The organism is Comamonas sp. MYb69, assembly GCF_037479315.1.
In the GTDB taxonomy this organism is placed as follows: domain Bacteria; phylum Pseudomonadota; class Gammaproteobacteria; order Burkholderiales; family Burkholderiaceae_C; genus Comamonas.
This window is the reverse complement of record NZ_JBBGZG010000001.1, coordinates 152,046-209,716: the sequence shown is the minus strand read 5'-3', so window position 1 is coordinate 209,716 and position 57,671 is coordinate 152,046. Positions and strand designations below refer to the sequence as shown.

General features: G+C 63.0%; 41 protein-coding genes (1 of these 41 only partly in view). 11 read left to right on the top strand and 30 right to left on the bottom strand.

Annotation, left to right across the window (positions count from 1 at the left end):
* A protein-coding gene (locus WH303_RS00880) for an adenosylcobalamin-dependent ribonucleoside-diphosphate reductase (RefSeq protein WP_339516183.1) crosses the window boundary here: on the bottom strand, nt 1-584 show its start. It extends 1,882 nt beyond the left edge of the window; the window shows 584 of its 2,466 coding nt (coding positions 1-584); it begins with the start codon at nt 582-584; its stop codon lies off the left edge, out of view.
* A gap of 542 nt (nt 585-1,126) precedes the next feature.
* On the opposite strand from WH303_RS00880, the gene purU reads away from it, so the two are divergent.
* The 3 genes from purU to WH303_RS00865 all read left to right on the top strand — a co-directional run bounded on the left by purU (nt 1,127) and on the right by WH303_RS00865 (nt 5,591).
* Nucleotides 1,127-1,972 (top strand): formyltetrahydrofolate deformylase, encoded by an 846-nt coding sequence (gene purU, locus WH303_RS00875; protein ID WP_021027594.1) that lies wholly within the window; start codon nt 1,127-1,129, stop codon nt 1,970-1,972.
* Nucleotides 1,973-2,221: 249 nt separating this feature from the next.
* Nucleotides 2,222-5,296, top strand: a complete 3,075-nt coding sequence (locus tag WH303_RS00870) for a fibronectin type III domain-containing protein (RefSeq protein ID WP_339516181.1) — start codon at nt 2,222-2,224, stop codon at nt 5,294-5,296.
* Nucleotides 5,297-5,306: 10 nt separating this feature from the next.
* Nucleotides 5,307-5,591 carry a DUF6916 family protein gene (locus WH303_RS00865; protein ID WP_339516179.1) on the top strand — a complete coding sequence of 95 codons (285 nt, stop codon included), beginning with the start codon at nt 5,307-5,309 and terminating at the stop codon, nt 5,589-5,591.
* On the opposite strand, the gene WH303_RS00860 is transcribed toward WH303_RS00865, so the two are convergent.
* The 4 genes from WH303_RS00860 to WH303_RS00845 are packed head-to-tail and all read right to left on the bottom strand — an operon-like array spanning nt 5,588 to nt 7,865.
* Nucleotides 5,588-6,160 (bottom strand): GNAT family N-acetyltransferase, encoded by a 573-nt coding sequence (locus tag WH303_RS00860; protein ID WP_339516177.1) that lies wholly within the window; start codon nt 6,158-6,160, stop codon nt 5,588-5,590. The two genes, WH303_RS00865 and WH303_RS00860, sit on opposite strands and share 4 nt — an antisense overlap.
* 27 nt (nt 6,161-6,187) lie before the next feature.
* On the bottom strand, nt 6,188-6,724 hold the full coding sequence (locus WH303_RS00855; RefSeq protein WP_339516175.1) for a phage tail protein: 537 nt from the start codon (nt 6,722-6,724) through the stop codon (nt 6,188-6,190).
* A gap of 48 nt (nt 6,725-6,772) precedes the next feature.
* Nucleotides 6,773-7,300 carry a phage tail protein gene (locus tag WH303_RS00850; RefSeq protein ID WP_339516173.1) on the bottom strand — a complete coding sequence of 176 codons (528 nt, stop codon included), beginning with the start codon at nt 7,298-7,300 and terminating at the stop codon, nt 6,773-6,775.
* Between the two features lie 49 nt (nt 7,301-7,349).
* A complete protein-coding gene (locus WH303_RS00845; RefSeq protein WP_339516171.1) occupies nt 7,350-7,865 on the bottom strand; it encodes a phage tail protein in 516 nt (171 codons plus the stop codon).
* Between WH303_RS00845 and WH303_RS00840 the strand changes: the two genes are divergently transcribed.
* From WH303_RS00840 to WH303_RS00830, 3 genes are all read left to right on the top strand, one after another.
* Nucleotides 7,842-8,393, top strand: a complete 552-nt coding sequence (locus tag WH303_RS00840) for a hypothetical protein (protein ID WP_339516169.1) — start codon at nt 7,842-7,844, stop codon at nt 8,391-8,393. The genes WH303_RS00845 and WH303_RS00840 overlap by 24 nt on opposite strands.
* Nucleotides 8,394-8,556: 163 nt before the next feature.
* Complete coding sequence (locus WH303_RS00835; RefSeq protein WP_339516167.1) at nt 8,557-10,056, top strand: FAD-linked oxidase C-terminal domain-containing protein; 1,500 nt, start codon at nt 8,557-8,559, stop codon at nt 10,054-10,056.
* A gap of 98 nt (nt 10,057-10,154) precedes the next feature.
* Nucleotides 10,155-10,571 (top strand): carboxypeptidase regulatory-like domain-containing protein, encoded by a 417-nt coding sequence (locus WH303_RS00830; protein ID WP_339516165.1) that lies wholly within the window; start codon nt 10,155-10,157, stop codon nt 10,569-10,571.
* Here WH303_RS00830 and WH303_RS00825 read toward each other — a convergent pair whose 3' ends face one another.
* Together WH303_RS00825 and trxA are read right to left on the bottom strand one after the other, a co-directional pair.
* On the bottom strand, nt 10,572-11,552 hold the full coding sequence (locus WH303_RS00825; RefSeq protein ID WP_021027605.1) for a DUF6882 domain-containing protein: 981 nt from the start codon (nt 11,550-11,552) through the stop codon (nt 10,572-10,574).
* A gap of 253 nt (nt 11,553-11,805) precedes the next feature.
* Nucleotides 11,806-12,762 (bottom strand): thioredoxin, encoded by a 957-nt coding sequence (trxA, locus tag WH303_RS00820; protein WP_021027606.1) that lies wholly within the window; start codon nt 12,760-12,762, stop codon nt 11,806-11,808.
* Between the two features lie 112 nt (nt 12,763-12,874).
* Here trxA and purE point away from each other — a divergent pair, with 112 nt between their 5' ends.
* The 4 genes from purE (at nt 12,875) to WH303_RS00800 (ending at nt 16,662) form a co-directional block, all read left to right on the top strand.
* A complete protein-coding gene (gene purE / locus WH303_RS00815; protein ID WP_021027607.1) occupies nt 12,875-13,369 on the top strand; it encodes a 5-(carboxyamino)imidazole ribonucleotide mutase in 495 nt (164 codons plus the stop codon).
* Nucleotides 13,366-14,562, top strand: a complete 1,197-nt coding sequence (locus WH303_RS00810) for a 5-(carboxyamino)imidazole ribonucleotide synthase (RefSeq protein WP_339516160.1) — start codon at nt 13,366-13,368, stop codon at nt 14,560-14,562. Before purE ends, WH303_RS00810 begins: the two co-directional genes overlap by 4 nt.
* Nucleotides 14,563-14,573: 11 nt before the next feature.
* Entirely contained in the window at nt 14,574-15,572 is a 999-nt protein-coding gene (locus WH303_RS00805) for an L-threonylcarbamoyladenylate synthase (protein WP_339516158.1), read from the top strand.
* 97 nt (nt 15,573-15,669) lie between these two features.
* The gene (locus tag WH303_RS00800) at nt 15,670-16,662 is read left to right on the top strand and encodes an SGNH/GDSL hydrolase family protein (protein ID WP_339516156.1); all 993 of its coding nucleotides are present in this window, start codon (nt 15,670-15,672) and stop codon (nt 16,660-16,662) included.
* A gap of 99 nt (nt 16,663-16,761) precedes the next feature.
* On the opposite strand, the gene WH303_RS00795 is transcribed toward WH303_RS00800, so the two are convergent.
* Nucleotides 16,762-17,625 (bottom strand): pirin family protein, encoded by an 864-nt coding sequence (locus tag WH303_RS00795; RefSeq protein ID WP_339516154.1) that lies wholly within the window; start codon nt 17,623-17,625, stop codon nt 16,762-16,764.
* A 144-nt stretch (nt 17,626-17,769) separates the two neighbouring features.
* Between WH303_RS00795 and WH303_RS00790 the strand changes: the two genes are divergently transcribed.
* Complete coding sequence (locus WH303_RS00790; RefSeq protein ID WP_021024968.1) at nt 17,770-18,681, top strand: LysR family transcriptional regulator; 912 nt, start codon at nt 17,770-17,772, stop codon at nt 18,679-18,681.
* A gap of 50 nt (nt 18,682-18,731) precedes the next feature.
* Here the strand turns inward: WH303_RS00790 and WH303_RS00785 are convergent, their stop codons facing one another.
* From WH303_RS00785 to dacB, 22 genes are all read right to left on the bottom strand, one after another.
* Nucleotides 18,732-19,583: an amidohydrolase family protein gene (locus WH303_RS00785; RefSeq protein WP_339516150.1), complete on the bottom strand. Its 852-nt coding sequence runs from the start codon at nt 19,581-19,583 to the stop codon at nt 18,732-18,734.
* Nucleotides 19,580-20,731 (bottom strand): FMNH2-dependent alkanesulfonate monooxygenase, encoded by a 1,152-nt coding sequence (gene ssuD, locus WH303_RS00780; protein ID WP_312987418.1) that lies wholly within the window; start codon nt 20,729-20,731, stop codon nt 19,580-19,582. Before ssuD ends, WH303_RS00785 begins: the two co-directional genes overlap by 4 nt.
* Before the next feature lie 120 nt (nt 20,732-20,851).
* Nucleotides 20,852-21,469 carry an NAD(P)H-dependent oxidoreductase gene (locus WH303_RS00775; RefSeq protein WP_339516144.1) on the bottom strand — a complete coding sequence of 206 codons (618 nt, stop codon included), beginning with the start codon at nt 21,467-21,469 and terminating at the stop codon, nt 20,852-20,854.
* Between the two features lie 124 nt (nt 21,470-21,593).
* Nucleotides 21,594-22,868 (bottom strand): acyl-CoA dehydrogenase family protein, encoded by a 1,275-nt coding sequence (locus tag WH303_RS00770; protein WP_339516142.1) that lies wholly within the window; start codon nt 22,866-22,868, stop codon nt 21,594-21,596.
* Nucleotides 22,865-23,704, bottom strand: a complete 840-nt coding sequence (locus tag WH303_RS00765) for a MetQ/NlpA family ABC transporter substrate-binding protein (RefSeq protein WP_339516140.1) — start codon at nt 23,702-23,704, stop codon at nt 22,865-22,867. Before WH303_RS00765 ends, WH303_RS00770 begins: the two co-directional genes overlap by 4 nt.
* Nucleotides 23,705-23,730: 26 nt before the next feature.
* Complete coding sequence (locus WH303_RS00760; protein WP_021024647.1) at nt 23,731-24,537, bottom strand: MetQ/NlpA family ABC transporter substrate-binding protein; 807 nt, start codon at nt 24,535-24,537, stop codon at nt 23,731-23,733.
* Between the two features lie 25 nt (nt 24,538-24,562).
* Complete coding sequence (locus WH303_RS00755) at nt 24,563-25,921, bottom strand: LLM class flavin-dependent oxidoreductase (protein WP_339516137.1); 1,359 nt, start codon at nt 25,919-25,921, stop codon at nt 24,563-24,565.
* 51 nt (nt 25,922-25,972) lie between these two features.
* Nucleotides 25,973-26,836 (bottom strand): MetQ/NlpA family ABC transporter substrate-binding protein, encoded by an 864-nt coding sequence (locus WH303_RS00750; protein WP_339516135.1) that lies wholly within the window; start codon nt 26,834-26,836, stop codon nt 25,973-25,975.
* 19 nt (nt 26,837-26,855) lie between these two features.
* Nucleotides 26,856-28,307 carry an LLM class flavin-dependent oxidoreductase gene (locus tag WH303_RS00745; protein WP_339516133.1) on the bottom strand — a complete coding sequence of 484 codons (1,452 nt, stop codon included), beginning with the start codon at nt 28,305-28,307 and terminating at the stop codon, nt 26,856-26,858.
* Nucleotides 28,307-29,563, bottom strand: coding sequence for an SfnB family sulfur acquisition oxidoreductase (locus WH303_RS00740; RefSeq protein ID WP_339516131.1), 1,257 nt, complete (start codon nt 29,561-29,563; stop codon nt 28,307-28,309). The genes WH303_RS00745 and WH303_RS00740 overlap by 1 nt, the downstream gene beginning before the upstream one ends.
* A gap of 73 nt (nt 29,564-29,636) precedes the next feature.
* The gene (locus WH303_RS00735) at nt 29,637-30,899 is read right to left on the bottom strand and encodes an SfnB family sulfur acquisition oxidoreductase (RefSeq protein ID WP_339516129.1); all 1,263 of its coding nucleotides are present in this window, start codon (nt 30,897-30,899) and stop codon (nt 29,637-29,639) included.
* A 98-nt stretch (nt 30,900-30,997) separates the two neighbouring features.
* Nucleotides 30,998-31,660, bottom strand: a complete 663-nt coding sequence (locus WH303_RS00730) for a methionine ABC transporter permease (RefSeq protein ID WP_021026291.1) — start codon at nt 31,658-31,660, stop codon at nt 30,998-31,000.
* Nucleotides 31,650-32,840: a methionine ABC transporter ATP-binding protein gene (locus WH303_RS00725; protein WP_116926131.1), complete on the bottom strand. Its 1,191-nt coding sequence runs from the start codon at nt 32,838-32,840 to the stop codon at nt 31,650-31,652. The genes WH303_RS00730 and WH303_RS00725 overlap by 11 nt, the downstream gene beginning before the upstream one ends.
* 23 nt (nt 32,841-32,863) lie before the next feature.
* On the bottom strand, nt 32,864-33,682 hold the full coding sequence (locus tag WH303_RS00720) for a MetQ/NlpA family ABC transporter substrate-binding protein (protein ID WP_021026290.1): 819 nt from the start codon (nt 33,680-33,682) through the stop codon (nt 32,864-32,866).
* 52 nt (nt 33,683-33,734) lie between these two features.
* Entirely contained in the window at nt 33,735-34,547 is an 813-nt protein-coding gene (locus WH303_RS00715; RefSeq protein WP_021026289.1) for a MetQ/NlpA family ABC transporter substrate-binding protein, read from the bottom strand.
* 1,021 nt (nt 34,548-35,568) lie between these two features.
* Nucleotides 35,569-36,459 carry an RHS repeat domain-containing protein gene (locus WH303_RS23735; protein ID WP_445228248.1) on the bottom strand — a complete coding sequence of 297 codons (891 nt, stop codon included), beginning with the start codon at nt 36,457-36,459 and terminating at the stop codon, nt 35,569-35,571.
* Nucleotides 36,460-40,018: 3,559 nt separating this feature from the next.
* Nucleotides 40,019-44,197, bottom strand: coding sequence for an Ig-like domain-containing protein (locus WH303_RS00705; protein WP_339516123.1), 4,179 nt, complete (start codon nt 44,195-44,197; stop codon nt 40,019-40,021).
* Nucleotides 44,198-44,306: 109 nt separating this feature from the next.
* The gene (locus WH303_RS00700; RefSeq protein WP_339516121.1) at nt 44,307-48,713 is read right to left on the bottom strand and encodes a hypothetical protein; all 4,407 of its coding nucleotides are present in this window, start codon (nt 48,711-48,713) and stop codon (nt 44,307-44,309) included.
* 34 nt (nt 48,714-48,747) lie between these two features.
* Nucleotides 48,748-49,596 (bottom strand): hypothetical protein, encoded by an 849-nt coding sequence (locus WH303_RS00695; protein ID WP_133248145.1) that lies wholly within the window; start codon nt 49,594-49,596, stop codon nt 48,748-48,750.
* A 214-nt stretch (nt 49,597-49,810) separates the two neighbouring features.
* On the bottom strand, nt 49,811-54,976 hold the full coding sequence (locus tag WH303_RS00690) for a choice-of-anchor U domain-containing protein (RefSeq protein ID WP_339516118.1): 5,166 nt from the start codon (nt 54,974-54,976) through the stop codon (nt 49,811-49,813).
* A 352-nt stretch (nt 54,977-55,328) separates the two neighbouring features.
* Nucleotides 55,329-55,961: an ankyrin repeat domain-containing protein gene (locus tag WH303_RS00685; protein ID WP_165841189.1), complete on the bottom strand. Its 633-nt coding sequence runs from the start codon at nt 55,959-55,961 to the stop codon at nt 55,329-55,331.
* 113 nt (nt 55,962-56,074) lie between these two features.
* Nucleotides 56,075-57,526 (bottom strand): D-alanyl-D-alanine carboxypeptidase/D-alanyl-D-alanine endopeptidase, encoded by a 1,452-nt coding sequence (gene dacB / locus WH303_RS00680; RefSeq protein WP_445228247.1) that lies wholly within the window; start codon nt 57,524-57,526, stop codon nt 56,075-56,077.
* Between the last annotated feature and the right edge of the window lie 145 nt (nt 57,527-57,671).

Below are 57,671 nucleotides of genomic sequence, written 5' to 3'. Positions count from 1 at the left end.
GTGATGAACTCCATCACATCGGGGTGGTCGATGCGCAGCACGCCCATTTGCGCGCCCCGGCGTGCGCCGGCCGATTCCACCGTGGAGCAGCTCTGGTCAAACACATTGATATAGCTGCAAGGGCCCGAGGCCATCGAGGCCGTGCCCTTGACCTCCGCCCCCCGTGGGCGGATGCGCGAGAAGTCATAGCCCACACCGCCACCGCGCCGCATGGTCTCCGCCGCTTCGCGCAGCGCCTCGTAAATGCCGGGGTAGCCTTCGTCGTCAAAGCCCTGGATGCAGTCGCCCACCGGCTGCACAAAGCAGTTGATCAAGGTCGCCTGGATGTCGGTACCGGCGGCCGACATGATGCGGCCCGCGCCAATGGCGCCGGCATGCAGGTTGGCGTAGAACCTGGCCTCCCATTCGGCCTGCAGCTCGGGCTTTTCCACCGCCGCGAGCGCGCGTGCGACGCGGCTGTACAGGTCTTCGATGCTGGACTCATCACCCTTGAAGTACTTCTCCTTGAGCACATCCAGGCTGATGGCCTGGGGTGCCTGGGCAGCCAGGGCCTCGGGAGACTGGGTGATGTTGTCGCGTTTCATCTGTTAAATCCTCAAAAAATCGGTCGTGTGCCTGCAGATCACGGCGATGGGCTGCCGCTGGGGCAGCACTGGCGCCATGCGACCCGCAGCCCGGCCCCATGCAGCGGGGCATGGCGCTCGGGCATGCCCAGGGTCAGGGCGGCAGTTTGGTGAAATCGATAGGCCAATCCAAACTCACTCGGGGGTTGGAGACCAACTGCCAATCTACCCCCAATTGCCGAACATGGAAACCACGAAACCACCCTTGTGGTGTGGCTGCATACCCGCTTGGACCGATTGCGAAAATGCCGTGCTGCCAACGCCTGGAAAGCGAGGAAGCGCTTATCCACCACCCTCTTCCAAGCCACACGGGTTCTGGTCGATGTCCTTGATTTGCTGCGGTTTTCCGGGCCAGCGGCTTGCCCAGATGACCACAGGATGACAGAACAATAAATTTATAATCTTGACGTTTATTTACAAAGTCGCAACCTCGTTCTACCCAGTCAAAATACCAAACCCCGACTGGGGAACTCCCTTAGCCAACACTGCGACAATGGCAGGTTATGACCAACGCTTACATCCTCACTCTCTCGTGCCCTGATCGCCGGGGGCTGGTCCACGCGGTATCCGGATTCCTGCTGGAGCACGGCAGCAATATTGAAGAAGCCGCCCAGTTCAACGACCCGGCCACCGGCCTTTTTTTCATGCGCGTGCGTTTTGCCAGCACCGGCGCTGCCAGCCAGCTGCGCGAGGACCTGGATGCCTTTGCAAAGCCTTTCGAGATGCACTGGCGCCTGCATGCGGCCGATGAAAAGATCAAGACCGTCATCATGGTCAGCCGCCAGGGCCACTGCTTGAACGACCTGCTGTTCCGCTGGAAGGAAGGCTTGCTGCCCATCGACATCCGCGCCATCGTCAGCAACCACCGCGATTTCTACCAGCTGGCCGCCAGCTACAACATCCCCTTCCACCACATCCCGGTGACGGCGGCGACCAAGGCCCAGGCCGAGGCCAAGCAGTTCGAGATCATCGAGGCCGAAGGCGCCGAGCTGGTCGTGCTGGCGCGCTACATGCAGGTGCTCTCCAACGACCTGTGCAGCAAGCTGTCGGGCCGTGCGATCAATATCCACCACAGCTTCCTGCCCAGCTTCAAGGGTGCCAAGCCCTACTACCAGGCCCATGACCGGGGCGTGAAGCTGATTGGCGCCACCGCCCACTATGTGACGGCCGACCTCGACGAAGGCCCGATCATCGAGCAGGACGTGGCCCGCGCCTACCACACCGACACCGTGGACGACCTGACCGCCCGTGGCCAGGACACCGAGAGCCAGGTGCTGGCCCGCGCAGTGAAGTGGCACAGCGAGTACCGCGTGCTGATGAACGGCCACAAGACCGTTATCTTCCGCTGATCGGCAGCCAACCCCAAAAAGCCAGCAGTACCCTGCTGGCTTTTTCACATGGCAACCTGAGCTGCGACCAATTCAGCGGCTTGGATAAAACTACCCCGGTTGGTTGGATGGCGACTTGGCCAAGCAAAAAGAAGTCGCGTTCCATTTATCGCATTGTTATACTTGGTTCACAATTTGACGCATTTGGGCAAAATCCCGTAACAGCCTTATCTGCGCCACCAGCCATTCATTTCTTCGGAAAGCGCAGCCGTGAAACCACTTTATCGACAACCGATATGGGGATTTTTTCTACTTTGCGTCCTATGCCTGGTGCCGCTCGCACGGCTCTGGGCGGCGACTTCCAGCTTTTCGCCGCAATCCGCCACAGTGGCCTCGGGTGGCAGTATCGCCATAGATATCTCGGCTTTTGACGGCCCGGACAACTTTGGCTTTGGCGAAGGCGCAGTTGCCCCGCCCAATCAGCCCGTAGCCCCACTGCATGGCATTGCCGTGGTTGGCCCTAATATCAACGGCGAGCAGTCTGTGACCTATAGCCATGACGGCTCGGCCACGTCCTCTGACACCTTTACATTGGAAGACCCACAGGGCGACTCGCTGGTTTTCAATATCATCATCACAGCTTCGGGGTCTGCCATAAGTGTCTCCCCAGGCAGCCTGACCCTGAAAACCGGCATGGCCGCAAGTACGGCGTTCACGGCCACCGGTGGCATGCCACCCTACAGTTATGTTGTAGTGGGCGCTGATACATTGCCTGCGGGGCTGGCTCTGTCTCCGGATGGTCAACTGTCAGGCACGCCCAGCGTGCGCGGCAACTACAGCTTTTCAGTGAGAGCGACCGACAGCCTTGCAGTCAGCGGCACCAAGTCCTATGCAGGCGTGCTGGCTAATCCCGATCTGTCAATTTCTCCTGCAACGATCCATTTGGCCACCGGAATGTCTGCCTCTGCCCAGGTTCCCGTTGCCGGCGGGGTAACACCATTGGCGCTTTCATTGCAGCCAGGCAGCACGATGCCGGCGGGCCTGACTCTGTCAGCAAACGGCGGCATCACCGGAACACCTACTGTGCCGGGCAGCTACACCGTGCAATTGCTGGTCAGCGACGCCTCCCTTGATCCTATCTTTCCCCTTGTCGATTACAGTGAAATACACACACTGACCATCGTGGTAGCCAATGCCACCGCGCCCGGCGCGCCGGTCATCGGCACGGCAATCGGCGGCAACGGTGCGGCCCAGATAGCCTTTACTCCGCCGGCGTCCGATGGTGGTAGCGCCATCCAGTCCTACATGGCCAGTTGCGGCTCGAACAGCCAGTCCGGCACTGCATCACCGATTGAGGTGTCTGGTCTTATCAACGGTGCCACTTATATGTGCACTGTTACGGCCACCAATGCCATCGGAACCAGTGCAGCCTCTGGCAGTGTTGCCGTGATGCCCAAGGGCGCTCCACTGGCTCCTTCGCTGACCAGCGCCCAACCTGCCGATTCCTTCGCTGTCTTGACCTTCAGCGAGCCATCTTCCGATGGCGGTGACCCCATCACCGGTTACGCAGCCACCTGCGATGGTGGCGCGACTTTCCACAGCGGCTCTCCGCCGAGCATCACTGTGCCAGGGTTGAGCAATGGCACCGCCTATAGCTGCACAGTGGTAGTCAGCAACTCGGTGGGAAGCACACCATCCAACGCACTGAGCGTGACGCCCAGAGCGGCACCAGCGGCCCCTAGCATCACAAGCGCAGTCCCCCTGAATGGAAAAGCCTCGATCGTATTCACCGCACCTGCCAACAATGGCGGCTCGGCCATCCTCGACTACCGCGTCAGCTGCAGTGGTGGCCTGACTGCCACCGGGCCAGACTCACCGATTGAAGTGGGCGGCATGGCCAATGGCAGCGCTTATACCTGCACGGTTGCTGCACGGAACGCGGCAGGCTTCGGTGCCGAATCTGCAGCCGCATCGGTCACGCCATTTGGCCCGCCTGGAGCGCCCACGATATCCAGCGCAACACCGGGAAATGCGCAGGCAACAGTGACATTCACCGCTCCTCTGGTTGACGGAGGCCGCCCTGTCTCCGACTACACCGCCACTTGCAGCGCTGCAGGCGCTCCCACCCGCACGCAAGTTGGCACGAGCTCGCCATTGGTAGTGACAGGCTTGGTCAACGGCACCGCCTATAGCTGCAGCGTGACCGCCAGCAACCTTGCAGGGGCCGGCGCACCATCTGCCGTGGTCAATGTGACACCTGGTGTGGTGCCCGATGCCCCAACCATTGGCCCCGCCACTCGAGGCAATGGACAAGTCCTGGTGGACTTCACGCCCGCGGCGCCCAATGGCGTCGCTGTGATCGACTTCACCGCCACCTGCTTGCCGGGCTCTGTGTCCGTCACTGCCACCACAGGGCCCATCACGGTTGCGGGTCTGACCAATGGCACCGCCTACAGTTGCTCCGTCACCGCGCGCAATGCTATCGGATCTAGCCAGCCTTCTGCCTCGGTCACCGCCACCCCTGCCACACTCCCTGGCGCACCGTCCATCACGACGATTTCCTCAGGAAATGCGGAGCTGACTCTCTCCTTTGCGCCTCCTGCCTCTGACGGCGGCAGCGCCATCACGGCCTACAGCGCATCCTGCGGTGCAGGCACTACGGCGGTCAGTGGCACCAGTTCGCCCTTGAAGATCACGGGCCTGACAAATGGCACCACATACAACTGCACCGTCACTGCCAGCAATGACGTGGGCCCTGGCCCGGCCTCTGCCGCACAAACCGGTATTCCCAGCGCCAAGAGCTATTCCGCAGCATCGCCCAGCGGGACGGGCGTCATCACAGCCACGCTCAGCGGTGGTGGTGCTGGCTGCGGATTCGACACGAGCCGCTATCTGCCCGAATCCGAGATGGCTACCCCCTTGGCAGGTATCCGCTTCCCTGAAGGCCTGTTTGACTTCAAGACGACGGGCTGCGAAGTGGGATCGACCATCACCATCGAGCTGGCCTATCCGTCGGCCGTTCCCGCCGGCGCGCAATACTGGAAATATGGCCCGCAGCCCGGCAAGGCGCCATCGTGGTATGTGTATCCAGCCACCGTGGGAGCCAATACCATCACCTACACGGTGACGGATGGCCAGATTGGCGACGATGACTTGGCTGCCAACGGCTCCATCGCCGATCCTGGCGGGTTTGGGGTCGCCGAGGCCAGCGCAAGCGCTGTGCCCGTCCCCAGCCAGTCGCAAGGAATGTTGGCCCTGCTCGCGCTGCTGCTGGCTGCACTGGCCTGGCAGCAGGCACCGCGCCGCAGTCGCGGTGCTGCACACAACAAGCAAGGGGAGCACTGAGGTGAGATTCTTGACGCTGGAAGATTTCCAGCCCCATGTCGGCACGGTATTTGTGGGTCTGCTGGCCGATTCCGAGGTGCCTTTCCAGCTGGTGGAGGTGCAGCCGCTGCAATCGGCAGCGGGGGCGCAACTGTACCGCCAGCCGTTTTCCTTGGTGTTTCGCAACGAATCGGCTGTTCTTTTCCCGCAGCAGACCTATTCCATGCGTCATGCGAGCATGGGGGAGCAAGCGATCTTTGTCGTGCCCGTGGCACGTGATGCCACCGGCTTTCTCTACCAGGCCGTTTTCAATTAGCGGAGCGCCGCGCCTGCCGCTGGCCGCAGCCACTGCATCCGCAGGTGGCTGCCCATATCTTCCTGCACGCTAAACCCCAGCCGCTGGTAAAGCTGCAATGCGCCTGTATTGCCATGGGCCACATGCAAGCTCACCGCTTTACCGGCCTGCGCAGCATCCGCCAGGACATGCCGCAACAGCGCCGAGCCCAACCCTTGTGACTGGTACGCGCCAAGCAGGCAGATGTCCACCACCGTAACGGTGTGTGCACCCTGGGCAAGGTAGAGACGGCCAATGGCTTGGACCATGCCGTCTGCGTTCTTCTGGCACACGATCCACCAGGCGTCGCTCGTCCCTCCCTGCACAAAGTGCCGGTGCTGCAGCGCGAACTGGCTCTCCAGAAAAGCAGCCTTCACAGCAGGCGGCCAGGGAACTGGGGCCAGCTCTGCCTCGCGGGACTGGCTATAGAGCATCTGCAGCCATGGCAAGTCCTCATCACAGGCATGCCGCAGTGACAGGCCGTGCACCACCCATGCAGCAGGCTGTGGTGGCGCTTGCTGCGAGCCAGGAAATGGTGGAAGCTGCTGCACCCGTCCGCCTTTCCCGCAATAACGCAGTTAACTAAATGAGGGGAATACCCCTTGCAGCGCAATGCAGAAATTCATGGCCAGGTAGGGCTGGCGGTTTTCATGAGGTTGAGAGCCGCCTGTGGGCTGAAGCGCAGTAGGTGCGAGTGAGGTCATCGTGCCAGCCGAGGCAAAGAACTTGGAGGAAGCTTGCGACGGCAGGTTCAGCGCAGCACTCGCCTGCGGTGTGGACAGGCGCTTGGCAGGATCACCTTGGTTGAAGAACTGCAGGGTGTGGGTATGGTTGGGTATTTGCTGCGAGTTCAGGGTCGCTGCTGCAGAGCCAAAAGTCTCGCCAATGACACGAGGCGTCAAACCTGGCCCTTGCCCCTGGTTGCAAGCTGCACGCCCGATCAGATTGGGCAACTGGAAGGTGGTTTGCCCATTGCCGCCATACTGGAGCCCCAGCAACGAATAAAGCGCTGTGTTTTGCTGAATGGCCAATGTAGAGCCATCGCAAAACGCCCAGCGGTACGGAGCGAAATTGAAGCCGAAAATCTGGATCTCGCCAATAAATGGTTCAGACATGGTGTACTACCTCTGAAAGGTCTCAGGTGCACAGCTGGGCACTGCTACTTACCCTTGCGAAGGGAAGATGCCTGCCCAGGCGATACAAAAACTCACGGCCAAGGTCGGCATCGCATTGTCATGGGGCTCGTTGCCTCCCGCAGCAGTTACCGCCTGCGGATAGGTTGCGATGGGGTCTCCTGCAACCTCGGTGGCATACAGGGCGTCCCCACTGATGGCTGCCAGCACCTTGTCGGATGCCGGGGTTTGCGATGTTGCAGCCGCTGTACTTACCCCCACTGCGTGCGTATGGGCCGGCATCTGCGAGGCAAGCAGTGTGACGGTTTCGGTGCCCACTGTTTGCCCAATGACGCGTGGACTCAGCCCCGGCCCGCTACCCTGATGAATCGGCAATCGCCCCCGCAGATCAGGAACAGCAAAAGTGCTCATCCCATCGCCTCCATAGGTGGTGCCGAGAAGGGTATAAAGCACCTCATATTCGGCAATGGACTGCAGACTTCCATCGCAGGCAAACCAGCCATTGGGAACACGTCCAAAACCAAACATGCGTATTTCGCCAACATAGGGTGTGCTCATGGGTAAGGCCTCATGGATCGTCTGGGAAAGCTCGGCATCCGCATGCAGCTCAATTGCGGGAGGGATAGATTCCCTGTAGCGCAATGCAGAAGTTCAGCGTCGTAGAGGGCTGCATGTTGGGATGCGGCTGGGTGTTGCCCGCCGACGAGATGGATTGCGGCGCCAAGGGGACATTGGGCGAACCTGTCGCGTAAAGGGCCGTTGAAGCACTGGTTGCCAATGCATTGCCTTTGGGGATGCGGGTAGTGCCCGTGGCCGTGCTTGCTTGCAGAGTATGGGTATGTGATGGCATCTGGGCAGGCAGCAGCGTGACATTTTCGACGCCACCTTGTTGGCCGATGGAAGCAGGATTCCCCATCGCATCGGCATAGTGGATGGGAGTGCGGCCCCTCAGATCTGGCAGGGCAAAGCTGTTCACACCATTGCCACCGTAAAACGTGCCCAGTAAGGAAAAAAGAGCGGTGTTCTGGGTGATGGGCAATAGTTGGCCATTGCATTGCGCAAATCCCTTGGGTGCGAAATTGAAGCCCGTCATCATGACTTGCCCCATAAAAAATTCGCTCATCAAATCTCCTTCAAACAGGCCACTGGACCCGCCAAAACTCCGCCACGCACCAAGCTCAAGAAATATTTAGAAGCATTTTGCATTATTTTTTGTCAGAATGGCATCTATATCTGCAAAGCCGGTCAGCGGCTTTCACTGTTTACAAGGCACAAGGAGGCCGCCATGGATCGCAGAAATTTTGCAAAGCAGGCCTTAACCGGCATGGCGGTGGCGGCCGCTGGCTCACCCGCGCTTGCCGCCCTGGCATCACAACTCTCTGCTGCGGACGCCTTGGTGCGCAACCCGGTGGCGTTTGCAGGGACGGTATTCACGCTGGAAAATGGAACGACGCTCACCTTGGTCAACGTGACCCATGCAGCCACAGACCCTCGCCTGGACCAATGGACGCTGCAGTTCCAGTGCAGCCAGCCGATCACGGAAGGGACCCATCGCCTGCGCGTTCCCCAGTCGGGACAGGACGTAGAACTGTTTCTGCAGCCGCATGGCCAAGCCGCCATCGCCTACATCAGCAAGCTTGCTACGCCTTGAGGCTGCCGCCGCGCCGCTCAGCCAAGTTTGCGGCCTCGCTGTCTGAGGCAATTTCTGCCTGATAACGCGCCCCATCAAGTGCCAGCAGCGCTGATTCTTGATTTCCTGATTCTCCATCCCGCCCCTTTCCCACAGCAGCTGCCAATGGCGATACAGTTGGGGCATGTCCGCTCACGCCTCCCCCCAACCCTCTACCGCAGACCGCGCCACGCGCCAGCGCGAAGTCGTGGCCGCCCTGCGCAAGCTGCTGCCCGATGACTGCCTGCTGTGGCACGACGAGGACACCACGCCCTATGAATGCGATGGCCTGACGGCCTACCGCCAGCGCCCGCTGGTAGTGGCGCTGCCCGAGACCTATGCCCAGGTGCAGGCGGTGCTGCAGGCCTGCCATGCGCTGCAGGTGCCCGTGGTGGCGCGCGGCGCCGGTACCGGCCTGTCCGGCAGCGCGCTGCCGATTGCGCTGGGCGTGACCTTGTCGATGGCGCGCTTCAACCAGATCCTGCACATCGACCCGGCTGCCTGCACAGCGGTGGTGCAATGCGGCGTGCGCAACCTGGCCATCAGCGATGCAGCAGCGCCCTATGGCCTCTATTACGCGCCCGACCCATCGAGCCAGATCGCCTGCACCATTGGCGGCAATATTGCCGAGAATTCCGGCGGTGTGCATTGCCTCAAATACGGGCTCACGGTGCACAACGTGCTGCAGATCAAGGGCTTCACCGTCGAAGGTGAGCCCATCGAGTTTGGCAGCCAGGCGCTGGATGTGCCGGGTTACGACCTGCTGGCCGCCGTGATCGGCAGCGAGGGCATGCTGGCCGTGGCCACCGAGGTGACGGTCAAGCTCATTCCCAAGCCCCAGCTGGCGCGCTGCATCATGGCCAGCTTTGGCGATGTGCGCAAGGCAGGCGACGCGGTGGCGGCAGTGATTGCCGCGGGCATCATCCCGGCCGGGCTGGAGATGATGGACAAGCCGATGACCGCCGCGGTCGAGGACTTTGTGCATGCCGGCTACGACCTGAGCGCCGAAGCCATCTTGCTGTGCGAGAGCGACGGCACGCCCGAAGAGGTGGCCGAAGAGGTCGCCCATATGAGCCAGGTGCTGCGCGCAGCGGGCGCCACTGCCATCAGCATCAGCCAGGACGAAGAAGAGCGGCTGCGCTTTTGGAGCGGCCGCAAGAACGCCTTCCCCGCCAGCGGCCGCATGAGCCCGGACTATATGTGCATGGACTCGACGATTCCGCGCAAGCGCCTGGCCGATATCCTGCTCGCCATCCAGCAGATGGAGAAGAAATACCAGCTGCGTTGCGCCAATGTCTTCCATGCCGGCGACGGCAACCTGCACCCGCTCATCCTGTTCGATGCCAATGACCCCGACCAGCTGCACCGCTGCGAGCTGTTTGGCGCCGACATCCTGGAGACCAGCGTTGCCATGGGCGGCACGGTGACCGGCGAGCATGGCGTGGGCGTGGAAAAGCTCAACAGCATGTGCGTGCAGTTCTCGGCCGAGGAAAACACGCAGATGCTGGCCTTGAAAGCCGCGTTTGACCCGCAAGGCACGCTCAACCCGGGCAAGGTGATTCCGACCCTGAACCGCTGCGCCGAGTACGGCAAGATGCTGGTGCGCGCGGGCAAGCTGTCGCATCCGGATTTGCCACGCTTTTAAGCCGCCGCTGGCGTACCGCCATGTCCGCCCTTGGCTGACAGGCGCCAGCGCCTGCCAAGCGCACAGTCAAGGCAGATCCATGACTGCAAAGGACTGCCTTGAAAAACCACACCCCCACCCTGAGCGCCGCGATGCTCTGCGCGGCATTGCTGTCGGCCACCGCTGCCCATGCCCAGCACCCCGCACTGCAAAAAGCAGGCGATGTGCAGTATGTCTGCGGCGGCATTGGCATAGATGAATCGACCGCAATGCGTGCGGCGATGAAGGACTACCCGCTGTCGCTGCTGTTTGCGACCAGGTCGGGCGACTACCTCGCAAAGATCCAGGTGGTGATTGCCGATGGCAAGGGGCAGGAAGTGGCGCAGTTCCAGGCCCAGGGGCCCGTCTGCCTGCTGCGCCTGGACAGCGGGCGCTACACCGTGAAGGCCAACGCCGAGGGCGGCAAGACGATTGACCAGAGTGTGGAAGTGGCGCCAGCCGGCACGCCCGGCAAGACGCTGGACTACCGCTTCTGATCAGACGGCGGGGCCCAGGCTGCCGGAGACGGCGCTGATGCGGCCCTGGCTGTCCAGATCGGCGACGATGCGGTTGACACCGTGCTGGCCGGTGATGCGCGAGCCGGTCTCCTGCACGCTGAAACCCTTGGCGGGCAGGTAGTGCTGCAGCAGCACCCGGTGGTCCAGCTCAAAATCGCTGATCAGCTGCGAGACGACGGTAGGCACCCGCTCGGGCTTGGGCGCAGTCGTTGGCAGGCCATGGTCGGGATCGATCAGCGCCAGCAAGATGCCCTCGCCATAGTTGCCCAGGTAGTAGCCGGCGCTGTTGTCGGCACCGGCGGCAATCAGGCCGATCACATGCAGGTCTTCCTGGCGCAGCGCGGTGCGCGGCTCGGTGAACAGCGCCAGGTTCTTGGCCGCGCCAAAGCCTTGCAGCTGGCGTGCCACCTCGGTAAAGGCGGGCGCCACCTCAGCCTGGGTATGGGCCCAGATCCACAGCCAGGTGCCTGATTGGAAGGAGTAGGAGCCCAGCACCTGCATGCGAAAACGCAGGTCATCGCCAAAGGCGATCAGGCCCTGGGCCGTATCGGCTGACCAGGGACGGTCGCCCACTTTTTCGGCAAAATCGAGCTGCCGGTCCCAGGCCATGCCGGCATAGGCAGACAGCGCCTCGCGCAGTGCGGGGTCGGCAATCGCGGGGGGAACTTCGGCGTCGCGGGCAGCGGCGGCCTCGAACAGATCGGCCTGGGGGCTGGGCGCTGCCTCGGCTGCAGGCGGGGTGGCAGCTGCTGCGGGCACATCGCCAGCGCTGGGGATGCTGGCCACCGGCGCAGCCAGCTCGGCCGCCGGGTCAAAGGCCGGCTCACGCGTGCCGCGCACAGGCTCTTGCGACGCAGGGCCTGTCAGCGCCTCGGACGGGTGCGGGCTCGGGGTATCAGCGGGGGCAGCCGTTGGCGCGGACGGGTTCAGCCAGCCAAACAGTTTTTGCCACAATCCCATGGTGTTGATTCTCCTGCGGTAGCGGCACGCCCCATGCGCCCCAAGCGTCAAAGACCACAGCTTTGGGCCTATTGACGCTCAAAATGGGCACCTGCGCGCACCCATCGCCGCTTTGCTGCTATCAGTATAGGTGCAAACCACCATACCCCTGTTTTGCAGTTGCAACGGGGTGTAGGTCCACACTGTACAGGATGGGCTTGGCCGCTGCGCAAAACCGGCTTTCGCCTACCAGCGCCCGCCGCGCCGCTTGCGCTCAGTTCAGCGCCATGCTCAGGCGGCGGCGGTAGCTGCTGAGCAACGCACCCACCTCGTCCTCCTGCTTGCTGGCCTTGCCCGTCAGCGCAATGCCGCCGGCCGTGGTGCCCGGCACCGTGTCTGCGGCCTTGGGCTTGGGCGGGGTCAGCAGCTCCAGGATGGCGACAAACAGCTTGCGCGCAGCCTGGTCGTTCCAGGTTTTGTCGCGCATGATGATCTCCAGCAGCTCGTCCATGCTGGCCGTCCACTGGCCTTCGGCCATCAGCGCCTGCGCCTTGGCAAAGCGGGTGTCGAAATCACGCTTGTTGGCGGCAATGGCCGCGTCGAACTGCTCGAGCGGCCAATCGCCCCGGTCGTCCTCGTGCACAAAGCGGATCGCCTGGGCCCAGGCCTTGAGCGCGACAAAGCGCAGCGGCTGCTGGATGCGCTTGAGCGGCTCCTCGATCTGGGCTTCGGCCTCGGTCACCGCGCCCGTCTGGATCAGCAGGCGGGCATAGTCAAAACGGGCATCGTCATTGCTGGGGTCGGCCGCCAGCGACTCTTGCAGCATCTGCAGCGCGGCCTGCACATCGCCGCTGTCGAGCAGCTGCTGGGCTTCATCAGCGCCCGCTTCGGCGGCCATCGCGGCCTCGGAGGGCAGGTGTTTGTCCAGGAACTCGCGCAGTTTGCCCTCCGGCAGGGCGCCCATGAAGCCATCTACGGGCTTGCCGCCCATCATCAGCACGCAGGTGGGGATGGAGCGGATGCCGAACATGCCGGCCAGCTGCTGCTCCTGGTCGGAATCGATCTTGGCCAGCTTGAAGCGGCCGCCGTAGTCGACCTCGAGCTTATCCAGCATGGGGCCCAGGGTTTTGCAAGGGCCGCACCAAGGTGCCCAAAAGTCCACCAGCACGGGCACCTGCATGGATGCCTGGATGACTTCGGCTTCAAAATTCTCAATGGTGACGTCGATCATGTCGCTAAAAATCCGTGTTGATCAGGCAGCTTCACTGCAAAAAGTAAAATGGCGGGTTCCACCCTGGCGCGGGACCGGCATTCTTGCCCTTTGACACCCGCCAACCCACACTATGACACCCATCCAAGTTGGCGTGGTCATGGGCTCCAGCAGCGACTGGGAGACCATGCAGCACGCAGTTGCCATTCTCCAGCAATTCGGTATTGCCTTTGAGGCCCAGGTGGTCTCGGCCCACCGCATGCCTGACGACATGTTCCGTTTTGCTGAGAGCGCCGTAGAACGGGGCCTCAAGGCCATCATCGCCGGCGCTGGGGGCGCAGCCCACCTGCCTGGGATGATAGCCGCTAAAACCCCGGTGCCCGTGCTGGGTGTGCCGGTGGCCAGCCGCCACCTGCAAGGCGTTGATTCGCTGCACTCCATCGTGCAGATGCCCAAGGGCGTGCCGGTCGCCACCTTTGCGATCGGCCAGGCAGGCGCTGCCAATGCCGCCCTGTTTGCCGTGGCCATGCTGGCCAACGAAGACCCTGCACTGCGCGCCAAGCTCGATGCCTTCCGCGCCGAGCAGACCGAGGCGGCCCGCAACATGACCTTGCCGGTGAACGAATGAGCACCACGAGCCCCAGCGCCCCGGCGCACCACCAGGCCCAAGTGATCTTGCCCGGCGCCACCTTGGGCGTGCTGGGCGGCGGCCAGCTGGGCCGCATGTTTGCCCACGCCGCCCAGTCGATGGGCTACTTCACCGCCGTGCTGGATGCGGATGCCACCAGCCCGGCTGGTCTGGTCAGCCACCACCATGTGCGCAGCGGCTATGAAGACCCGCAAGGCCTGGCCGAGCTGGCGCGCCTGTGCGCTGCGGTGACCACCGAGTTCGAGAACGTGCCTGCTGCCGCGCTGAACCAGCTCGCGCAAAGCCTGCCGGTCTCGCCCGCAGGTTCCTCCGTGGCCATCGCCCAGGACCGCGCCGCAGAAAAAGCCCATTTCGTGAAATGCGGCGTGCCCTGCGCGCCCTATGCCGTCATCGAGACGGCCGAGCAGCTGGCCGCCGTCAACGACGCGCTGCTGCCCGGCATCCTGAAAACCGCGCGCATGGGCTATGACGGCAAGGGCCAGATCCGCGTCAAGACCCGCGAAGAGCTGAACGCGGCCTGGGACGAGCTCCAGCACGTGGCCTGCGTGCTCGAAAAGATGCTGCCACTCGCCCATGAGTGCTCGGTCATCGTCGCGCGCAGCCGCAACGGCGATATCGTGCACCTGCCGGTGCAGCGCAACCTGCACCGCGAAGGCATTCTGGCGGTGACCGAGGTGTACCCCGGCAACCTGCCTGCCGCGCAGGCCGAGCAGGCCATTGCGGCGGCCCAGTCCGTGGCCCAGGGCCTGGACTATGTCGGCGTGCTCTGCGTGGAATTCTTTGTGCTCGACGGCGGCCAGCTGGTCGTCAACGAGATCGCCCCACGCCCGCACAACAGCGGCCACTACAGCCAGAACGCGCTGGATGTGTCGCAGTTCGAGCTGCAGGTGCGCTGCATGGCCAACCTGCCCTTGGTGCAACCGCGCCAGCACAGCGCCGCCATCATGCTCAACCTGCTGGGCGACCTGTGGTTCAAGGACAGCGCCAGCGCGCAGACCCCGGCCTGGGACCAGGTGCTGGCCCTGCCCGGCTGCCACCTGCACCTGTACGGCAAGGTCGATGCCAAGCGCGGCCGCAAGATGGGCCACCTGAACATCACGGCCGCCACGCCCGAGCAGGTGCGCGAGACGGGCCTGAAAGCCGCTGCCATCCTGGGCATTGCCGCGTTCTAAGAGGACTACACGTGATTCTGGATGGAAAGCTCGACGCCTCGGTGCGCGCTGCGGCGCTGGCGCTGCAGGCGGGGCAACTGGTTGGCCTGCCGACCGAGACGGTCTACGGCCTGGCCGCCGACAGCGACAACGATGCCGCCGTGGCGCAGATCTTCAGCGCCAAGGGCCGGCCCGCCAACCACCCGCTGATCGTGCATGTGGCCGATGCCGCTGGCGTGCAGCGCTACGCCAAGGCCGTACCGGTGTTTGCCCAGCAGCTCATCGATGCGTTCTGGCCCGGGCCCCTCACCCTGATCCTGCCGCGCCTGCCCGGTGCGGCGAATGCCTCGACGGCCGGACAGGACAGCGTGGGCCTGCGCTGCCCCTCGCACCCGGTGGCGCAAGCCGTGCTGCAGGCCTGCCAGCAGCTCAGCCCACCCGTCTGGGGCGTCTCGGCACCCAGCGCCAACCGCTTTGGCCGCGTCAGCCCGACCACGGCCGCCCACGTGGCGGCGGAACTGGGCGACGATCTGCTGGTGCTCGATGGCGGCGCCTGTGACATCGGTATTGAGTCGACCATTGTCGATTGCACGCGCGGCGTGCCCGTGCTGCTGCGCCCCGGCGCCATCACGCGCGACGATATCGAGCGCGCCTGCGGCAGCCGCCCGCTGTCGATGCAGGAGCTGACGGCCGATACCCCGCGCGCCTCGGGCACCTTGCTCGCGCACTATGCGCCCAGCGCCAAGGTCCGGCTGATGGATGCCAAGCAGCTGCAATCGGCGCTCGATGTGCTGGGGGCCGACGCGCGCCATATCGCCATCTACCACCGCAGCCCGCTGCGCAGCGCCAGCCCCCATCTGCGCCTGCAACCCATGCCCCATGCGCCGCTGGCTGCGGCCCGCGAGCTGTTTGGCCTGCTGCGCGACCTGGACGACTGGGGCGCCAAGCTCATCTGGATCGAGACGCCACCGGACTCGGCAGACTGGGAAGGCGTCAGCGACCGTCTGCAGCGCGCAGCAGCAGCGGGTTGATTAGCCTAGCCCCTGGCGTTTTACCTCTCTTTACCTCATCACCTTGGTGGCCTGGATCAGCCTCGCTACACTACGCTCTACTTACTGGAGAACTCACATGGCAGCAAATTGGATGCGCCGTACCGTGTTGACCGCCGTGGCTGGTGCCTCGGTGGCCATGCTGGCGGCCTGCGGATCGAGCTCAACGGCGGACTCGATTCGCCCCGACAGCATCGTCACCTTTGGTGATGCAATGTCCGACCTGGGCCAAAACCCCAATGGCCGTCCCTACTCGGTCAGCAACGGCAGCTACAACAACTGGACGCGTGAAATCGCCTACCGCTATGACCTGACGATCACGGCGGCCAAGGAAGGCGGCACCGCCTATGCCTACGGCAATGCCCGCGTGTCCCAGGCCGATGCGACCGGCGTGACCAATGCCCCCTCCATCACCGCGCAGATCGACAGCTACCTCGCTGCCAACCCGACCTTCAGCAGCAAGCAGTTTGTGCTGATGAGCGGCGGCATGAGCGACGTGATTGCCGGCTACAACGAATACGCCGCTGGCACCAAGACCCGCGACCAGTACCTGGCCGACATGACCACCGCCGGCCAGCAAATGGCTGCGCAGGTGCGCCGCCTCAACACCGCAGGCGCCCCCCGCGTGCTGACCGTGGGCACGCCCAACCTGGGCCGCACCCTGTGGGCCACCAGCCTGGACAACGCGCAACCCAGCGCCGATCCCAAGCCATCGAACACGCTGGAAGCGGCCACCACCGCCTTCAACAATGGCCTGCTGAACGCCTTGTATGGTCTGTCGGGCACCCAGGTGCTGTACGCCGACGTGCAGTACTACTTCAACTCGATGACCGGCAACCCCGGCAGCTACAGCTTCACCAACTACACCGATCCGGCCTGCACCACCTCGGATGCCACCAATGGCCTGAACATTGGCGTCAACCAGATCAACTCGTCGCTGTGCACCGCCGACACCCTGGTGGATGCCTCCAAGATCGACCAGTACCTGTTCTCCGACCTGGTGAACTACACGCCCCAGGCGCACCGCCGCTTTGGCGACTGGGTCTATGACCGCATGAAGGCCAATTGGTAAGCCATCGCCCTTTCAGCGAACTACACAGCAAAAATGGACACCAAGGTGTCCATTTTTTATGGCCGCTTCAATGCGGCCGAGGCCGCTCAAACCCGCCGGTCAAGCCTGCATGCTGCCAAACTTGCCGCTGTTGAAGTCATTGACCGCCTGCACGATCTCCTGCTGGCTGTTCATCACAAAGGGGCCGTAGCCAACGATGGGCTCGTCGATGGGCTCGCCGCTCATCAGCAGCAGGGCCGCATCGCCATTGGCCTCCAGACTCAGCTTGCGGCCTTCCTGGGCCATCACCACCAGCTGCGCCTCGCGCGCCACATCGTTGCCGTTGACCAGCACGGTGCCCTGCACGATGGCCAGCGCCGTGCTCCAGCCCTCGGGCAGTTCCAGCTCCAGCTTTTCACCGGCGACCAGGCGCAGATCCCAGACCTGCATCGGCGTGAAGGTCTTGGCGGGGCCTTGCTGGCCTTGGTAATCGCCGGCAATCACGCGCAGCTGGCCGCCACCGGGCAAGGCCACCGCAGGGATCTGCGATTGCACGATGGCCTGGTAGCCAGCGGCTGCGCCCTTGTCCTTGGCAGGCAGGTTGACCCAGAGCTGCAGCATGCGCAGCTTGCCGCCCTTGGCGGTAAAAGCAGGCGAATGGAACTCCTCGTGCAGAATGCCGGCGCCGGCCGTCATCCATTGCACATCGCCGGGGCCGATCTCGCCGCCCTGGCCGGTCGAGTCGCGGTGGGCCACCTCGCCGTCATAGACGATGGTCACGGTCTCAAAGCCCCGGTGCGGGTGCTGGCCCACACCGCGCGGTGCGCTGGCAGGGGCAAACTCGGCCGGGCCGGCAAAATCGAGCAGCAAGAAGGGGCTCAACAGCTTGCCATGGCTTTGGTAGGAAAACAGTGAACGCACAGGAAAGCCGTCGCCAACCCAGTGCTGGCGGGGTGCGTCTTGGACATGCAGTACGTTTTTCATCGGGGATTCCTGTCTGGCCTCCAAGCTAGGTGTCGGAAGGCTGTACCGTTATTGTGGGGTTGAAACACTGCGAGCGGTAGACGGCATAATTCGCCTTGATAGTTCTATTTCTTGAACGATAAAGACCATCCAGCCGAGCGCCCCATGCAGCAGTTTGACCTCAACGACCTGTTCTATTTCGTCCAAGTCGTCGACCATGGCGGATTTGCGCCCGCCGGGCGCGCGCTGGGCATGCCCAAGTCCAAGCTCAGCCGCCGCATTGCGCTGCTCGAAGAACGCCTGGGCGTGCGCCTCTTGCTGCGCTCCACGCGCAAGTTTGCGGTGACCGAGCTGGGCCAGACCTACTACCAGCACTGCAAGGCCATGCTGGTCGAAGCCGAGGCCGCGCAGCTGAGCATCGAGGCGGTGCAGTCCCAGCCCCGGGGCGTTGTGCGCCTGAGCTGCCCCATCACCTTGCTCCATGAGCTGGTCGAGCGCATGCTGACCGACTTCATGGTCATGTACCCCGAAGTGACGATCCAGTTGGAGGCGACCAACCGCCCGGTCGATGTGATTGGCGAGGGCTTTGACCTGGCGATCCGCGTGCGCACCATGCCGCTCGAAGACAGCGACCTGTCGGTGCGCATGCTCTCGGTCCATGCCCAGCACCTGGTGGCCAGCCCCATCCTGACCGCGCGCCAGGGCATTGTGCGCAGCCCCACCGATCTGTCGCAGTGGCCCAGCCTGTGGCTGGGCTCACCCGAGCAGCAGTTTGTGTGGAAGCTCGAACACGACAGCCTGCCCAGCATCCAGGTCCCCCACACGCCGCGCCTGATCACCACCGACATGGTGGCGCTGCGCAGTGCGGCCATGGCCGGCCTGGGTGTCGTGCAGTTGCCGATGATCATGGTGCACGAGCAGCTGGACAAAGGCACCTTGGTCAAGGTGCTGCCCGAATGGGGGCCGCGCAAGGAGGCGGTGCATGCGGTCTTCGCCTCGCGCCGGGGCATGCTGCCGGCCGTGCGGGCGCTGATCGACCACCTGGCGGCCGCATTTGCGAAAGTGCCCGGCTGCTGATGCGGCCGAGCACTGTGGTTGCGGTAAGCGCGAGGACTACCCAGCGCTGATTACAGCTTCAAAATCCGCGCCGCATTGCCATGCAGCAGCCTGGGCAGTACGGCCTCGTCAAAGCCCAAGGCCAGAAAGTCCTCAATGCTCTGGCCGATGGGACGGAAGGGGTAGGACGAGCCAAACAGCAGCTGGTCACCCAGAAACTGGTTGGCGGCCTGCACATAGGCCTGGTGGCCGGGCTGGAACACATACATGTCCGGCACCAGGTAGACATTGGCATAGCGGAAGGCCAGGCCAATGGCCTCTTGCACGCGCGGCCAGTAGCCGTGGTAGACGACCAGCGGCAGATCGGGAAAGGCCTGCGCCACCTTGGCCAGGCGCGCCGGGTCGTTGAAGCTCGGGTCCGGGGTGGTCGGGCCGCTCATCAGGAACACCGGCACACCCAGCTCCCGCGCGCGCTCATAAACGGGCCAATACACGGGGTCATCGGGGTGGCGCGCCGGGTCGCCAAAGCCGGGCTCCAGGTCGATGCCGCGCAGGCCCAGCTGCTTGACGGCCCGCTCGATCTCGTCGAGCGCCGCCTGCTCGCCCTGCAGCACCGGGTCCACCCCGGCAATGCCCAGCAACTCGCTATGGCCGTGCACGATCTGGTGGATGGTGTCGTTGGGCAGGTGCTGCGAAGGCGTGTGCCGCCCCACGACCACGGCCTGGCTCAGGCCGGCATCGCTCACCGCCTTTAAAAAGCCCTCCTGGGTCAGCGATTCCTCAAAATGCGTGTCGCTGCCGCGCGTGCCCACGCGCCGGTTCAGCCAGCGGGCGGTGTCATGCTCGGGCGAGCCGGGCGTTGCGCCAAAAAAGTTGTGCAAGAACGCTGGCCGGCAGCGCATATCGATCACGGGCAGGCTCATGAAGCCGACTCCTTCCATTGTTGAACACCACGAACATCAAACGCGCCGCCAGTCTGTGAGCGCGCGGTGGTCACGCTCTTCTTGCCCAGCAGCGGAAACACCAATTCGGCAAAGCGGATCGACTCCTCCAGGTGCGGGTAGCCCGACAGCACAAAGGTATCGGCGCCAATGTCCATGTACTCGCGCAGGCGCTCGGCCACGGTGGCCGCATCGCCCACCAGCGCGGTACCGGCACCGCCACGCACCAGGCCTACACCAGCCCAGAGGTTGGGTGCCACCTCCAGCTTCTGGCGGTTACCGCCATGCAAGGCCGCCATGCGCGCCTGGCCGACCGAGTCCATGCGCGCATAGTTCTGCTGCGCTTTCGCAATGTCTTCGTCGGTCAGCTTGCTGATCAGGCGATCGGCATCGGCCCAGGCCTCCTCATTGGTCTCGCGCACAATCACATGCAGGCGCACGCCCAGGCGCAGTTGGCGGCCGGCCGCAGCGGCGCGCGCCCGGATATCGGCAAACTTGCGCGCCACGGCCTGGGGCGGCTCGCCCCAGGTCAGGTAGGCATCGACATGCTTGGCCGCCAGGTCATGGGCGGCGTCGGACGAACCGCCAAAGTACAAAGGCGGATACGGTTTTTGCACTGGCTCGAAAAAGTTCTTGCCCTGCTTGACCTTGAAGTACTTGCCCTCGTGGTCCACCGTCTCGCCGGCCAGCAGGCGCCGCCAGATGCTCAGAAACTCATCGGCATAGGCATAGCGCTCGTCATGGGCCAGAAACACGCCATCGGCCTCCAGCTCGGTGGCATCGCCTCCGGGCACCACATTGAGCAGCAGGCGCCCGGCGAGCGCCTGGTCCAGGGTCGCGGCCTGGCGCGCGCTGGGCACCGGCATGCCCAGCGAGGTGCGCAGCGCCACCAGCAGCTTGATGCGCTGGGTGACCGCGACCAGGCTGGATGCCACCACCCAGGGGTCCAGGCAGGAGCTGCCGGTCGGAATCAGCAGCCCGTCATAGCCCAGGTTTTCGCTGGTCGTGGCAATGCTGCGCAGGTACTCGGGGGTGGGCTGGCGGCCAAAGTCCGAGGCGCCCAGATAGCGGGTGTCGCCGGACGTGGGCAGGAACCAGAACAGCTCCGGTGGGGACGAGGTAGAGGCCATGGCAAAGGGTCAGGGAGGCTGCAAGGCAAGGGGCGTGCAGCAGACGCCGCAGGGCATGCTGCGCCAGCCCGCCGGCAGCGCATGCAGGCGGGTGGCGTTTGAAAAGAAGCCTGAACGCGCTTAGGCGGCCTGGCGCTCCAGCGCATGCAAGGCCGGCTGGCTGCTGCGCTGGCTGTGCGCCAGCGCGCTCAGCACCGGCACGGCCAGGTCCACGGCCAGTGCGATGTGCTTGTGCAGCGCTTCGCTCACCACCACACCGCCCTGGATGTCTTCGGGCGTTGCATAGACGCCGATCGGCAAGGTCAATGCCGAGAAAAAGCCGAACAGCGGGCGCAGCTGGTGGTCCAGCACCAGCGAATGGCGCGGGCTGCCGCCGGTCGCGGCCAGCAACACGGGCGTGCCCTGCAGCGCATGCTGGTCGACCAGGTCAAACAGGTGCTTGAGCAGGCCCGGCAGGCTGCCCCGGAACACGGGCGAGCCGACGATCAAAAAGTCCGCCGTCTCGATCGCCTCCAGCGCATCACGGGCGGCGGCGGACAGCGCATCCTTGTACAGCACCGGGCCGATGTCGGCCACCAGATCGACCAGGTCGATATGGCGCACATCCAGGCGCACGGCCTGGGCCGACTGGCCCAGGGCCTGGCCCAGTTGCAGGTGCAAGCTGTCGAGCAGGCTGCGGGTGCGCGAAGGCTTGCCCAGGCTGCCATTGACGATGACGGTTTTCAAGATGCGGCTCATGTTCATTCCAGTCGTTCACACGCAAGGGGCCAGGGCCCGGCCTATCCGGGTCGCTGCCTCCAGCGTCAAGACAACCATTACAACCACTGCGCCGCCGCAGGCCAAGGAATGAAATCTCATGTTCTTATGCGTTTTTTGCTGCGAGCCCCACCTGCCAGAAGTAGACCGGCTCGGCGCCATTGAGCAGCATGTCGCCCACCGACTTGGCCTTGTAGATGACCGGGTTGTGCGAGGCCAGGGTGCGGGCATTGCGCCAGTGGCGGTCCAGCCGCAGGTCCTCGGCCAGCGCGCTCGACCCACCCACATCGAACATGCGCGTGGCCGCCTGCAGCACCGCATCGACCACCGCCACCTGGGCCTGGGCGGCACGCAGCTCCAGCGCGTCGAGCTGGGCCTTGCCCGCGCGCTGCTGGCCCGCCTCGGCGCTGCGCAGGATCGGGCCCAGCGCCTGGGCCACATCGCGCACCACTAGCTCGCTCATATAGGCGGTGCTGGCCAGTTGGCCCACGATCTGCTGCACCAGCGGGTCGTCCTTGGGCAGGGCCGCTGCGCCATGGCTGAACACGCGGCGGCGCGCCTGCACATAGGCCAGGGTGTCGCGGCTCAGCGCGCGGGCAATGCCCGCCAGGCTCGCCAAGTGGAAGAGCTGCGCGAATGCCACTATTGGCGAAGGCTCGCCCGCGCGGAACTGCAGCACCGCATGCGCGGGCACCGGCACATCGCGCAGCACCGTGGTGCCCGAGCCGGTGAGGCGCTGGCCAAAGCCGCGCCAGTCATCGAGCCGCTCCACACCGGCCGCATCCCCGGCCACCAGCGCATGCACCGTCTGGTCGGACTGGCCCGGCACCACCGCGCGCGCCAGTACGCTGATCCAGTCGGCATAGAGGCTGCCGGTGCTGTAGAACTTCTGGCCATGGAGCCGCCACTGGCCAGGCACTGCCCCGTCAGGCACCAAGGTGGTCTGCAGGCTGCCGACAGCCCCCTCGCCCACCTCGGTGGTGGCATTGCCAAAGGTGGCGCCCTGGGCCACCAAGGGCAGCCAGTGGCGCTGCGCCTCAGGTGTGCCTTGGTAGAGCACACGGTCGACAAACAAAAAATGCGGCCGCAGGATCTGGGTCAGGTTGGGGTCGGCCTCGGCCAGATCGACCAGCAAGGCCACCAGCTGCTCCAGCGAGGCGCCACTGCCGCCCAGGCTTGGAGGCAGGCGCAAGGCCGTAAAGCCGCTCTCGCGCAGCCATTGCAGCGGCACATGGGCGAGAGTGCGGCTGTGCTCGCGCTCGGCAGCACCTTCGGCAATGCGCGCAAACACCGGCGCAAAGCGCTTCCGTAGATCAGCCAGGCTCGGGTCGTTGGCCTCGGCGGCCTCAGTCACCGTCCGTATCAGTGTGGCCTCGGTCATGGTGCGGCCTTGGCGGTGGTCTTCCAGGGCAGCGAATAGAGCTTGGCGTCATCGGCGAACGAGGCGCTGATCTGCTTGGCGACCGCGGGCGATGCCTGGTAGAGCTGCACAAACTGCGCAATGCGCGGGTCCTGCTTGCGGTCGCTGCGGGCCACAAAGCGGATCGCGTAGTACAGGTCATCGACGGTGGAGTACAGCAGCGCACGGCTGGCCAGCTCGCGCTGGCCGGCGTTGACCAGATGGGCCGGGTAGCCCTGGGCGAGGGCCACATCGTCAAGCGCCCGCACCAGCTGCGGGCCCTCCACCTCCAGCAGCTTGAGCTTGCGCGGGTTGCCGACGATGTCGTTGACGCTGGCCTTGGCGCCCACGCCGGGGCGCAGGCTGATGAGCCCGGCCGTTTGCAGTAGCAGCAGGCCCCGGGCCTGGTTGACCGGGTCATTGGCGACACCGACCGAAGCGCCCGTCGGGATATCGGCCAGCGCCGCATACTTTTTCGAATACAGGCCGATATTGGGCAGCAGGCCCACACCCACGCTTTCGATCTTGTAGCCCCGGTCGCGGATCGCATTGTCCAAAAAAGCCTGGTGCTGGAAGTAGTTGATATCGATATCGCCGGCATCCAGTGCAGTGTTGGGCGTGGTCCAGTCGGTGAACTCGATCACCTGCACCTCCAGCCCAGCCTGGCGCGCCTCCTTGGCGGCGACCTGGACCGAGTCGGCCAGCGAGCCGGGCGTGACCCCGATTTTCAGCGGGGCTGCCACGGCAGTAGCGGCACTGACCACCGCCACAGCGCCGGCGCCCAGCGCCAGCAGGTATTTTTTCAGTGCAAACATCATGGTGTGTCCTCTTGGGTGTAGTGCGCTTACTTCAGCCACGGCAGGCTGTAGAAGCGGCTTTCATTGGCGTACGAGGCATGGATCTGCTGGCGCACCGCCTGGGATTGCTGGTAGATATCGATGAACTGGCGCACCCGCGCATCCTTGACGTTGTCAGCCCGGGTGACAAAGTGGATGGCCCAGAAGGCATCCGTGCCGACGCTGTAGTACAGGCCCTGGCGGGCGGTCTCGAGCTGGCCCGCCTGCAGCAGGCCACCCAGGCTGACGACGGTGATGTCTGCATCATCGAGCGCCCGCGCCAGCTGGGGCCCGGCCACCTCGATGAACTTGAGCTTCTTGGGGTTGCTGGCGATGTCGTCGATCTGGGCCAGCTGCGGCGCATTGGCGCGCAGGGTGACCAGGCCCGCATCGCGCAAGGTGGCAATGGCACGCGCCTGGTTGGAGGTGTCATTGGCCAGCGCCACGCTGGCGCCGGTGGGCAGGCTCGCCAGGCTTTTGTAGCGCTTGGAGAAGATGCCGATATTGCCGCGCGAGCCCACGGCCACGGCGCGCAGGTCCTGGCGGTTTTCGCGGTTGAAGGTATCGAGAAAGGCCTGGTGCTGGTAGTAGTTCAGGTCCAGATCGCGATTGACCAGTGCGGTATTGGGCAGGGTCCAGTCGGTGAACTCGACGATCTGAACGTCGAGCCCCTGGGCCTTGGCCTCGCGCGCTGCAATCTGGGCCGAATCGGCCAGCGAGCCGGGCGTGACGCCGACGCGCAGTGGCTGGGCCTGGGCAGCGCCCAGGGTGGCAAGCGACAGCAACAGGGCTGTCAAAGCGGGGAAAAACTTCATGGCTGCTTTCAAAAAATCTCGGTGCTTATCGGCGCTGCTGCGCGCCGGGGTGGTTGGCGGGTAGTCCATCGCCACGGCCAAACAGCTTGTGGCGCAGGCTGCCTTCTTCGTAGCGCGTGCGGTAACGGCCCCGGTTTTGCAGCTCGGGCACGGCCAGGCTGGCAAAGTCCTCCCAGGTCTCGGGCACGACGATGCGGGTCAGGTTGAAGCCATCGATCTCGCCGACATCGATCCAGCGCTCCAGCGCATCGGCCACCTGCTGCGGGTCGCCGACGATGGTGTTGTAGCGGCTGCCCAGGCTGAACTGTTCGAGCAGCTTGCGCCGCGTGGTCAGGCCCTGCTGCTGGGCGGCCTGCACGGCCGATTGGATGGCATTGCCCTGGCCATAGACGATGGGCTCGTCGAGGTCGTACTGCGCAAAGTCCACGCCGGTGCTGGCGGCAAAATGCGCCAGGCCGCCTTCGGCACTGGCATAGGCCAGGTAGTCGGCGTATTTCTCCTCGGCCTCGGCCTGGGTGGGCGCCACCACCACGGCCGCGCCCACATAGATCTTGATGTCATCGGCCCTGCGCCCAGCGGCCACGGCGGCCGCACGCAGCTTGCGCGAGGCATCCCTTGCGGCTTCCGGCGTGCGCGCTCCGATAAAGATGCCCTCGCCATGCTGGCCGGCAAACTGCAGCCCGCGCTGCGAGGTGCCGGCCTGGAACAGCACCGGCGTGCGCTGGGGCGATGGCGCGCTCATGTGGATCGCATTGGCGCGGTAGAACGGGCCGTCATGCACAACGGGGTGCACCTTGTCCGGCAGCGTGTGGATGCGGCGCGCCTTGTCGGCGATCACGGCGCCATCCTCCCAGCTGCCTTCCCAGAACTTGTAGGCCAGCGCCAGAAAGTCGTCGGCGCGGTCGTAGCGGCTGTCATGGTCGGCCAGGCCATCCTGGCCCAGGCCGCGCGCGCCGCTGTCCACATAGCCGGTGACGATGTTCCAGCCGATGCGGCCATTGCTCAGCTGGTCCAGGGTGGTCACATCGCGGGCAAAGGTGTAGGGCTGGTGCGCGTTGACGGTGGCCGTCAACCCAAAGCCCAGGTGCTCGGTCACCGCCGCCATGGCTGACACCAGCAGCCAGGGGTTGTTCACCGGCAGCTGGATGGCCTCGCGCAGGGTCAGGTCCACGCCGCGTTGGTAGACCTCGTAGTAGCCCACCACGTCGGCGATAAAGATGCCGTCGAACAGGCCGCGCTCCAGCAGCCTGGCGATATCGGTCCAGTACTTGAGCGTGTGGTACTGGGTGGACTGGTCGCGCGGATGCGTCCACAGGCCGTGGTGGATATGTCCGACGCAGTTCATGTTGAACGCGTTGACATGCATGATTTTTTTGTCAGTCATAACCAGTGCGGGTGAGCGCAATCAGTGAATGCCAGGGGGTAGCGCCGCCGATCACCACGAAGGGATGACCACGCCATTGAAGGCCTGCTGGATATAGCTGCGCACTTCGTCGGTGCGGTAGGCAGCGACCAGCTGCGGCACCCAGGGTGCATTGCGGTTTTTCTCCTGCACCGCAATCAGGCAGACATAGGGGCTGTCGCCGCCCTCGACCAGCAGCGAATCCTTCGTGGGGTTGAGCCCCGCCTTGTAGGCATAGTCGGCATTGATCGCGGCCAGCTCCACATCGTCCATCGCGCGCACCAGCATCGGCGACTCCAGCTCGACAAAGCGCAGCTTGCGCGGGTTGTCGGTGATGTCCTGGGTCGAGGCAAACACACCCTTGATCGGGTCAATGCCGGGCTTGAGCTTGATGAGACCGCCCTTCTCCAACAGCAGCAGCACGCGCCCGCCATTGGCCGGGTCATTGGGCAGCGCAATCTGCGCGCCCACCGGCACATCTTCGAGCCGCTTGTAGCGCTTGGAGAACAGCGCAATCGGGCCCACCCAGGTGCGGCCAAAGCCCACCAGCTTGTAGCCGCGTGCACGGATCGCCGCCTGCAGGAACGGGCCATGCTGGAAGCTGTTGGCATCCAGGTCACCTGCATCCAGTGCGGCATTGGGCATCACATAGTCGCTGAAGGACACGATCTCGATCTTGAGGCCGTAGTCGCGCTCGGCCACCTTCTTGACGGCCTCGAACACCTGCTCATGCGGGCCCGAGGTGACCCCCACTTTCAGCACCTTGGTCGTCACCGGTACCGCTGCCCGGGCTGGGCTGCGCCAGGCCCCGGTGGCCAGCGCGGCACCAGCCGCCAGCGAGGTAGACAGAAAACGCCGGCGTTGGCCTGGCAGCGGAGAAGAGGGGTTCTGGGACATGGGGGTTCCTGGATGGCGATCAGGCCAAGGCCTGGGCGCGGGGCGTGGAGAGGGATGGAGAAGCAGCAACGCTGGCGCCACCGCCGGAGGGCTGCTGGCGAAACTGCTGCGCATGGTGGTGGGCCGGCAGGCGGTCACCCTGGCCAAACAGCTTGTGGCGCATGCTGCCGGGCGCATAGGCGCTCTTGTGTAGGCCCCGCGACTGCAGCTCGGGGACGACCAGATCGATAAAGTCGCCAAAGCATTCGGGCACGACGGTGCGGGCGAGGTTGAAGCCATCGACGCCGGCCTCCTCGACCCAGGACTGCATCTCGTCAGCAATCTGCTGGGCATCGCCCACCACGGTGGCATATCGCCCGCCCAAGGCCAGCTCATCGATCAGATCGCCCAGGCGGTAGTCCTCGCGGCCATTGGCCAGGCGCTTGATCGAGTTCTCGATGCCATTGCTGCGGTGCTGCTGCAGCAGCGGCGTGTCGCGCTGGTAGGTGGAGAAATCAATGCCGGCCGTGGCCGACAAATGCGCCAGCGCGGCCTCGGGGCTGGCATAGCGGCAGTACTCCTGGTACTTTTCCTGGGCCTGGCGCGTGGTGGCACCCACCACCGGGGTCATGCCCACCAGCACCTTGATGTCGCCCGGCTGGCGGCCGGCACGCACGGCCTCGGCTCGCAACTGGAGCACCAGCGCGGCGGTGGCGGCCTTGTCCTGGATGGCCATGAACACGCATTCGGCATGGCGCGCGGCAAACTGCAGGCCCCGGCCGGAGCTGCCCGCCTGCAGCAGCACAGGGGTACGCTGCGGCGATGGCTCGCTCAGGTGGTAGCCATCGACCTGGAAATGCGCGCCGCTGTGCTGCACGCGGCGCACCAGCTGCGGATCGGCATAGACGCGGCCTGCGCGGTCGCGCCGCACGGCGCTGTCGCTCCAGCTGCCTTCCCACAGCTGGTAGAGCACGTCCATGAACTCATCGGCCCGGTCATAGCGCGCATCGTGCGCTAGCTGCTGGTGCTGGCCCATGGCGCGCGCGGCTGAGTCGAGGTAGCCGGTGACGATGTTCCAGCCAATGCGTCCCTGGGTCAGGTGGTCCAAGGTAGAAAAGCGCCGCGCCAGCAGATAGGGCTGCTCATAGCTGAGGTTGACCGTCACACCAAAGCCCAGGTGCTCGGTCACCGCCGCCATCGCTGGCACCACCAAGGTGGGGTCATTGATCGGCAGCTGCACAGACTCGCGCAGGGTCACATCGACCGACTGCTGGTAGGTGTCGTAGGCGCCGATGATGTCGGCGATAAAGAGGCCATCGAACAGGCCGCGCTCCAGTTCCTTGGCCAGGCCGGTCCAGTAGTCCAGGCGGTGGTAGTGGCTCGACTGGTCGCGCGGATGCGTCCACAGCCCATGGTTGATATGGCCCACGCTGGCCATGTTGAAGGCATTGAGGATGAGGGGTGCCCGCGCGCTGGCGGCGGTGCTGGCCATCACAGTGCTCCGTGGCGCGGGGGCAGCACGCCGCTCAGCGCATAGTTGCCGATGGCATGGTATTTCCAGCGCACCGGGTCATGCAGGGTATGGGTGCGCACATTGCGCCAGTAGCTGTCAAAGCCATGCTCGGCAAAGGTGGCTGAGGTACCGCCCAGCTCCAGCAGCTTGTTGGCCGCCAGCAGGCCGGCCGTATGCGCCAGCGCACGCGCCTGCGCCACGGCTACCGAGGCGGCAGCCACCGTATGCGCCGTGGGCTCCAGCTGCGCAGCATCCACCAGGCTGCCCGCGCGCCGCAGCAGCGCACGCGCCGCGTGCAGGCGCAGCTCCACATTGCCCAGCGCCTGCAAGGTCAAGGGGTCGTCGCTGGCCTGTGCTACACCGGCATCCACCCAGGCACGCGATTGGCTGCGCACAAAGGGCAAGGTGGCGCGCAGCGCGCCCTCGCCAATGCCCAGGTCGATGGCGGCATGGATGATCTGCGCAAACGGGCCGATGGTGCTGGGGCTGTCAAAGCTCGATTGGAACGGCACAATCCAGGCCTCGTCGATGGCGACGTTCTCCAGCAGCACCGAGCCGCTGCCGGTGACCCGCTGGCCCATGCCATCCCAGTCGTCGATCACCGTCACGCCCGGGGCCGTGCGCGGCACAAACACCATCACGCTGACGGGGTCCTGGGCTTCGTCGATCACCTGCATGGTCTGCACCGGAATCCAGTGCGCAAAGATGGCGCCGGTGCAGTAGAACTTGCGGCCATTGAGCACCCAGCCCAACCCGCCCCGCTCCAGCCGCGAGCGGCGGCGGTAGTCGCGGTGGCCGATCTCGGACAGTGCATTGCCAAAGCGCTCACCCGCCTGCACCCGTTCGTAGAAAAAGCGCTGCTGTGCCGCGCTGCCGCCCACGCGCAGCACCTCCAGCGCATAGAAATGGTTCTGCGGAATATGGCCCAGCGAGCCATCGGCCGCCGCCACGGTCGCGATCAGCTGCGCCACCGTCCAGGCGCTGGCCTGCAGGCCGCCATAGGCGCGCGGCACGGTAATAGCCCAGAGGCCGCTGTCGCTGTAGGCCTCGATTTCAGCCCAGGGCAGGCGGCGCTCGCGGTCGCGCAGCACCGCATCGCCGGCCCAGGTATCGGCCAGCTGCTGGGCCTGTTGCAGGGCAGCCTGCTCGCTGGCAAACACGGGCGGGCGCTGGCGCGGTGCGGGGGCGGGTGCCACCGGGTTGGCAGCGGCGATCACAGGGGGAGAGGTAGTCATGGTGGTGGCTCATGGGCTTGGCAGCAGCATGGCGCTGGCCCGGCCCTTCAAAATCGTTAGGCGGTGCTGCGGCTCAGTTCCACTGGTGGCGGCGCGGGGCGCGGCCATTGAGCAGGTAGTTGCCCAGCAGGTGGTATTTCCAGCGCACCGGGTCGTGCAAGGTGTGCACACGGGCATTGCGCCAAAAGCGGTCCAGGTTGTAGCCGGCGCGGGCCGATGAGGTACCGCCCAGCTCCAGCAGGCGCTCGCTGGCGTTGAGCGCCGCCTCGGTGGTCAGGATCTTGGCGCGCGCCACGGCAACGGATGCCTGCGCGCTGCTCTCGTCAGTGACGGGTTGCGCAGCCAATGCATCGAGCTGCTGCGCGGCATCGAGCAGCACCTCGCGTGCGGCATCCAGCTCCACCTGCAGCTGGCCAAACTCCTGGATGATGTAGGGGTCCTGCCAGGCATGCTCGACGCCCGAATGCACCCAGGCGCGTGTCTTGTCGCGCACAAACTGGCGTGCCTCGTCAAACGCGCCCTGGGCAATGCCCATGTCGATGGCGGCTTGCAGAATCTGCGACACCGGGCCGGACAGGGTCGGCCGGTCCTTGAGCGCATGCAGCGCAATCACATCACGCGGCTCGACCTCGACATCGGTCAGCACCACACCACCGCTGGCAGTGGTCTTCTGGCCAAAGGCGTTCCAGTTGTCGATGATCTGCAGACCCGGCGCCGTGCGCCGCACCCAGACCTGCACAGGGCGCTGCGCCTCGTCCTCGGCGCGGAAAGGCACCCAGTGGGCAAACAGCGATCCGGTGGAGTAGTAGCGCGTGCCGTTGACCAGCAGCCGGCCATCGGCCGCCCGGCGCAGGCTGGCGGTGGCATCGCTGAGCTGGGCGGCGCGGCCCTTGCGCTCAGGCCCGGCATTGCCCAGCCGGTGGCCGCTCAGCACATCGGCAAACCAGCGGCTTTGCTGCTCGGGGCTCGCGGTATCGCGCAGGTTCTGCACCAGCGCAAAGTGGTTCTGCGGAATCTGGCCCAGCGATGCATCGGCCGCGCTGATGGTCGCAAACACCTGCACCACGGTGTGCCAGCTGGCCTGCAGGCCGCCATGGCTGCGCGGCACGGTGATGCCGCCCAGGCCGCTGGCGGTATAGCGCTCGATCTCGTCCCAGGGCAACAGGCGTTCGCTGTCGCGCCGGGCTGCGCCACCGCGAAAGCTCTCGGCCAGCGCAGCGGCCACTTGCAAGGCCTCGGCCTCACTGCGGATCTGCGCGGGCTGGCTGGGCGGCAAAGGCAGACGAGGTGGGGAATCGGCGGGCAACGCTGCGCCCTGGGCAACCGCTGAAGTCATTCGGTGCTTTCTGAAGGGGTTCGGAGAGAGAAAGGCCAGAGACGCGCCCTGGCCTGCAGACCACGGCTCTGCGTGGTGGGCCGCGATAACGCGGACGGTCAGCGGCTGCGCAGCCAGTGCGCCACGCGGTCGCCGGCGGTCTGCACAATGGTGACCAGCGCAATCAGCACCGCGATCACAATCAGCATCACCTGCGTATCAAAACGCTGGTAGCCGTAGCGGATCGCCAGGTCGCCCAGGCCACCGGCCCCCACCGCGCCGGCCATGGCCGACGAGCTGATCAGCGCCACCAAGGTGATGGTGAAGCCGCCGATGATGCCGGGCAAGGCTTCTGGCAGGTAGACATGGCGCACGATGTCCCACTTCTTGCAGCCAATCGCCTGCGCTGCCTCAATGAGGCCGGGATCGACCTCACGCAGGCTGACCTCGGCAATGCGGGCAAAGAACGGCGTGGCACTGATGGCCAGCGGCACAATCGCCGCCCAGACGCCAATCGTCGTGCCGGTGACCAGCCGCGTGAACGGGATCAAGGCCACCAGCAGCACGATAAAGGGCGTGGCCCGGAATCCGTTGACGACGCTGCCGACGGCGCGGTTGGTGCGGGGAGATTCGAGAAAGCCACCAGGCGCCGTCACGATCAACAAGATGGCCAGCGGAATGCCCGCCAGCAGCGCGATACCGGCCGAGGTGGACACCATGATGAAGGTGTCGGCCAGCGCCTTCCAGTAACGGTCGATGGAAATACTCAGTTCAAACAACATAGCCCAGTACCCTGATTTCATGTGCGATGGTGGCGGGGCCTTGCGTCAGCGCAGCCCAGTCGTTGCGGGCGGCGGCACCATCGATGGCGATGATGAGCTGGCCCTGGGCATGGCCCTGGATGCGGTCCACACCGCCGTGCAGCAGGCGCACCTTGGCGCCCAGTGCCTCGGCAATGCGGGGAAAGTCCGGCTCCAGCCCGTCATGGCCGCTGTAGCCCAGCTGCAGTACTTGCTCAAAGCGGCCGGTGCCGGGCGCTTGTGGTTGCAGGCGCTGCTGCAGGTCATCGGGCACGCCATGGCGCAGCGGTGCCAGCAAGGCCTGGGTAGCGGCATGGCGCGGGTTGCCAAACACCTGCCAGACGTCGCCCAGCTCGGCAATCTCGCCCTTCTCCAGCACCAGCACCTGGTCGGCAATCTCGCGGATCACGCTCATCTCATGGGTGATCAGGATCACCGTGATGCCCAGGCGGCGATTGATGTCGCGCAGCAGCGCCAGGATGGCCTGCGTGGTCTCCGGGTCCAGCGCCGAGGTGGCCTCGTCACAGAGCAGAATCTCGGGCCGGGTGGCCAGCGCACGGGCAATGCCCACGCGCTGCTTTTGCCCGCCGGAGAGGCGGCTGGGGTAGGTCTTGTGCTTGTCCTGCAGGCCGACCAGGTCAAGCAGTTCGGTCACGCGCTGCTGGATCTGCGCCGCCGGCACACCGGCGACCTTGAGCGGCAGCGCCACGTTCTCGAACACCGTCTTGGCCGACAGCAGGTTGAAGTGCTGAAAAATCATGCCGACGCGGCGGCGCAGTTGCACGAGGCCCGCTTCATCCAAGGTGCCAATATCGACACCGTCGACCAGCACCTGGCCGCTGCTGGGCGCTTCCAGCCGGTTGATGGTGCGCAGCAGGCTGGACTTGCCCGCGCCGCTGCGCCCGATGATGCCGAAGATGCTGCCAGCAGCTATGTCCAGCGTAATATTCTGCAGCGCAGGCACCTCACCCGCCGATGATCGGTAGACCTTGCCCAGATCGCGGAATACTACGGTGCCTAAGGGGGCGGCGGCTACCGGCGCCTGGCCGCTTGCGGCGGTTGGTACCGCTGCGCTGGCGCGCGCAGCACGGCCCTCTGCGGCCGGCTCGGCCTCGGCGCGGAACTGCCTGCGCAATACGTTCGATACGGCGGAAAGGGCCATGTGCTTCTCCTGGTGTCCTGCCCTTACCAGGGCAAGGTGTAGAGCTTGGGGTCGTTGTTGAACTGCTGGCTGATCGCCTGCTTGACTGCCGCAGAGTTCTGGAACACCTGGACAAATTTGCGCAGCTTGGGGTCATCGGCACGGCTGGCTTGCGAAACAAAGCCCATCGCATAGAAGCGGTCGGCAATGCCCGAATAGGCCAGGGCCTTGCTGGCTTGCTCCTTCTTGCCGGCGCTGACAAAGTAGCTCGGCCAGAGCACGGCCAGGTCCACATCGGGCAGCGAGCGGATCAGCTGCGGGCCTTCGACTTCATAAAAGCGCAGCTGTTTGGGGTTGTCGGTGATATCGGCCACCGTGGCGCCGGGTGCATCACCGGTGCGCAGGCGGATCAGCCCGGCCTTTTGCAGCAGTGCCAGGCCCCGGCCCTGGTTGACCGGGTCATTGGCAATCGCCACCTTGGCCTTGGCCGGCACATCGGCCAGCGCCTGGTAGCGCTCGGAGTAGATGCCAATGTTCTGCAACAGGCCTAGGCCCACAAACTTGAGCTGGTAGCCACGCTCCTTGATGACATTGTTCAAAAAGGCCTGGTGCTGGAAGAAGTTCAGGTCCACATCGCCGTTGTTGACGGCCTCGTTGGGCACCGTCCAGTCGGTGAACTCGACCAGCTCCACATCCAGCCCCTGGCTCTTGGCATCGGCCACCACCGCCTTGATGGCATCGGCCGTGGCCCCTGGCGTGGAGGCGATGCGGATCTTGTCCGCTGCCTGCGCCAGTTGCCACCCTCCCAGCATGGCCGCCGCAGCAATGGCCGCCACCACGCGTCTGTTGATCTTGTTCGTCATGTTCTTCTCGCTTGCTTTTGTAGTTGGATAAGGGGTCGGTCGCCCGCCGCGCTTACTTCTTCAGCCAGGCCAGCGTGTAGAGCCGGTCGTCATTGCTGAAAGACTTTTTGCTGACCGTGCGCACAGTCTCGGAGTTCTGGTAGATGCGGATGAACTTCTGCACCACCGGGTCGTTGACCCGGTCCTTCTTGACCACGAACTGAATGGCGAACTGCTGGTCCTCAATGCCCGAGTACGCCAGGCCGCTCGATGGATCAAAGGCCTTGGCCGCAACGATGAAGTGCGGGTAGCCCTGGGCAATATCCACATCGCCGGTGATGCGCACCAGCTGCGGCCCTTCGACCTCGACAAAGCGCAGCGACTTGGGGTTGCTCGCAATGTCATTGATGGAGCCCAGGTAGCCCACGCCCGGCTTGAGCGTGATCAGCCCCACCTTTTGCAGCAGCAACAGGCCCCGGCCCTGGTTGACCGGGTCGCTGGCAATGCCCACCTTGCCGTTGTTGGGCACATCGGCCACGTTCTTGTGCTTGAGCGAATACAGGCCCACATTGGCCAGAATGCCGGTGCCGGCGCTGGCCAGCGCATAGCCATTCTTCTTCACCGCGTTATCCAGAAACGGCTGGTGCTGGAAGTAGTTGATATCGATATCGCCGTTGTTGACCGCGACATTCGGCGTGGTCCAGTCGGTGAACTCGATCACCTCCACGTCAATGCCCTGGGCCTTCGCATCCTTGGCCGCCGCATTGATGGAATCGGCATAGGCACCGGGCACAACAGCAATCTTGAGCTTGTCTGCCGCCACAGCTGGCAGCACCGCCACAGCAATGGCAGCGGAGATCAGCACACGCTTGAAACTCTGAAACATGGGACGTCTTTCTGGAGGTAAAGACTGCGCCATCACATGGTGGCAGCAGCAACGAAGCCTCCATTGGAGCTTTCGGGCTGGCTTTGCACCACGAAGAATTTCAAATATGGATATGAGAAGTCTGTGCGGGGGGTTGTCAGTTGCTCAGTCTTAAAAAATCTCGCACCTAAGAAATGGTAGGAGCCTATTAAGTTGAGCAGCTTTTTGTTCTGGTGGTGCTCTGTGGACTGCCTTACGGTGAATTGAATGCAGTCTCGCTCTCCGTAGCAGTTGTCTCTGCTGCGGCTTCGACTGGAGGCTGGTAGACAGTGCTTCAGGCGCCTGGGCAAGAAGGAATTCGCCAGCGCGCTTGAGAGGTCGCTGGCTGAGCGCGGCATTTTGGTGTCAAACTTCATCTGGCCCAACCATCCCCCTCGACCTCCCGCACACTAGCTAGTTGCTGTCGGACTGCGCCTCGGATAGTAGAGGCTTTAGCTTGGATTGATATTGCTCAATATGTTCCTCAGTACTGATATCTTGGTCGATCCCATCAACGCTGGCGAAGATGAAAGTCTGCAATGCGCTTTCTCTAGTGGATTTCGACCCTCACTGAGTAGGCGGCTCCATAGCGACGCTCACGCAATGCAATGGCTGTCACCGGTCTTATTCTTTGCGATGGATGCAAGTCAAACATATCATTCGGTTAGCCTATGCATCCAGCCGCATAAAATCTTAGAAAAATTATAAAATCCTCTTATATTTAAATATCAAGTTTTTTAAACCAGATAAAAAATCCAAAAAAAACGTTAGCTACGGGCATTCCAATAATAATAAAAACAACCCAAAACCATTTAAATCTAAGCTTCAATGAAAAAGCAAGGCAACCATTAAGAATGGCAATAGCGTAACTGGAAAATATTAAATAAGCAAGAACCTCGGTCACTAAAGAAAAACCATCGAAAGACGCAAAAATAAATAAAACCAAATTAATCAATGACAATATCAGAGGTATTTTTAGAAAAAATATTATTTTCATGGCTAATTAGCAATCACATTTTATTTTTTCCGGAGGAAAAAGCAATTTCATTTCCCCAGTGTAATTATGGGCGCCAAGAACTGCTCCATACCGCTTGCCAAGCCTTCCACTGGCCGAACCCAGCACCAATTGTCCACCTCCAATACCTAAAAATGCTGCGTTAACCTTCATGGAAAAATTACCCTGAAGAGCATTACCATCCGGAACTGAATTGGAATCTTCAACCTCTACAGATCCTCCACGGTATGCTTCATAGGGAAGAAATGCATCCATTCGCGAATCCTCAGGATTGACAGCTCTTAATTTCACCAAGACCTTTTCTCCATTGATACACTCTGATTCCAGACTAAAGTTTATCTCCGTACGTCCTATTTCAAGCGGAACACGTGTGACTTTCCTGCTGACTCCAGCCTTCAGAACGTAAAATGATCCTTTCCACTTAACCAACCCCCAAGGATCAATTTCGCTGATTGGATTTGAATTGACATAGGAATAAATATTCACACCGCCATATAATCCAATAGGGTCTGCTTCAAAATATTTTCCAGCACCGAATTTGTAATTTCTAAAAAGATTATAATTAGAACCCTTTTCTACATCACGGTACTGCCCCGGAAATCTCAAATTCACCAAAACTGAATTTTCAATAATTGCTGTCGCACCAAACGATTCAGCAATAGCTTTCCATGTGATCACTCCAGCCTTATCCGTCGCCATATGAGGCGTCCCCAGATGATCCGTATGCAGATAGTGATAGCCCGTTTGAGAAGTCGCTAGCCCGCTATTTACGGCCTCTGCCTGCCAAACCGGATCCGTACTCCACAGCCCCTGCTGCCCCGCAACCGGATTGAACCCATAAGCCCGTTGCAACTTGCCATCCTTATCTAACTCCCCCATGAGCGCCTGCTCGCTGTAGACAAAGTAGGTCACCTGCGTGGCCGCGTCTTTGGTCACGCTCTTGCTGATTCTGCGGCCGAACGGGTCATAGCGGTACTGCGCTTGCGTGCCGTCACTGCTCTCGTAAGTGATCGGTCGCTCGGCGGCGTTGTAGCGGTAGGTCTTGTTGTCCTGCCCACTCGTTTCCTGTTGGGTATGGCCCTGCGGGGTGTAGCTCACCTGGGTGTCTACTGCTGGCTTTTGGCTAAACGGCTCTTTTTGGGGATAGCGGACCATTTGGTTGTCGGCGTTGTAGCCCCAGGCTCCCGGCTGGTGCGCGCTACTGGTGCGATTGCCTACGGCGTCATAGCCATAGTGTTCGCTGGGCAGGCCCAGGCCCTGCAGGCTTTGGTCGGGGATTGCCTGGGTGAGGCGGTCCAGGTTGTCATAGCCGTATTGGGTGGTGCCCAGGTCGCTGTCGATCTGGGTGATATTGCCAGCCTTGTCGTATTGGTAGGCCTTGCTGGCGAGAACCTGGTTGCTGCCGTTCTTGACTTGGATGCTGGTGGGACGTTGCAGGGCATCCAGTACCGAGGATTTGGTTGCTCCTGGGGTTTGAATGACCGTGGGCATATTCCACTGGTAGTTTTGGTAGCGGATCTCGCTGCTGTTGGGTAGCGTGATGTGGGCGAGTTGCCCCTGGGTGTAGCTATAGGTTTGGGTGCTGCCGTCCGGATAGGTGTGGCTTGCCAGTTGGCCGTCGCTGTTAAAGCTTTGGCCTGTGGTGAAGCTGAAGTTTCCAGATTCATCTACTTTTCCATACGTAGTTTGGCTTTGTGCCGTGCGTCCTTGGGCATCGTGGCTGTAACTGGCGCTGCTGATAAGTTGGCCGTTGCCATCTTGCTGTTCGTAGGCAGCAAGGCGCCCATCGTTGTCGTACTGGTAGCTGGTTTTTTCATCGAGCGTGGTGCCGCCAAGCTGGTGTTGCGCTTGCGTCATGCGGCCAGCCGCATCGTAGCGGTAGCTGCGAGTATTGCCACCGGCATCAGTGCGCAAGACCAGTTGGTGGGCAGCGTCGTAGCGGTAGGCAATGGCTCCACCCATGGGGCGGGTTTCCTTGATTTGCTGCCCTGACTTGTCATATTCAAATCTGTGGGTGTTGCTCTTGGCATCACTCAAGCTGACAAGCTGGTCAAAGGCATTCCAGCTTTGTTGGGTGGATTGCCCTGCGGGGTCCGTGCCCTTGATCTTTCTGCCCAGTGCATCGTACTCAACCAGCGTGGTCTTGCCTGCAGGATCGGTGCTCGCCACACGCTGGCTCAGCACATCGTAGGTTTGGCTTTGTGTACGGCTCTCCCCGCCACCCAGGTGCTGGGTGGTCGCCGTTTGCCTGCCTTGCTGGTCGTACCGGTAGGTCTCTTTGTACGTGGGGAACTGGGTCGCTATCAGCAGCCCTGCCTGCTCGGTGTCATCTGCCCCGTATTCGTAGCGGGTGGTGTTGCCTGCAGGATCCTTGGTGGCTTGGATGCGGCCTCTCTCGTCATAGGTGGTTTCCGTGACCAGACCGCTTTGGCTGATCGACTGAATCGGCCAGCCATTGCTGTCATAGACGGTTCTGCGGCCCGCGCCTTCGGTCTCACCGGGCGCCAGGATTTCAATCACCCGGCCCCGCTGGTCGTAGCGGGTGACTTGGGTATTACCCATGGGGCTGATGACACGCGTGCGCCTGCCTCTCGCGTCATAGCGAATTTGGGTGGCGTGGCCCAATGGATTGGTGGCCTTGGTCACATTGCCTGCGGCATCAACTTCCAAATTGGTTTTGCGGCTCAATGCATCGGTGCTGCTGGTCGGGGCTCCCCGTAAGTCATACACCTTCGTTTTGGTATGACCCTCCCCATCCGTTTGGGCGGTGACATTGCCCGCACTGTCGTACTGCCAGCTCTGGGTAATGGCATCCGCCTTGGTCGCATCGCCCGCGCCCTTTGTGCTGCTGGTGAGTTGGCTGTGTTGGTCGTAGGTGTAGAGGGTGGTGCGCTGCTCGGGCAAGCCTTTGGCCTCCACCCATTCGATGACATTGCCCTTGCTGTCATAGCGCCAGGTACTTACAACCCCCAACTGGTTGGTGTAGCTGCTCTGCCTGCCAAACACAGGCTCATAGGTGTACTTTTCCACGCTGCCATCGGGGTGGGTGATTTGCAGCGGTTGGTAGTTGCTGTCGTAGGTCGTGGTGGTGCTGTAGCCCCGGGCATTGGTGTACTTCTGGTGGTAAGAGCCATCCCATTGGTTGGCTGCAGCCCTTTTACCGTTGAAGCTGCGACTGAGTTCATTGCCTTGCAGGTCGTACTGGGTGACGGTGACGTTGCCCCTGCAGTCGGTGTAGGTGACTTCAAACACCCGGCGCTCGCGCAGGTAGTTGTTGGCGCCCGTTGATGCGCAGCCGCTTTGCCCGTCAAATTGGCCTACGCGTCCGCCACCCCAGAGGTTGGCGAGCTTTTGCGTGGTGCCGCTGGTGCCTGTCGGGTCGATGGTGACGCCCTTTTTGCCCAGGCTCAGCATGGGCTCGGGTGCGGGGATGCTTTGGATGTACTGGGCGCTGATCTTGAGGCCCAGCGGGTCGGTGCGGCTGGTGATTTGGCCGTTGGCGTCGTACTCGTACTTCCAAGCGTGGCCCATGACGTCGGTAACCTGGGTTAGGCGCTGGCCTGTCCATTGGTAGCTGACGCTGCGCCCAGCCAGGTCTTCTATCTTGGTGATCAGGCCCCCTGCCATGGTGACGGTGTAGATGGTTTTGCCCCCGTGGTCCAGGATGCGGGCGCTGGTGGCGCTGTCGTAGACGAAACTGACTTTGACGCCGCTGGCGTTGGCATAGCTTTGGATAATGCCGTCTGCGTTGTAGTTGATGGTGTTGCCAAAGCGGTCGTACCACTGCCAGCCGGTGTGTTGGCCGGCAGCATCTTTGAGCCGTTTGATGTAAACGGGGGCGTTGCCTTTGCTCTTGGCCATGTACAGATCGCTTTGGCCGCTGCGCTCGTAGAGCACTCCTACCCGCTCGATAACCTTGGCATCGCTGCCCAGCGGATCGAGCTCAAAGCTGAGCGGCGCCCAGGCGGGGTTGAGCCACCAGCGTCCCTGGCTCCAGGAGCGGGCAATGTCCAAGCTGCCGCCCAGCACTTTGACGCTCAGGTCGATGTTGCTCTCTTGGTACTCGCCATTGATCCAGTTGATGCGTGGCTCGCCGGCTTTGGCGACTGGGGTGAAGCCCAACTCGGTGTTGGGGACGAAGGCGCCGATGCCTGAGATGCCTTGGGCGGAGGCGAGGCTGGCCAACCCCAAAGCGGACACCAGCAGGCTGGTGCGCAATATGTGCTTTGCGGGGGCGCCCCCATTTGCATTGGTGAGTGCTGCAGGCTTTGCCGCAGCAGTCGCTAATCCCGCTGTGTTTTTCTTTGTCATTGTCATATCTCGTTCCCTCATATTGCTTGGCCTGGCATGGGCTGATGCCTGGCCTTGCTGCGGCTTTGTGCGGCAGCAAGGCTTGATGGCCAGTGTTTTTTGATTGGGTTGTTCAGGGGCTGAAGGCTTAGCTACTGCCAGGGCCAGCAGGGCCAGATCCACCACCGCCTCCTCCGCCCCCGCCACCACCGCCGGGGCCTGAACCGGCACCTGCGCAGCACTCACCCCGGCAATGGGGCGTGCACTGTGGCGCCAGCGGCAGTTGGGTGCCGGTTCCTCCACCAGAACCACCGCCCCAGCCGCCACCTCCGCCGCCCCAGCCTCCGCCACCTCCACCTCCACCTCCACCTCCACCTCCGCCGGTGCAAGATGTACCGGTGCCGACCAAGCGGCTGTATTGGGAGAACACCACCCGGTTCTCTCGCTCGCCGTTCACGCATTCAAACGAGCACTCAGCCGTGGCCCATACGCTGTATGACGAGCAGCTCGATGCCTTGCTGCTGAAGGTGTTGGCCAACGCGCGTTGCACAGCGGTAAAGTCGCCCGCCTTGGCATTGGTAAAGCCAATGCCCTTGGGGTGCAGCTTGACGGCGGTCACCCGGTAGGGGATGACCACACGCTGCTTGGCTGCCAGCACCTTGGGGATGTCCGCCAAGAACTCGTAGCGGTAGTACTCATCGGACTGGGGCGGTTTGAAGACGACCTCCTCTGCCTGGATCAGGCCGTAGTTGGTCAAGGTCAGCTCGCCGGTGTGCTCCTCGCCAATTTGCAGCTCGGGCAGGTTGATGGACAGCGGCTCCAGCAGCACCACGGGTGCAGGCACCTGGGTCTGGAAAGTCGCTTCCAGGGTGATGTCGTAGACATCGGGAATGGTGGTTTCCGTGACGCTGAAATCAATGCTGATGGTTTGGTACTGCAGGTGCACCCGCTCTGTGGTGGTAATGCCCGGGCGCACAAAGATGCGGCCGGTCTTGTCAGAGTGGCGCGGGCCGCTGGCACGGTAGGTGTAGGTGCCTGGTGGCAGGTCCGTCACGACAGCCTTACCTTCCGCATCGGTGGTGAGCGTGCGCAGATAGGTGAGCACGGCATCGTTTTGCAGGCGGATGCGTGCGCCGGCCACACCCTTGATCGGCTGGTTGTCCGCGCCCAGGGTTCCGGTAAACAGATCGGTGATCTGGAAGCTCACGCCGCCCTGCCCGCTTTGGGTCACGGCCACCGATACCGGAATGACGCCATCGCCGCTGTTGCCTGCGGTGACGATCAGCCGGTAGTTGTAGATGCCGTCGGCCACGCTCTTGTCTGGGCTGGCCGTTACCTGGATGGGCACTTCGCCGCCCACATCGATGGCACCGATCTGGTTGCCGCTGGCCAGGAACACCCAAGCCGGCGGAGGGTTGCCGCTGTTGTCTACCAGCTTGACCTGCACATTCTGCGCAGCCACCAAACCGCGGTTGCCGATGACTACGCTCTCGGTGACGGAGCTTTCTTGTTGCACCCCGGTTTCAATAAACGTGGGCTTGGCAAACAGATCGGGGCGGGCTTGCACCAGCTTGTAGTTGATGCTGAATGTGCCGCGCGGCGTATCGCCTGAATCGGCTGCAAAGGCGGTGAGGACGACCGTGCCCGACTCACCTGCGGTAGCGCTGCCGGTGAACTTGATAACCATGGGCACGGAAGCACCAGCCGCAATATTGACCGGCGGGCCTGCATCCACGCTGATGCCTGGCGGCAGGCTGCCGCTGGGCTGGTTGGCGGGCATAGCGGCCCAGCGCACCCCCTCCACGCCCGTGCCGGCACTGGCACGCGCCTGGATGGTGATGTTGCTCGCAAAATCGCGCGCGGCTGTCAGGTTGTAGCTGGAGAGGTTGAAGCTCAGGCGGTTGATCGTGAAGCGCCCTTGCTCAGCGGTTGCGGTTTCATCGGGGTGAACCACCGAGACGACATAGGTGCCGTTGTCATTGGCAGCGGGTACAAACTCATAGCGGTAATTGCCGCTCGCATCGGTTGCGATATTGATGCGGCGCTTGAAGCCTGCGATATCCAGCACGATGCGCAGCGCAGCATTGGGGATCGCCTGCGCGGTATCGCGGGTGACGGCAGCGCCGGTGATAACAATGCTTTGCGCCCCATAAGACAGTGCAGGGCTGATGTTGGCCACCGTGCCGGTGTAAGGCGTCTTGGGCACCTCGGGCACGATGGGGGCGTTTTGCACGGTCACTACGCGGGTGGCCTGCGCCGTCTTGCCTGCTGCAGAGGTGGCGACGGCCTTCAAGGTATAGCTGCCATCAGCTGCCGCGTTAGCCGCCCATTGCGCGCTGTAAGGCGCTTGGGTGGGCGATGCCAGCAAGACGTCGTTGGCGTAGAGTTCCACCTTGGCAATGCCTGCCGGGGCAGATGCCACCACGGTGATGGTGGCTGCACTGGACAACACCGCATTGGGCGCAGGCGCCACAAAGCTGATGCTGGGTGGCGCGCTGGCATAGGTGACAGTGACCGCCGCGCTCTTGGGGCTGGTGCCGCGCGCATTGCTGGCGGTCGCCTCCATCTGGTGCACGCCTTCAGCGGATAAGCTGATGCTGGCCGCAAAGCTGCCATTGGCGCCCACGGCCACCGGAGAACCCGATGCCTGGCCATTCAAAAACAGCTGCAGCTGCGAGCCCGGCATTGCTGTGCCCGCCACATTCAGCTGTGGAACGGCCACGGTTGTACCTGCCGCTGGTTGGGTGATCACTGGTGCTGCAGGGGCACTCAGATTGAGGCTGAAAGGAATATCCAGCACTGCCGCAATGCCATCGGCATCGGTCGCGGTGATGCTGAAGCTGTGGTTGCCATTGGGCAACTGGGCAAAGTCCACCAGCTGGCTGTGGGTGACCGGGCTGGCCCGGCCATAGCTGCGCTCAAAAATCTGCATGCCGTTGACGGCAGCCTTAAGGCTGGTGACACCCACGGCACTTTCTGCAGTAACCGCCAACGTGCCAGGCTGGGTGATGGTGGCATTGGCTTGCAGCGCTTGGCCGGCAAAGCTGGCGGTGATGGCCGGGCCGTTGCCGCCTTGCTTTTGTACTTGTACGGTGCGGGTGGCGGTGTTGCTCAAGCCCGCCGTATTGGTGGCCTTGGCTTTGAGGGTGTAATTGCCGTTGGGCACACCCACCAGGGACCATTGCACTTGGTACGGAGCCGCGCTCAGCAGCGCCAGGCGCTTGTCGTTCACCAAGATCTCCACATCCCGCAGGCCCTCAGCATCGCTGGCTGTTACCGCAATGGTGGTGTCTTGCTCCACCACCGCGTTTGCTGCAGGTTGGCTGAATTGCACCACAGGCCCTTCAGGCGCATAGGCAATGGGCTGGCTGAGCGAGAACTGGTTGGTCTTGTTCTGCGCCGTGCGGAACTGCACATACAGCATCTTGTCGCCACCGCCGCTAGACAAGGTGTAGGTCACTGTATTAGGGTGGCTGGCCATGTTTTGCCAGGTCAGTGCCTCGCCAAACTGGTCCGATTCCTGGATGCGGTACTGCGCTGCCTGCGGGCATTCCAGGACCAGCTCAACATTGCGCACCCGGGTGACATAGCCCTGGGTGGGCGCGATCGTGCAGTTCAGCACCGGCTCTGCACCCAGGTAACTGCCATAGTCCACCCCGGTGCTGACGGCATTGCCCTGGCCTGCCGGATTACCTACCGCATCTTTGGGACCGCTGGCATGCCCCCACCAGTTGCCGCGCGCTTGCACCACGGCAGCGGGCTGGGTGTTACGCACCCCAAACTGGGTATTGGCCGAAATATCGGATTCAGCGATGGCAGGCGTTGCACCTTGCTCAGCCAACAGGCCCACCTCGTTATGGGTGATGCGCGATGCAATGATGCTGGGACTACCGCTGCCGATCACCCGAATACCCACGGCATTGTGGCTGAGCTGCAAGCGGTTAAAGCTATAGGCACCGCCATGCACGACCAGACCAGCGCCCCCATTCATATAACTGGGCAAGCCCGCTGTACCACCGGCATACCGAATCTGCAAGCCATCGAGTTGGAGGCCCGCCGCAGGCACACCTGCCTCGACCAGCACGCCCAGCCAATCACCTGCTTGTGCAGTGCCAGGCTCTGGGTTGGTGGCCGCAATGGCGCTGTCATCGAACTGGCTGGTGAATAGGACGTTGGAGCCAGTCTGCAACTGATCGCGCACATTGATGCCAGCGCCCTCGCCAAATTTAACGACAACACCGTCGGCAATGCTGAGCTTGGCATTGCCTGCCGCCAGTGCGACGGCACCGCCTGCCAACCCGGTGCCTGCCAGAACTACCGCCGCCATGGTTTGGCTATGCCTTTTGCCCGCCGTGCCCGCCCTGCGGCATATGGAGGCCCACGCTTGTCGGGAGAATAACGAAGTGATATGGGAGAGTTGCATGGTCTTCTCCTTCTTATGGGTTGACGGTGATCACGCCGCTGGTGGCCGGCACAAAGCCGGGGCTGCTGGCTGTGATTTGGGTGGTGCCTGGAGATATGGCGGTGAAGGTGGGGCGGGCGGAGGAGCCTGCCTCTTTGGCCCAGGTAGCGGTGTTCGTCACAGTGCCTATCGACGGAATAGAGCTGGTAAAGGTGACGGACAGATTGACGGCTGGGTACTGGCTATTGGGCCAATAGGCCCCGTTTACTTGCGCAGCTACATATATATTCGTATACGTTTGACCTACGCGTAGCGCACTAGGGGCACCGTTCAATAATAAAAGCGGAGTAATAGTTTCTGTCGTGACCACGCCAGAAGTGAATCCAGCAGCGCTAGCTTCAATCTGGGTAGACCCCGTATCTAGCCCAGTAACAAAGAAATATGCACGACTTTGACCAGCAGGAATGGTTACCGTCTGCGGCGTCGAACAAACTTCCGACGCAACGCAACGCAGATTGACCACCACCGCATCCGCACCGCCACTGACCACACCATTGATCAAGCGCTCTACATACACCTCGCTGGTATATGTATACAGCCCCTTACCCACAACCACCTTGGACACATTGCTGTAACGACGTACCTGCAAGCCTTGCGCGGCAGCCGTGACCGTTTGCACCGCAGACTGAGCAGTCGTTATGCCTACTACTTCGGCTTCTACCCTGTAGGTTCCCGCAGCCGCTGGCTGGGCCACATAGCCAGTGCGAGACGTAGTGCTGTCCTTGGGTATCAACAACTGTGTAATCAAATTGTTGCTGTTGTCGTAGATGCCATTGACGACCCCTGCTGGGCTCTGCTCCTTCGCTGCGACATTGACCTGCAATGCGTTGGCCGCAACTTGGCTATTAGGCCAATAAGCTCCTGGCACACTGAAGGTAATTGAGAAGTCATCTCTCACACTAGATGTCGTACGGCTTCCATCTAAACTGTTAAACACCACTGTGGGGACAACGACATCGATAGGAGTCGGTATGGCTGCGGTCGCTCCTTGCGCAGTTGCCTCGATATATGTCGATCCCACCTCTAGCCCAGTAACAAAGAAATATGCACGACTTTGACCAGCAGGAATGGTTACCGTCTGCGGCGTCGAACAAACTTCCGACGCAACGCAACTCAGATTGACTACCACCGCATCCGCACCGCCACTGACCACACCATTGATCAAGCGCTCTACATACACCTCGCTGGTATATGTATACAGCCCCTTACCCACAACCACCTTGGACACATTGCTGTAACGACGTACCTGCAAGCCTTGCGCGGCAGCCGTGACCGTTTGCACCGCAGACTGAGCAGTCGTTATGCCTACTACTTCGGCTTCTACCCTGTAGGTTCCCGCAGCCGCTGGCTGGGCCACATAGCCAGTGCGAGACGTAGAGCTTTCCTTGGGTATCAACAACTGTGTAATCAAATTGTTGCTGTTGTCGTAGATGCCATTGACTACCCCTGCTGGGCTCTGCTCCTTCGCTGCGACATTGACCTGCAATGCATTGGCCGCAACTTGGCTATTAGGCCAATAAGCTCCTGGCACACTGAAAGTAATCGAGAAGCCGTCCCTCACGCTGGCTGTCGTCCGGCTCCCATCTAGACTGTTAAACACCACTGTGGGGACAATGACATCCGTCGGAATCGGTGTGGCTGCGGTCGCTCCTTGTGCAGTTGCCTCGATATGTGTCGAGCCTGCATCCAGTCCTGTCACATAAAAATATGCACGGCTTTGCCCTGCTGGAATAGTCACCGTCTCCGACGTAGAGCACACTTCTGCGGCCACGCAACGCAGATTAACTACCACCGCATCTGCACCACTACTGACCGCGCCATTGATCAAGCGCTCGACGTATACCTCGTTCGGATGGGTATACAGCCCCTTGCCCACAACCACCTTGGACGCATTGCTGTAGCGGCGCACCTGCAAGCCTTGTGCGGCAGCCGTGACCGTTTGCACCGCAGACTGAGCGGTCGTTATGCCTACTACTTCGGCTTCTACCCTGTAGGTTCCCGCAGCCGCTGGCTGGGCCACATAGCCAGTGCGAGACGTAGAGCTGTCCTTGGGTATCAACAACTGTGTAATCAAATTGTTGCTGTTGTCGTAGATGCCATTGACGACCCCTGCTGGGCTCTGCTCCTTCGCTGCGACATTGACCTGCAATGCGTTGGCCGCAACTTGGCTATTAGGCCAATAAGCTCCTGGCACACTGAAAGTAATCGAGAAGTCGTCCCTCACGCTGGCTGTCGTCCGGCTCCCATCTAGACTGTTAAACACCACTGTGGGGACAATGACATCCGTCGGAATCGGTGTGGCTGCGGTCGCTCCTTGTGCAGTTGCCTCGATATGTGTCGAGCCTGCATCCAGTCCTGTCACATAAAAATATGCACGGCTTTGCCCTGCTGGAATAGTCACCGTCTCCGACGTAGAGCACACTTCTGCGGCCACGCACCGCAGATTAACTACCACCGCATCTGCACCACTGCTGACCACGCCATTGATCAAGCGCTCCACATATACCTCGTTGGGATGGGTATACAGCCCTTTACCCACAACCACCTTGAACACGCCACTGTAGCGACGTACGTGCAAGCCAAACTTCTCCCTTACCTCCACATTCAGCACCTTGCCAATCAACCCAGGCGCCGTAATATCTATCGCGGTCTTACCCTTGGTCAAAGCATTCACAGTGACCGGTACCGTCGCATAAATCTGCCCCGTAGGCACAAACACCTCCGCCGGACTCACAGCAGCAACCGCAGGATTCTGGCTAACGACAGAAACAGTAATCCCGCCCTGAGGCGCCGCCTTGCTCAACTGCACACGAACCGTTCGGCTGAGCTCTTCATTCATCACCAGATCTGCAGCAGGATCAGTGTTAAGACTGATGGCGTCCACATTCACGCTGGTCTGGCCGGACTGGTAGCCAGTGGCGGTTGCAGTCAAGGTGGTAGCACCCAAGGCCTTGCCATTGATGCTGAAGCTCACCCGGCTTTGACCCGCAGGGATGAGCACGGTGGCAGGGGCTTGGGCCAGACTGCTTTGCGCGACAGCCAAGCTAACGGTCAAGCCGCCTGCAGGAGCTGGCTCAGTAACCTCCACAGTCACGTTGGTGCTGCCTGCAGGCGCTACCACTACGCTGGATGGCAATACCAGGGCCTTGCCTCGTACGGCGACGGTGGCCAGTGCACTGGCGTAGCCGTCTGCCTGCGCGGTCAAACGGCTGGTACCGTCGACCAATCCCGTCACTTCAAAATTCACGCTCTGTTGTCCGGCAGGCACTACCAAGCTGCTGGAGGCCGAAAGCACCGCCGTGTCCGCGTTGTCCAACCGCACCGTCACATTGCTTGCAGCAGGCGCAGGCAGCGACAAGGTCATCGGATAGTTGCGGTTGACCCCGACTGTGGGACTGGCAGGGGCCAAACCGAGAGAAGGCAGGCTGACCACTTCAATGTCGGTTTCCGCCATGCCCAAGCTCGCGTGGCTGGCCGTGATCTTGGTGGTGCCCAGGCTGCTGGCCTGCACCTCCAGATCGGCGCTGGTTTGCCCCTCAGGCACAGTGACGCGGGTAACGGCTGAGGCGACCGAAGGAACGCTGCTGCTGACATCGATCAGCGTGCCGCCTGCGGGGGCTGGGGCATTGAGCGACACCCGTAGCATGGCCACCACACCGGGACTGAGCTTGAGTTTGGCTGGCTCCAGCGCCAAAGGTGCCTGGCCGATATGCACCAGGCCTTGCTGCACCAGGTAAGGGATACCGACGATGCCCCAGACCACCTGCGTGCGAATGGTGCCTGAGGGCACAGAGATTGCATTGAGCGAGTTGCCATTGGCGGTGTTGCCCGTACCCACCGGTGACGAAGCCAGGTCCATGCTGATCGCAGGGCCACTGTGGTGGTTGATGGCGGTGTTGTTGATAACGGGGGAAGCCGATTCAATCGCCACGCCGCTGCCGTATTCGATGACGACATGGCCCAGCTGCGTCAGCGCCTGGTTGGTGCCTGCGGTGAAGCGCCATTGCCGCCAGTCACCGGCGGCGGGCGTTGCAGATGCCGAGGTGATTTTGATGGGCAAGCTGGGAGTGCCCACGGCCTGGAGCGCACCCCGCTTCAAAGTAAAGCTGGCCGCCGCTGCCATCTGGATGGTGACACCGGGCTCAATACTCAAGGTAGCGTTGTTATCCACAATCACATCGCCCTGGAACAGATAGGGCGACTGCGCTGCACGCAATGTTGTGTTGCTGGTGATCACGCCCGTCACTGGCGTTTGTGCCAAAGCCGACTGGGCCGCACAGAGCAGCATCAGCCAAAGGCCCAGCATCTGCAAGCCCTGCCAGGCCTTGCGTGCCCATGCTGTAGCTTGGTGCAGCGAAGATGGTGATTGTTGTTGGTACATGCTTCCCCCGGTATTTCTCATTTGTTGTTTGCGCTCATAAGCGTCCACACGGCGCTTGCAGCCGGTGGTTGGCGGTCTGTTGGATGGCGGCGGTTTGGGCCACTTGCTGTGTGTAGCTTTGCCAGCCGCCGTCTAGCCAATAGGCAGGCAAGGTGGCCATTGCGGCACTGGTCTCACTTGCGGAACGGCCCGCTTTGGATGCATCGGTGCTAGGCGCCAAGGTATTTTCGACTTGGGCACGCAAGCTGTCGCTGACCACGCCATCGGTGATGACCACCAAGCCCTGAGCGTAGCCCGCATGACGTACACGCTTGAGCCGGTCTTGGTAGGCGCGCGCAATGGCGGCCACCAACTTGGCATCGCGCTCTTTGCCTTCGGCCCTGACGGCTACTAGCTGCTCAGGCGGCACCGGCCACTGCGCCTGAGGCGCACGTTGCATGGCTTCGCTGGCAGAGATCACCGTCCATTGCATGCCTTGGCCCAGAGCGGCTATCCAAGTCTGCGCATCCAAGGGCTGCAACAACGGTTGGCTACCTGCCGTCGCCGCTTTCGCGGCCTGCCATGCTCGGACACCGCCCCGCACCGCCTGCAACTGGGCAAAGCCTTGCTGGCGCAGCTGACGGCAGGCCTGGTCAACCTCGGCGTTGTCGAGCCCGGTGCCCAGCAGCACTACGGACGTTTGCTGCAAGAAGCGTTTGCTGGCCATGTCAGAAAGCTCCAGCTGCAAGGCGCGCGCAATGGGCGCTGCGCGTTGCAGGCTGCGCGGCCGCACATCCACCAAGGTAGGAGGCTGGGCGCTTTGCATCGATGCAGCCGCCTCAGCAGCGTTTACCCAGCAGGCCTGGTCCAGCGCGAGCGGCGCGGTTTGCACCGGCCATGCCAACGCGGGCGTCTCTGTGGTTTGCGCTGCATATTGCGCAGCCGAACAGCCCAACTCCTTGGACGGGGCAGAAGCCGATTCAGACTCCACCAAAGGCGGAGGCGCAGTGACTGGCCGCGACCAAGCTGCTGCATCGCAGGCAGTACCACCCAAGGCTGCGCCGACCAAGACGGCCAGCGCAGCGTGCGTGCCCCATCTGGGGCCGCACACCTTGTGCTTAACGGCCATGGCCAGCTCCCAGCACAGCCTTGCGTCGTACCCCCACCAGCGCCGCCAAACCGGTCAGCAGCGACAGCATCAGCACGGCCAACCAGCCCAAGCCCGGCACGGGCACGGCTTGCTCATCGGCAGGCAGCGGTCCACTTTGGATAACCGGGCCACCCGGGTCTTTGATGACGCCATTGGCGACCAGGTCGTCATCGCCCAGCTGGCCATCGGTAATGCTGAAGCTCACCCGGTTGCCCTCCAGCTTGAGGTTCTTGGGCACATACCAAAGGCTGCGGCCACGCGAAGAAGGTGTAGGGCCGTACTTCATGTAGTTGCTCACGCCAAACAGGTTGGGCCACTCGGTCGTGATGGTCACCGTGCTGCCCACGTCGCAGCCGACCAGTTCGTACTCGAACACGCCATGGGGGAACACCAGCACATCAAACAGCGGCAGCCAGCCCTGCGCCCGCTTGACGGCGGTCTTGTCAGGGTTGAAGTGGCAGCTAGCGCCCCCACCCGTGACCGAGGCCTTCAGCGTGCCCGTGCCCGTGGGCGTGGGGATGGTGACTTGCTTGTCACCCGCGGGGGCCGGAGTGTTCTTGAGGCCCAGCTTGACATCGGGCGCACCGGCGGTGGTCACCACCACTTCGTAGTCACCCACGGTTGGGTTGGCGCTGAACATCAGCGATGCCGCCAGACCCTGTGCATCGGTCGTCGCTTGCGCAGTCAAGCCGCCACCCGCAAAGACAGCGCCTGCTCCGCTGGTGGGCATGCTGAAGCTCAGCACACGCCCTGCCACCGGTTCACCCAGTCCGTTGACCAGCTTGACACGGATCACCTCGGCAAAGGCCGTACCCACCACCGCAGACTGGCCGCCACCGGCAAGCACCTGCAGGTTCAGCACAGGCGCCGTTGCAGCCGTGTTCGTCAATGCAAACCGCACGCCGTCTGCCACACCGCCTGCACTGGCCAGCACCTCGAAGCTGCCTTCGGTGTTGTTGGCCGTGAGCACCGGCGCGCTGGCAAAACCATTGGCATCGGTTTGCACCTCTGCTTGCAAAGCGCCGCCTGCAAACGTGGCGCTTGCTCCGTTGGAAGGCAACTCGAAACGAATGCTGTGGTTGGCCACGCCCAGGCCTTGGCCATCCACCAGTTTGACGGCAAGCGCTTGCGCAAAGGCCGCGCCTACATGGGCCGACTGGCCGCTGCCGGCAACGCCAAGCAGCTGGAGCACCTGCACCGGCTGGGCCGTGTTGGTCAGCGCGAATGTCGCCTCGCCAGAGACACCTGCCGCTGTAGCGCTCGCCTGGTAGCTACCCTCCGCGCTGTTAGCCGTCAGCACCGGCGAGATCGCCAGGCCTTGGGCATCGGTAGAGACGCTGACGGTTTGTGAGCCATCGGCAAAGCTGGCCGTGGCATTCCCCATTGCAGCCATTGGCAGCGTGAACACCACCAGCTGACCCGCCACCGCTGCGCCTTGCGCATCCACCACCTTGGCTTGCAAGCGCTGGGCAAAGGCCTGGCCCACTTGCGCTGTCTGGCCGTCGCCAGTCACCCGCTGCAAGGTCAAGATGGGGGTTGCCGCATCGCTGTTGCGCAAGTCAAAGCTAGCGGGGGTGTTGACGCCGTCCACACTGGCAAACACTTGGTAGGCACCCACGACGGCATTGGCCGTGATGGCATCGGTGCTCGCTAGGCCTTGGGCGTCGGTGCTGACCTGCAAGGCGGCAGTGCCGTTGCCAAACACCGCACTGGCGCCACTGGCAGGTGCGGCAAAGCGCAGGGTCTGACCGGCTACCGGGGCACCATTCTCATCGGCCAGACGTACCTGCAGCGGCGCCGCAAACGCAGTGCTTACTTGGGCAACCTGCTGATTACCGCTGCTGATGGCCAAGGTCCAGTTCTTGGTGGCAGAGCCGTCATCCTTCCAGGCGGCAGATACCAGGCCGATCCACTGCGCTACGGACTGTAGTGCCGCATCGCGCCCAGCAGCTTGGGGCAGCGCACGCAGTTTTTCTTGCGCTTGCAGCAGCGCAGCAATCGCATCGCCCAGCTTTTGCTGCTGGACAGCATCGGCGGCTTGGTCGAACAGGGCCACCAGCTGGGCCTTTGCTGCATTGGTCAAACCTGCAATGGCGGGAAGCGCTGTGCGTGCATTGGCCTCCGCCTGCTGCTGCGCGATGGTGCGCAGGCTGTGCGACCAGCTCTCCACTACCACCCCATCTGCGGTATTGCGCAGCTGGGATTCCAGGCTGAATGCCTTGGCATCTGCGGGCAGCTGCAGCCACAGCTCAACGCCCTGGTCTGCACCGGCAGCCAGGTCCATGGGCCAGCTCAGCTGGTCGCCGTTTTGCGCGGCTGCTGGCTTGGACGACAGCAGCTGGGCGCCGTTGGCCAAGGCGGTGCTCAGCGTGAGCTGGCGGGCCTTGTCGTCGCCATTGTGGATGACGGTCTTCAGGTACACGCTGGATTGGGCGAGCATGGGGTCTGCCAGCTTGGGCTTGCTCAGCACCATCTGGGCCTGAAGCCATGCCGTCCATTCCGTGCCGCTCAGCTGCTCAGCCAGGCTGTCAAAGCCCATGGCCAGCACCTGACCCTTGCCGTAGCTGCTGCGTGCTGCGGCGGTTTCTCCGGTCGCGTAGCGCAGCTCGCTGGTCGCTTGCGCATCAGCGGCCAAGGCCCAGCTTGGGCGGGTCAGCGGCAGCGCGTTAGCGCCCAACTGCAGTGCGGCGTTGGCCAACGGCTGATCGGCATAGCTGCCCCACATATCGGCAATGGCGCGCAAAGAGGTATCGGCAGCGCCGTCCACCACCAACGAGGCACCACGCAGCACGGCAGCGCGCACTTCTTCTTGCAGGTGGGCGCCCAGATCAGTGAGCGACCCGCTCAGCCACAGCAGGCTGAAGTCGCCGGCACGCAGCGCCTTTTGGAAGGCAGCAGCTGTCTCAACGATCTCTGCCTCATCGTCATACGCGGCCAGCACGGTTTGTGATGTCTGGCGCTTTTGCGCGGCGCAGGCGGTGTCTGCGCCGCAGCCGATATAGGCCAGCACGCGCAGACCCTGGTCTGCTGTTTGCGTGGCAGTCACGGCCTCGCTGCTCTGGATACGGATGAGGGTAGAAGCGCTGTTGTTGCTGCTGATATCGTCCTTGGTGGACGAGCCGATACGCGCAGCCACGGCAAACTCCTTAGCGCTGCCGTCCTTGGCTGTTTGCACTTGCAGGGTCAGGATGGCGGTGGAACGCGTTGCCATATCGCCCAGGGTCCAGACACCATTGGCATAGCTGCCCACAGCGGCCGATGGGCTCAGCACGGTTAAGCCCGCAGGTATTTCCACATTCACCGTGGTCGCCACAGCCGTTGCCGGGCCCAGGTTTTCTGCGGTGATCGTGATGGTGGATGTATCGCCGCGTTTGACGGTGGCCGGGGTGGCACCGGCGGCCACTGCCAGGTCAGCCTTGGGCTCGGGATCGGGGTTGTCGGGCGTGGCGGCACGCTTGGCAAACAGATAGCCGGATGCGGCGGTGCCGGCAGTCAGCTCAATGCTGCTGAACTTGCCCGCCGCGCTCTGCCCGCCCGCAGAGCCCGCCAGCGCCGCGCCATCCACCAGGCCATCGCTGACACCGGCGACCAAGGTGTAGACGCCTGGCTTGAGGTTGGTGAAGTGGAACGCGCCTTGCGCATCGGTATACGCCGTTTGCAGCTCGGCGGCGCCCGTGCTGGCTTGGGTACCGCTCAGTTTGACCTCGGTCACGGGGATGCCCGGCTCGCCGCTGTCGCGCAGGCCATTGGCATTGCTGTCCCGGTACACGAGGCCCGCAATGCTGGCCTCGGCCGCGCCGGCCACAAAGCCGATGCTGTACTGGCCGCTGGTGTTGGCATCGAAGATATTGAGAAAGTAGCTCCAGCTCAGGTCCTCATTGCGCTCCTTGGACAACCAGACGTTTTCTGCAGGCACGATATAGCCGTCCGACCGCGTGACCTGCACCGGCAGCTTGGCGCCGCGCGCCGGATCAGGCACCTGGGCATAGGCAAAGCCCTGGGCTACAGGGCTAAAGCGCAGGCTGGCGTTGTTGCCCTGCACGGTCATCTGCGCCGATGCCGTCTGGTTCTGCACCTCGGTGTCTGCGCCATCGGACTCGTAGACCCGGTAAACATCACCATCCTTGGCGAGAAAGTCGCGCACCTTGTCGCGCCCTGGCAGATCGACGCGCACATCCTGGACCAAGGTATGCGTGCGCACTTCCTTGATCAGCGAGGTGACCGCGCCGCCCAGGGAATCGGCATGGGTAAAGCTGGCGTTGAACTCGACAAACTTGCCCGCCAGGCTGGTGACCATGGACCAGCGGCCCATTTTGGAAGTACCTGACTCAATATCGCCAAAGTCCAAAAGCAGGCTCTTGCCTGCTGGTTGGTCGCCCACATAGCCGCCCAGTATCTGGAAGCTGATCGCCAGGCCCTGACGGTTCTCCACAATGCGGGGCTGGGCCGTGTCGATCTTGGTCTTGTGGGATGTGCCGCCGCCCTGGTTCTTGATTCGGACGCCCAGGGTGAAGGGCTCTGCCGCTTCGGTCTCTGGCGTGAAAGCGTCGTCGGCATACACATCACGCGGCAAAAAGTAATCCAGCACCAGCTCGGGCTGGGGGCGTACCACGATGGATTCTGGCGCCACCTCGACGGAATCGGCCTTGCCATCGAGCGTGTAGCTGACCTTGGCCCCCACGTAGTACACAGCGCCTTGCGGGTTGCTGCCACCACTGCCCGCAGCAGGAATGATGAGCCAGTTGATATGGGCCACCGCCTTGGGCGCGATCACGCCATTCTGCAGGTTGGTGATGCCCGTGACCTGGTCGGTGCGGTAGAAGAACGTCGCCCCCTGGGCATTGGGGTCCGAGGTGGCTATGACCAGGTTGTTGTTGGCGTCGAGGAACCTCAGCTCGATGGAGACGTTCTCCAGCTTCTGGTCCGCCAGGCCATTGGTGATGACCATCTTGGCGTCAAACGCCTGGCGCTCCAGCGAAAGCTTTTGCTCAATGACAATTTTGACTTCTGCACACACGGCATCTGCGGCTTGTGCAAAGGCACTGCTGATCGAATACAGCAGCCCCAGCACGAACATGCCCACCACCGTCGCCCAGCTGGTAAACAGCGGGCGGCCCCTCATTTTTTCATACATGCTGTGTGTCCATCTTTAGTAGGCCCAGAATTGCGAACGCCTTCTGGCCCTCCACCCCAATTGATGCCTATCAACGAATTTCCAAAATTTATGGATATTTATTGATAGTTTTATTGCATTTTGAAGCGCATTTGAATGAACACTGCTTACATGACGCTGACGCGCAGTTAGGCAAACACAACAGTCGCCGACAGGGGTAAGTACTGACAATCTTCCGGAGCAAGGCATGGGCAGCCTTGCTGAGCTATCGCCTCATAATGCGGCAGACGGTGAGAAAGCGCCGTAAGAAAAACAAGGCAGTGCATCACCCTCGGTTGCAGGGCGACCAGGACAAAAAGTAGTGGAAGGGGCGTCAGGCCAGCCTGGGCTGGCGCAGCTGCTGCATGCGGTAGATCAGCCCCTGGGGCAGGCGCCGGGAGAGCGCGATGTCGACCGCATCGCGGCCTTTGAAGTCGGCTACCGAGACGTCGGCGCCGGCGTCGAGCAGCAGCTCCAGGGTCTTGAGGCGACCGAGGCGTGCGGCATAGAAAACAGGGGTTTCGCCGTGCTCGCGCAGGTTAAGGAGGGGCTGTGCCTGCAGCAGCGCGCGGCACATGGCCTCGTCATCGCGCCACACGGCAGCCCACAGCGAGTAGCTGGCATTGGCGCCGTGCGAAAGCAGCAGTTCGACCAGCGGCAGGTTTTCGCCCCGGGCAACGGCAAACCACAGCGCCGTGGCGCAAAAGTCGCCATTGCATTCGCCCATCGGGGCTTCGGCCTCCAGCACGGCACCGGCGGCCAGCAAGGTGGCCACGGTCTCCAGGCCGTTGGTGTCGGCTGACTGGGCGTTTTGCGCGGATACGCCACAGGCCACCTGCAAGGCGGTGCGTCCCTTGCCATCCACCGCCTGGGCCCACTGCGGCGCCTGCGCCAGCAGCTGGGCCACCAAGGCGGCATCCCAACGCTTGGCAGCAGCAAACAGCGAGGTCTTCGAAGGCAGACTCATGCAGGGCTCCTTATGGCTTGTGACCATGCTCCAACGCGCAATGTACACCGATACCGCCGCATCCCAACCTTGGTGGCAGGCAGGTTTTTCCCGACCCGCCTGCGCCCCCAGTGTTACTGGGCTGCCACCCAGTCGATCAGCGCATCCCAGGCGGGGCGTGCCTGCGGGGCATTGTCGCTGTTGGCCATGGCCACGACCACCCAGCGGCGTCCGTCGCGGCCATTGACATAGCCGGCAATGGCCGAGGCGTCGCGCAGGGTGCCGGTCTTCAGGTGGGCGCCGCCGGTATGGGCGCTTTTGCTGTTTTTCATCGTGCCGTCCACACCCACGATCGGCATCGAGGCCATCAGCTCGGGCATGACGTTGGAGTTCCAGGCGACCGAGAGCATCTTGGCCAGCGACCCGGCGGTGATGCGGGCATCGCGCGAGAGGCCGGCGCCATTGTCGATGGTGGGCTGCGCCATGCCGGGCACGCGCTCGCTCCACCACTGCGCCACCGCCTGGCGGCCGCCTTCAAAGGTGCCGACGCCCGCGCGCTCCTTGCCCAGGGTCAGAAACACCTGCTGGGTCATCACGTTGTTGCTGTACTTGTTGATATCGCGCACCACCTCGCCCAGGGTGGGCGAGCTGAAGCTCATCAGCGGCTGCACGCCGTCAGGCGTGGTGCCCATGCGCACCTGGCCGGTCACCTTGCCGCCCAGCTCGCGCCACATGCCTTCAAACACGCGGGGCGCAAAGCGGTCGGGGGCCGCCGGCGCCACCGCCCAGCTGTTCTCACCGCAAGCGGCCGGGTAGCCACCCAGGAACTGGATCTGCGTGGCATCGGCCATCTGCGCCTTGAGCGCGCCGCGCCAGTCGCCGCAGGCATTGCCCTTGGTCTTGAGCAGCGGCACGGTGCTGGGCAGGCGCAGATGCGCGATGGCCGGCTCGTAGGCGATGCGCGCCACGCCAGCGGCGGCATCGGGGATAAAGCGCATCGTCAGCGACTTGTAGTTCAGCAGCAGCGCATCGGGCACGGCGTTGTAGGGCCGGTAGGGCTCGTTGTCAAAGCGTGCGGGGTCGATGGGCGGCAGCGAGAAGGCCGAGCGGTCCAGCACCACATCGCCAACGACGACCTGGATGCCCTGGCCCAGCAGGCGGCGCTGCAGCAGCCAGAGGCGCTCCATCACCAGCTTGGGGTCGCCCGAGCCCTGCACATAAAGATTGCCATTGAGGGCGCCCTGGGCGACCTGGCCGTCGGTGGCAATGCGGGTGTCCCAGGTGTAGGCGGGGCCCAGAATCTCGAGCGCCGCATAGGTGGTCACCAGCTTCATCACCGAGGCGGGGTTGCGGCCCACATCGCTGTGTACATCGAGGAGGGGGCGCTGCGCGCCGCTGACATCCATCACCACCACCGAGACCGCATCCGGCGCGACCTTGCCCCGCTGCAGGGCTGCTTCGACCTCGGCCGGCAGGCGGCCGGCGGGCCAGGCGTTGGCCGGGGCGGCGAGGGCTGCAGGTGCTGCAGCGACGGGGGCGGAGGCCGGGGCCTGGGGCGCCGCAGCGACCGGTTGGGCCAGCCGGATGGGCGTGGGCGTGGGGTCGCTAGAGGGGGCGGCCGGGGGGGGGGGGGGGGGCCCCCCCCCCCCCCCGCCCCCCCCCCCCCCCCCCCCCCCCCCCCCCCCCCCCCCGCCCCCCCCCCCCCCCCCCCCCCCCCCCCCCCCCAACCCC

Bases quoted from the DNA above. Each gene is read 5' to 3' on its own strand.
- purU (WP_021027594.1), top strand. From the start codon at position 1,127: ATGACCAACGCTTACATCCTCACTCTCTCGTGCCCTGATCGCCGGGGG.
- WH303_RS00855 (WP_339516175.1), bottom strand. From the start codon at position 6,724: ATGTCTGAACCATTTATTGGCGAGATCCAGATTTTCGGCTTCAATTTC.
- WH303_RS00850 (WP_339516173.1), bottom strand. From the start codon at position 7,300: ATGAGCACACCCTATGTTGGCGAAATACGCATGTTTGGTTTTGGACGT.
- WH303_RS00845 (WP_339516171.1), bottom strand. From the start codon at position 7,865: ATGAGCGAATTTTTTATGGGGCAAGTCATGATGACGGGCTTCAATTTC.
- WH303_RS00835 (WP_339516167.1), top strand. From the start codon at position 8,557: ATGTCCGCTCACGCCTCCCCCCAACCCTCTACCGCAGACCGCGCCACG.
- WH303_RS00825 (WP_021027605.1), bottom strand. From the start codon at position 11,552: ATGGGATTGTGGCAAAAACTGTTTGGCTGGCTGAACCCGTCCGCGCCA.
- trxA (WP_021027606.1), bottom strand. From the start codon at position 12,762: ATGATCGACGTCACCATTGAGAATTTTGAAGCCGAAGTCATCCAGGCA.
- purE (WP_021027607.1), top strand. From the start codon at position 12,875: ATGACACCCATCCAAGTTGGCGTGGTCATGGGCTCCAGCAGCGACTGG.
- WH303_RS00810 (WP_339516160.1), top strand. From the start codon at position 13,366: ATGAGCACCACGAGCCCCAGCGCCCCGGCGCACCACCAGGCCCAAGTG.
- WH303_RS00800 (WP_339516156.1), top strand. From the start codon at position 15,670: ATGGCAGCAAATTGGATGCGCCGTACCGTGTTGACCGCCGTGGCTGGT.
- WH303_RS00795 (WP_339516154.1), bottom strand. From the start codon at position 17,625: ATGAAAAACGTACTGCATGTCCAAGACGCACCCCGCCAGCACTGGGTT.
- WH303_RS00790 (WP_021024968.1), top strand. From the start codon at position 17,770: ATGCAGCAGTTTGACCTCAACGACCTGTTCTATTTCGTCCAAGTCGTC.
- WH303_RS00785 (WP_339516150.1), bottom strand. From the start codon at position 19,583: ATGAGCCTGCCCGTGATCGATATGCGCTGCCGGCCAGCGTTCTTGCAC.
- ssuD (WP_312987418.1), bottom strand. From the start codon at position 20,731: ATGGCCTCTACCTCGTCCCCACCGGAGCTGTTCTGGTTCCTGCCCACG.
- WH303_RS00775 (WP_339516144.1), bottom strand. From the start codon at position 21,469: ATGAGCCGCATCTTGAAAACCGTCATCGTCAATGGCAGCCTGGGCAAG.
- WH303_RS00770 (WP_339516142.1), bottom strand. From the start codon at position 22,868: ATGACCGAGGCCACACTGATACGGACGGTGACTGAGGCCGCCGAGGCC.
- WH303_RS00765 (WP_339516140.1), bottom strand. From the start codon at position 23,704: ATGATGTTTGCACTGAAAAAATACCTGCTGGCGCTGGGCGCCGGCGCT.
- WH303_RS00760 (WP_021024647.1), bottom strand. From the start codon at position 24,537: ATGAAGTTTTTCCCCGCTTTGACAGCCCTGTTGCTGTCGCTTGCCACC.
- WH303_RS00755 (WP_339516137.1), bottom strand. From the start codon at position 25,921: ATGACTGACAAAAAAATCATGCATGTCAACGCGTTCAACATGAACTGC.
- WH303_RS00750 (WP_339516135.1), bottom strand. From the start codon at position 26,836: ATGTCCCAGAACCCCTCTTCTCCGCTGCCAGGCCAACGCCGGCGTTTT.
- WH303_RS00745 (WP_339516133.1), bottom strand. From the start codon at position 28,307: ATGGCCAGCACCGCCGCCAGCGCGCGGGCACCCCTCATCCTCAATGCC.
- WH303_RS00740 (WP_339516131.1), bottom strand. From the start codon at position 29,563: ATGACTACCTCTCCCCCTGTGATCGCCGCTGCCAACCCGGTGGCACCC.
- WH303_RS00735 (WP_339516129.1), bottom strand. From the start codon at position 30,899: ATGACTTCAGCGGTTGCCCAGGGCGCAGCGTTGCCCGCCGATTCCCCA.
- WH303_RS00730 (WP_021026291.1), bottom strand. From the start codon at position 31,660: ATGTTGTTTGAACTGAGTATTTCCATCGACCGTTACTGGAAGGCGCTG.
- WH303_RS00725 (WP_116926131.1), bottom strand. From the start codon at position 32,840: ATGGCCCTTTCCGCCGTATCGAACGTATTGCGCAGGCAGTTCCGCGCC.
- WH303_RS00720 (WP_021026290.1), bottom strand. From the start codon at position 33,682: ATGACGAACAAGATCAACAGACGCGTGGTGGCGGCCATTGCTGCGGCG.
- WH303_RS00715 (WP_021026289.1), bottom strand. From the start codon at position 34,547: ATGTTTCAGAGTTTCAAGCGTGTGCTGATCTCCGCTGCCATTGCTGTG.
- WH303_RS23735 (WP_445228248.1), bottom strand. From the start codon at position 36,459: ATGGGGGAGTTAGATAAGGATGGCAAGTTGCAACGGGCTTATGGGTTC.
- WH303_RS00705 (WP_339516123.1), bottom strand. From the start codon at position 44,197: ATGGCGGCGGTAGTTCTGGCAGGCACCGGGTTGGCAGGCGGTGCCGTC.
- WH303_RS00700 (WP_339516121.1), bottom strand. From the start codon at position 48,713: ATGTACCAACAACAATCACCATCTTCGCTGCACCAAGCTACAGCATGG.
- WH303_RS00690 (WP_339516118.1), bottom strand. From the start codon at position 54,976: ATGTATGAAAAAATGAGGGGCCGCCCGCTGTTTACCAGCTGGGCGACG.
- WH303_RS00685 (WP_165841189.1), bottom strand. From the start codon at position 55,961: ATGAGTCTGCCTTCGAAGACCTCGCTGTTTGCTGCTGCCAAGCGTTGG.